Here is a 55,587-nt window from a genome sequence, read left to right as displayed (position 1 = left end):
CTTGGCAGCGGTGTCCAGTGCCTGTTCGACGATGGCGTTGCGGGTGAGTTGTCCTTTCTGCATGGTGTGGAGAATAGCACGACCGGTCGGTTTGTCAACGAAACCAGATGCATGGTATTTGCCCCGACTTGCGCACTTGTGTCCGGGAGGCCATAACGTCATATGGATATGCATGTGACGTCAACGCAAACCGCCAAGGCCCGTTAGAGACTGGGCGGTGCAGCGTTGTTGTGCACGATCCGGCTCTTTGATGTTCGCCAACCGGCCGATGTCAGGGCGGGATTGCGGACTTCTAAGAAATCTGCACAAAGTGTTTCTGCGGTTACATACGGAACGCTTTGCGTGCTCTATACTCGAATGCACGTCCGCGCACTTTTTTTCACTGGTGACTGGAGACCGACATGAACAGTACAGCCGTGCCAAGAGGCGCTAGCGAACCGTTCCGGCAACTGCGGGCGTTGCGTCGCGCGCGCAAGCTCAAGCAGGAGGACGTCGCCCGTAAAGCGGGGATTTCCCGGGAAGCCTACCTGCGGGCGGAGTCGGGTCAGGCCGATCCCCGCATGTCGACGTTCCTGGCCGCCTGCGAGGCGCTGGGCCTGGAAGTCGTGCTGGCCCCGCAGCATCTTGCTGCAGACGTCAACGCATTTATTGCCAGCCGCAATGGCGGCGTGACGGCAGCTTCCATGGCAGGCCAGCCGGCCGCCGGAAGCACGGCCGCGCCGGCTGCGGCACCGGCTTCCGGAGGCGGTTTCGGCTCCGGGACCGGAGAGGGCCACAAGCCGGTCTGACTGGCCGCTGCCTGGCCGGCCGCGTTCGCAACGCGCCGGCACTGGAAGCTGGCCTCCAGGCCACCCATGACAACCGGTGCGGGGCTTTCCGCACTGCGCCGGTTGCTACCGTCCTGAGCGCCGTTCGCGACGCCTGGCGTGGATGACGCCGCAGGCCTGGCTGCCTGCTTCGGCGCTTTCCCGCATTTCCTGGTTTTTCCCGCTGCGTGAGCAACTGCCGCCGCGCAGGCGTCGACGCGCGCATCCCGGCGCTTCCTGCTTTTTCCCGCTGTTCCCGTTTCCCACCTACAACTGCAATGCAAGCGGCGTTCGACGCATGCGTCAGCGGTGCCGTTTGACACGTCCGAAGTTGGCTATTACGATATGGTAAATTCATTACGCATTACGTAATTCATGCTCCGTGCACCGCGCACAGACTGAATACGGACCGGCAGGCACTCCCAGCAGAGGCCGCCAGGCGCCAGCGCAGCGCCAGATGGACTGAGACCCAGGAACGCTGACGACACCATGACACTCACGCACACCCAGCTCGCCGAGCACGGCTATATGTCCGGCTTCGCCAATGAATTCGCCACCGAGGCGCTGCCCGGTGCGCTGCCTGTAGGAAGGAACTCGCCGCAGTGCGCGCCCTACGGCCTGTACGCCGAGCAGCTGTCCGGCACGGCCTTCACCGCGCCGCGCGCGCACAACCGGCGCTCGTGGCTGTACCGCATTCGCCCGGCCGCGATGCATACGCCGTTCACGCAGATCGAGCAGTCGCGTTTCCTGAGCCGTTTCGACCAGGTGCCGCCGTCGCCCAACCAGATGCGCTGGAGCCCGCCGGCAATGCCGTCGGTGCCGACCGACTTTGTCGACGGCATCGTCACCATGGCCGGCAATGGCGGCCCCGAGGCCATGACCGGCTGCGGCATCCACCTGTACCTGGCCAACCAGTCGATGCAGGACCGGTTCTTCTACAACGCCGACGGCGAGATGCTGATCGTGCCGCAGCAGGGCCGCCTGCTGATGGTGACCGAGCTTGGCCGGCTGGAAGTGGAGCCGCAGGAGATCGTGGTGATCCCGCGCGGCGTGCGCTTCCGCGTGGAGCTGCCCGACGGCGAGGCGCGCGGCTATATCTGCGAGAACTACGGCGCCTTGTTCCAGCTGCCCGACCTGGGCGTGATCGGCTCCAACGGCCTGGCCAACCCGCGCGACTTCCTGTCGCCGGTTGCCAGCTATGAAGACCGCGAGGGTGATTTCGAGCTGGTGGCCAAGTTCCAGGGCAACCTGTGGCGCGCCGGGATCGGCCACTCGCCGCTGGACGTGGTGGCCTGGCATGGCAACTACACCCCGTACAAGTACGACCTGCGCCGCTTCAATACCATCGGTTCGATCAGCTTCGACCACCCGGATCCGTCGATCTTCCTGGTGCTGCAGTCGCCGTCGGCCACGCCGGGCGTGGACACCATCGACTTCGTCATCTTCGGGCCGCGCTGGCTGGCGATGCAGGACTCGTTCCGCCCGCCCTGGTTCCACCGCAATATCGCCAGCGAGTTCATGGGCCTGATCACCGGCGTCTACGACGCCAAGGCCGAAGGCTTTGCCCCGGGCGGCGCCAGCCTGCACAACTGCATGAGCGGCCACGGCCCGGATGCGGAAACCTTCGAGAAGGCCAGCGCCGCCGATACCTCGAAGCCGCACCGCATCGAGGACACCATGGCCTTCATGTTCGAGACCCCGGGCGTGATCCGCCCGACGCCGTATGCCGCGCAGTCGGCCTCGCTGCAGCAGGACTACTACACGTGCTGGCAGGGCCTGAAGAAACACTTCAACCCGAACACCCGCTGATCTCGCGCGCCTGGCCGCCCGCCCGGCTTTCTCCCCTCGCGCAAGCGGGAGAGGGGCCGGGCGGAGAGAGCCGGCGCTCGTCGAGCATGATGCGTCACCGCACGCGACAAGTGCCACCAAATTTTCGGAGTATCCCAATGACCGCCCCCAAGACCAGCTGGATCGCTTCCGCCAACGACGGCCAGTCCCACTTCCCGCTGCAGAACCTGCCGTATGGCGTGTTTTCGACCAAGGGCCAGGCCCCGCGCGTCGGCGTTGCCATCGGCGACCAGGTGCTGGACCTCGCCGCGCTGGATGAGGCCGGCCTGCTGCCGGCCGCTGCCAAAGGCACGTTTGCCGCAAGCAGCCTGAACCGCTTTATCGCTTTGGGCAAGCCGGTGTGGAGCGAAACCCGCAAGCGCCTGGGCGCGCTGCTGTCTGGTGATGACGCCGCGCTGCGCGACAACGCCGCCCTGCGCGACCAGGCACTGGTGCCGATGTCGGCCGCGACGCTGCACCTGCCGGTGGAGATCCCGGGCTACACGGACTTCTATTCGTCCAGGGAGCACGCCACCAACGTCGGCCGCATGTTCCGCGACCCGGACAATGCGCTGCTGCCGAACTGGCTGGAAATCCCGATCGGCTACAACGGCCGTGCCAGCTCGGTGGTGGTGAGCGGCACGCCGCTGCATCGTCCCAACGGCCAGATCAAGCTGCCGAACGAGGCACGCCCGATCTTCAGCGCCTGCCGCAAGCTGGACTTTGAACTGGAGATGGGCTTTATCGTCGGCAAGGAATCGGCGCTGGGCGAGCCCGTCAGCACCGCCGATGCGCCGGCGCATATGTTCGGCATGGTGCTGCTCAATGACTGGAGCGCGCGCGATATCCAGCAGTGGGAATACGTGCCGCTGGGGCCGTTCAACAGCAAGGGCTTCGGCACCTCGATCTCGCCGTGGGTGGTGACGATGGAAGCGCTCGAGCCGTTCCGCCGCGACAACCCCGAGCAATCGCCGCAGCCGCTGCCGTACCTGCAGCAGCAGGACAAGAATGCCTACGACATCGCCCTGGAAGTCGCGCTGCAGCCGCAGGGCGCAGCGGCACCCAGCACCATCTGCCGCACCAACTTCAAGGCGATGTACTGGACCATGGCACAGCAGCTGGCCCACCACACGGTGTCGGGCTGCAATGTGCGCGTGGGCGACCTGATGGGCTCGGGCACGATCAGCGGCACCACGCCGGACTCCTACGGCAGCCTGCTGGAAATGACCCGCAACGGCGCCGAGCCGGTGACGCTGGCCGACGGCAGCCGCCGAGCCTTCCTGGAGGATGGCGACGACGTGATCATGACCGGCTACTGCCAGGGCGAAGGCTATCGCGTCGGCTTCGGCGCGGTGTCGGGCAAGATCCTGCCGGCGCGCTGAAGCGCTTCAGCCGGCGCCGCGGTCGGCGCTTTGGCCGACTGCGGCGGCATCCAGGATGACCGCCGCGCGGCCTGACAGCAGTGCCTGGCCCTTGGCGCTGACGGTGAAGGCATACAGCACGCTGCTGCCTTCACCGCTGATGCGCTGTGCCTCGACCTGCAGCGGCGCGTCGATATCGTCGAGCCGCTCCACATGGAGCACCAGCTTGCGCACGCTGGCCAGGTAGCCCGAGCGCGGGCGCTGTGCGCCCATTCCTGATTCCGCTTCCGCCAGCAATGCGCCGTGCACGGCCATGGCCTGTGCCGCGTATTCAATGCCGCTGAGCGCGGCCAGCCGGCCGTGCGCGCGCAGCGGGTTGTCCGCGCGCGTATGCGTGGCTGACGTGCAGCGAACCGATGCCGGATCCCAGGCCAGCACGCCGTCGAGCAGGCACATCGTGCCCTGGTGCGGAATGCGTGCCGCGATCCAGTCGCGGTCTTTCAGCAGCTCAGCCATCCGCCTGGCCGCCGAGGCTTTCCACCTCGGCCGCAAGCTGCAGCGTATCCAGATAATCGAGCACCACGGTGGTGGCCTCGCCGCGGGCGATGGCCGCCAGCAGCGGCAGCATGCGTGCGGCCGGTGCCGACGTGCGCAGTGCTTCCAGCGCGGCGTCCGGCATCACCGTGGCTGGCGCCTGCTTCAGCGCCACGCCGACGCGCGCGAGCGAACGCGCGCTCTGCCGCGGCGTGACCAGCAGGGCCACGCCGAAGGGATCGGGGATCGGGCGGTGGCTATGCAGCGGCTCGGGGTAGCCGGTGTCATAGGCGATCAGCAGGCAGGGTTCGGCATCGGCGGCGGCCTGCAGCACGCATTCGAGCAAGCCCGCGCTGCCACTGCCATCCATGGCGCACAGCACATTGGAGGTGCGCATCGCGCCCGCGGCGATCGACCAGTAGCCGGCGGTGGCGTTGTGCACGGAGTTGTGGAAGCGCGTGGGCGACATCAGCGGCTCGGGCTCGGCCAGCGCTTCGCAGATCGCATGGAAGTTGAAGCCGTCGCTGCTGGACGAGGCAAAGATCGTCGGCAGCTGCGCGGCTTCGCAGTCGCTGGCGGCGACGGCCTGCTGGCCGACACCAAGCGCCAGCCGTACGGTCGGGCCGGTGCGGCGACGCTCGGCCGGCGGCAGGCCCGCGGGTGGCGGCAGTTCGGTGGGCGCGTGCGCGTATGGCACGCGGCCGGCAAGGACTTCGGCGGCCTGCTGCCAGCCGGTCAGGCCGGGGCCGAGCAGGCCGATGCTTTCGATATACACGTGCTGCGGCATGGCGATGCTCAGTGGGAAGCCGCGTCCGCGCGGGCGAACAGCAGGCTGCAGTTGGATCCGCCGAAGCCGAAGGCATTGGTCATCGCATAGCGCAGCGGTGCCTCGCGGTTGGCGAGCTGGTAGTTCACGTCCAGCGCCGGATCCACCTGCGTGGTGTTGATGCCGCCGGGCATCAGGCCGTGGCGCAGCGCCAGCGCGCAAATGACGGCTTCGAGCGCGCCGGCGGCACCCAGCGCATGCCCGGTGGCGCCCTTGGTTGAGCTGCACGGCGTGCCGGGCAGCACCGCGGCCATGGCCATGGCCTCGGCCGCGTCGTTGCTGCGCGTGGCGGTGCCATGCAGGTTGACGTAGCCGACCTGCGCCGGCGCGACCCCCGCGCTGGCCAGTGCCTGCTCTAGTGCCAGGCGCGCGCCCAGCCCGTCGGGGTGCGGGGTCGACATATGGTGCGCATCGCTGGATTCGCCGATCCCGGCCAGCAGGATGGCATCGCCTTGCGCGCTGCCGGCCACGCGCTCGAGCAGGCCGAATGCCGCGCCCTCGCCGATCGAGATGCCGTTGCGCGCCACGTCATAGGGCCGGCACGGCTGGTCGGACAACAGCTCCAGCGAATTGAAGCCGTACAGCGTGGTGTGGCACAGCGAATCGACGCCGCCGACCACAGCCACATCGATCAGCCCTGCCTCCAGCATGCGCCGTGCCGAACTGAACACCTTGGCGCCGGATGAACAGGCCGAGGACACCGCAGCCGCGGGACCGGTCAGTCCCAGGTATTGGCGCAGGAAGGCGGGCAGCGAGTAGGGGTTGTGGGTGGTGGCGTAATGGAAGCCCGGCGGCAGCGCGCCGCTGGCAGGATCGCGCTGGCGATAGGCCAGTTCCGTCTGCAGCACGCCCGCGGTGCTGGTGCCCAGGAAGACGCCGACCCGGTGGGCGCCGTAGCGCGCCGCCGCTTCGCGCACGCGCGCGGCAAAGCCGTCCTGCTCCAGCGCCAGTTGCGCCAGCCGGTTGTTGCGGCAGTCGAATTCGGCCAGTGCGGGCGGCAGTGCCACGGTGTCCAGGCCGGGGACTTCGCCGACGAAGGTATCGAGCTCGACACCGCCGAAGCGGCAGGGCGCCAGGCCGCCGCGCTGCGCACGCAGTGCCGACAGGGTGGCGTCTACACCGGCGCCAAGGCAGCTGGTGGCCGTGAAATGCGAGAACAGGAGCGGGGACACGGCTTAGGGGGAACGAATGGAAGGAATCTCGGAAGGCTGTGCCAATTGTAACAAGCCGCCGCTCACTCAGGCTGTCGGCACGGCCGCGCGCAGCGTGACGCAGCGCAGGCCGGCGCGTTCGATGGCAGCGAGCAGGCCCGGCAGCACGGTGGTGCAATGTGCATTGCCGGCGGCATCGGTGCCGGGATTGCCGTCGTGCAGCAGCAGGATGTCGCGCCCGGCGAGCTTGCCGGTGAGGCGCTGCGCCACGCGCCCCGCGTGGTCGCCGCAGCGGGTATCGAAGCCGCGCCGGGTCCAGGCCGCAAGCTGAAGCCCGAGCCGGCACAGCACCGGCTCAAGGAAGGGATTGCGCAGCCCCGCGGGCGCGCGGAAGAAGCGCGGCGCCTGGCCGGTGAGGTCGGTCAGCACCTGCTGCGCGGCACCGATGTCGCGCAGCATGCGCCCGGGACCGAACACCGAGAAGTGCAGCCGGTGGTACATGCTGTGGTTCTCCACGGCGTGGCCGCGGCCGACGATCTCGCGCACCAGTTCCGGATGCGCCGCGGCGCGCGCGCCGACGCAGAAGAAGGTCGCGCGCGCGCCGTGCTGGTCCAGCATGTCGAGCACGCGCGGCGTCAACGCCGGGTTGGGGCCGTCGTCGAATGTCAGTGCCACGCAATCATCGGCAGAGGGCGGCAGGCGCAGCACATTGGGGCCAAGCCAGTGGCTGCGCGGCCACAGGCCGGCGGCGCACATTGCCGCATGGGCGGCACCAACGCCGGCCAGCGCCATGCCCATGGCCTCAGGGTGCGCCAGCATTGCGCCGGAGGCACCCAGGTGCACGGCGGCGGCGCCGTAAAGCAGCGGGGTGGGGCGCCAGGGGCGGCTGTAAGAGGTGCCGCGCAAGGCTACGCGCGGTGCGGGATACGAATTCATGTTGCACTCTTGGCTGTGTCTGGCGCCGCGGGGCGCGCCAGGATCGCCGAAAACCACAGGGCCAGCACGGCCCCTGGACCTACTGTCAGGCCGAAGGCCTTGAGCAGCGGCAGGCTCGACAGCGCCAGCAGGCCGAAGGCGGCCACCGTGGTCAGGTTGGCCAGCAGCAGCGACACCAGCGTATGCGGTGAAGCGCCCGCCACCTGGCTGCCTGCAGCGGGGCCGTTGAAGAATAGCGCGTAATTGGAGCCCACGGCCATCAGCAGCAGCAGGCCCACCAGGTGCAGCAGCGTCAGCGGCTGGCCGAGCGCTGCCAGCCCGCCCAGCACCACCAGCGCCGCCGCGGCCAGCGGCAGCACCGTGGCCACGACGCGCCGTGCCGAGCGCAGCGCCACGGCCAGCAGCACGATGATCGCCAGCAGGCCGGCCAGCGACAGCAGCAAGGCCTCGCGCAGGTAGCCGGTGTAGAGGCGGTCGGATTCGCCCTTGAGGTCGACGAACAGCGTGTCGGGAACGCCGGCCCGCGCCACCGCGGCCCGCACCGCGCCGGTGTCGACGCCGTCGGCCGCGCCGGTGCTTTGTTGGGCCGGTGCGCGCAGCGGCAGCGTGGCGCTCCAGCGCCCGTCGCGCTGCGCCAGCAACGCATCGACAGCCAGCGCCATGGAGGTGCCGCGCAAGTCCTCGCGCCGCAGCAGCGCACCGGTGCGCGCGGCCTCGGCCTGCGCCAGGAAAGGCGCGAACAGTGACGCGCGCACCGGCTGCGTGGCGATGGCGGCGCCCAGGCGCTGCGCCAGCTCGTCGGGCGGCGGCAGGCTGGCCTGGCGCTCGCGCTGGGTCGCCGCGCTGGGCAGGTAGCGCGCCGGGCTCTCGTAGCCGCCGATGAAATTCTGTGCCACCAGCGGGTCCAGTTCACGGGCCACGCGCTCCGCGCCCTGCAGCACGGATTCCTGGTCCGGCCCGGACAGCACCACCAGGTAGCGCACGTCGGGCGCGCCAAGATCCTCGCGCAACCTGGTATCGAGGGCCTGGTCGCTGGCCGACACCGGGCTCAGCGCCTGCAGCTCGCGGCCCCACAGCGTGCCGCGGTGCATGGCCAGCACCGTGGCGGCTGCCACCACCAGCACGAGCACCAGCCAGCGCAGCCGGTGCGCGCGCGCCGCCAGCCACTGCAGCCGGCGGCCCAGCGGCGCCACGTCGCGCAGGTGCAGCGTGGCCGGCACCAACTGCGGCAGCACGAAGCGCGTCACCAGCGCCGCGGTCGCCAGCCCGGCAATCGAATACAGCCCCAGCTGCGCCAGCCCCGGAAAGCCCGACAGCAGCAGCGAGGCAAAGCCGCAGACCGAGGTCAGCACGCCCAGGCGCACCGTCGGCCAGAAGCCGCCCAGCCAGGCGCGCTCGTCGCGCCGGCCGTCGCGCGTGTACTGCGCGGACTGCACGAACAGGTAGATCGAATAGTCGACCGCCTCGCCGATCAGCGTGGTGCCGAAGCCCAGCGTCAGTCCGTGCACCGAGCCGCCGAAGCCCAGGCTGACCGCGGCAATGCCCGCCAGCGCGCCGCTCAGTACCGGCACCAGCCCCAGCACCAGCAGCGGCACCGAGCGGTAGACCAGCAGCAGCAGCGTGACGATGATGGCCACGCCGATGGTCGACAGGCGCTCCACATCATGGCGGATGGTGTCGCGTGCATTGACGGAGAACACGCCCGGCCCGGTCATCGCCAGCTGGTACTTGCCAGCGATCGCAGCCTTGGCAAACGCCTCGCGCACGGCCCCGATGGCTTGTGCCTGCGCATCCGTGTCAGACCCCGCGGCGGCGGTCTGCGCCAGCAGCACCGCGCGCTTGCCGTCGCGCGACGCCCAGGCGCCGGCGTGCATGGGCACGCGCTGCCCGGCATCCAGCTGTGCCAGCATCGCGGCCACTTCGCCGGTGGGATCGCGCGGCAGCAGCGACTTGGTGAAGAGCCCGGCGGACGAGGCCAGCAGCTCGAACGATTCATTCAGCGCCTGCGCCAGGCCGCGTTCACTGAAGCGCTCGGGCGTGACCGCGGGGCTGAGCAGGTAGCGGTGCGCAAACACGTATTGGCGGTCTGCATCCTGGTTGACCGGCTCGCCGTTCTGGATCGCCGTGAAGCGGGGGTCGCCGCGCAGCTGTGCCGCCATGGCACGCGACACCGCGGCGCGGCCATCGGCATCGCCGCCTTCGATCCCGACCAGGACCAGGCGCGATACCAGCCCGTCGCGCAGCTGGTTCACCAGCAATTGCTGCTCGGCGCTGGGCAGGCGCGGCAGGAAGGCCGAGAGGTCGGCCGTGAAGGTGGTGCGGCTGATCACAGCCGCGCAGGCGAGCATGGCGAAGATCCACAGTGCCAGCGCGAGCCGGCGCATCGCTGGGCGCATCGTTGCGGGCGGCGCTGCGCTCATGGGCGGCCGGCAGGTCGGATCTTCATCACCGAGCGGTCGCCGTCGGCCTGCCGGATCTCGACGCGGTCAAGCGCATCCTGGCTGCCGTCGATGCGCACCTGGCTGACCACCGCGGCCATGCGCGAGTCCGCCGGAGTCAGTGTCAGCGTCCAGCGGCTGGCACGGCCTTCCAGGCCGAGCTTGTAGTAGCGCTCAAGCGTCTGGCGGTTGCCTGCCAGCGTGCCGCGGATGCTTTCGATAAAGGCAGCCAGCTCGGGGTAGTTCTGCAGCGGCATGGTGTAGCGCTTGCCGTCGCGCTCGACCGTCAGCATGTCGCCGTCGAGCACCATGTTCTCGGCCTTGGGCGACAGTGTGCGCTTCTCCAGGTGGTCGGGCGCCGTGAACAGCAGCTCGCCGGACGACTGCACCGGCTTGTCGACTATCGCCAGGTACTTGGTCTCGGTGAACAGCACGCGCCCAGACTTGCGCTGCGCCAGGGTGGACATCAGCTGGTCGACGCCAAATGTGGCGGCGCCGGACGGCGTGGCCAGCGCAAGCATGGCGCCGGCCAGCAGCATCGACAGCAGGAAGCGGAAAGGGCGTCTGGAAAGGGGCATCAGGGGCTGCTCAGGGCTCGCGGGTCATGGCTCGTTGCCCGGCGGCGGCTGTTCAGACAGCGGCGGGCCGGCGTGCCAGAAATCGTAGAAGTTGAACCAGTTGTACGGGGCGCTGCGGCAGAATTGTTCCAGCAGGCGCACGTATTCGGCCAGCGCGGTTTGCACGGCTGCCTCGCGCTGGCCGCGTGCGGTTTCGGTGAAGTCGGCCAGCGGCACGAAGTGCACATCGTAGCGGTTGCCGCCGCGGTACAGGCCGGTGATGAAGAACACCGGCCGGCGCAGCATCGCCGCCATGCGTAGCGGGCCGGTCGGAAGGCCGGTCGGCGTGCCGAGGAAGCTGCACTGCTGCACCGGGTCGGTGGCGCGTTGCGACAGCGTGCGGTCGGCCAGCATGCCGATCATGTAGCCGCGGTCAAGGTAGTCGCGCACCCGCAGCATGGTGTCGAAGCGGCCCAGCGCGATCACGTCCTGGCGCATCGCCGGGTTGATCGACGTCAGCACGTCATTGAGCTTGTGCGCGTTTTCCTCGTACATGGTGATCGCGACTTCCATGTCCGGGTGCCGCCGCCCGAGCGCGCGCACCACCTCGAAGCTGCCCAGGTGCGCACCCAGCAGGATTGCGCCGCGGCCGCGCGCCATCGCGGCTTCCAGCTGTTCCTCTCCGTGCAGGCGGATATCGAACAGGTCGAAGCGGCCGTTGAGCAGGTAGATGCGGTCATGGATGGTCGAGGCGAAGGTGAACACATGCCGGTAGCCATCGATCCAGTTGGCATCGCGCCCGAGGGCGCGGCCCATGTAGGCGCGCGAGGCATGGCGTGCCGCCGGCGCGAACAGCATGAAGTACGCCGCAATCCCCCGCAGCACCACGCGCCCGACGGGGCGGCCGAGTGCCAGCGAGATCCACGTCATGACGCGCAGCAGCGTGATGCTGCCGCGCTCCTGGCGGCGCGACCATTCGGATTCCAGCGGCGGCTGCCGCCTCCACAGCCAGCTCAGCATGCCGATGCCCCCGCGTGCGTCGCGGCACCGCGCACCTGCAGCGTGCCGCTGGCGACGTCGCGTCCGGCGCTGCGCAGCGTGAAGCGGATACTCACGCCGCCATCGGCCGCTGCGTCGGCCTGGTGGAGGATCTCAACGCGCTCGCCCGGGGTCACCGGGCTCAGGAACTTGATGGTGCCGGCCTCGGTGACGGCAAGGCGGCGGCCCATTGCAATGCCGAGTGCCAGCACCGCGTGGTCCAGCAGTACCACCCCCGGCACGATCGGATGGCCGGGAAAGTGGCCGGCGATGGCCGGGTGATCGGCGTCGATGACAAAGCCGGGCCTTGCCGCGCTATCGCCGTGGTGCGCCCCGGCAAGCCTTGCGACCAGCGCCGCCAGGGCCTCGCGCGGCAGCTTGCCGGCCGCATTGCGCGGCAGGCTGTCGGCAAAGAGCAGCGGGCGTGGCAGGAAGGCCGGGTCGATGCGCGCGCGCAGCGCCTGCTGCAGCTGCGCCGGGGCGACGCCTGGCGCCACTGCCACGGCCACCAGCCGCACCACGTGGCCATGCGTGTCGCCTTCGTGCGCATCATCGGGCATGAAGAACGCGCCGTCGCGCACGCCGTCGATGGCCGTGAGCTGGTGGTTCAGGTAAGCCAGCGAGGTGCGCTTGCCGGCGATATTCAGCATGTCGGCCTTGCGGCCATGGAGCAGGAAGTGGCCGGCATCCAGCGGCGCGATGGCGTCGCCCAGCGGCACCGGCTGCTCGATATGGCCGCCTTCGGCCCAGGTCTCGGCGCCGCCGGCGCCCTGGCGTGCCTGCAGCCGCACGCCCGGCACCAGTGTCCAGGCATCAGCCTGCGCGGTGCGGCGCGTGGCGATCTGGCCGGTCTCGGTGCTACCGTAGATCTCGCACAGCGGAGCGCCGAACAGGGTCTCGGTCTCGCCCGCCAGCTGGCGGCCAAGCGGGGCGGTCGCGCACAGCACCAGGTCTGCCGGCGGCATTGCCATGCCCGACTGCACCAGCGTGCGCAGGTGCACGGGCGAGCTGACCAGCGCACGCGAGGCCGGCACCGAGGCGAGGGCATCGTGCACGTCGGCAGGATAGAAGGCCGGGGCCGACACCAGGGCCGCGCGGCCCTGCAGCACCAGCATGACCGTGGCCTCCAGCCCGAACATATGCTGCGGCGGCACCGTGCCCACCACGGTCCAGGCACGCCCGTCCAGCAGGCCGAGCCGCTGTGCCGCGGCCTGCGCGCACCGGGCCATCGCGCCCCAGGTCTTGCGGTGCGGCACCGGCGTGCCGGTCGAGCCTGACGTGAACACGTACGCCATGACCTGGGTCGCGGCAATCCGCGGGATCTCGACCGGCCCGTCCGTGGCCGCGCCGCGCAGGCCGTCGTGATAGTGGAACGCCGGCATGGCGAATGCCGCGTCAGGCTGGTCGTGCAGGCAGAAGGCGTCCGGGGCAAAGTCGGCCAGCTGGCGCACCATCTCCGGCGTATGCGATGGCGGCAGCAGGGTGGCCTTGCCCGCCAGCAGCGCGGCGCACAGGCCGACGGTGAAGCGGTAGCGGTCGGTGCAGGCGTTGAATACGTGCCCGCCTGCGGGCAGCGCATCGGCCAGGCTGGACGCATCTGCCAGGAACTGGCGCACGCTGACAGGCCGTCCGTGCGCCCAGGCGATGATGTCTTCGGGCGAGGCATGCGCGACGATCGGGAGCATGGTCATGGGGCTGAGCCTGTGCCTGTTGCCAGTGTAGGGGCCGGTTTGCGGCGCGTCAGCGCGGCAAACCGGGCCGGTCCGCACGGGCAGCCATGACTGCGCGATAGCCATGCACCGCGTCCAGCAGGCCGCCGTGGGCCATGCCCGGGAAGGCAACGCGGCGGCACACGGCTTCGCCCACGAACATCAGCGCGATCAGCAGCGGCGTGGCCAGGTTGGCGAAGCTGGACCAGGTCGCCACCGGCGCGAGCACGAACAGCAGCGTCGATACACCTACCATCGCGGCAAAGAACAGCGTCCAGGCCTGGGTCACGCGCAGCGTGTAGCGCAGGTGCGCGGGGGGCAGCTGGCCATGGATTGCCGTCGCGATCTGCGTGCACAGTGGCGTGCGGCCGGGACGCAGGCTCAGCGCGAACATCACGCCCAGCGCGGCATTGATGCCGGCGTGCTGCAGGAAATAGGTCCAGCCGAAATGCGCGGCCAACGGCATGCGCCAGATCCACAGGGCGGCGCAGGCGGCCAGCAAGGCGGCCATTGCGGGCAGGCGCCCCCAAGTGCGGAGGCAGGCAAGGAAGCCGATCAGCAGGAACGGCGCCGCCCCGAGCCACAGCGCGGCGACTTCGGCACCTGGCTGGTGTGCCGCATGGTGCAGGGCGGATTCGTAGGCGACAAAGGCGGCCACCGCTGCAATCCAGCCATGGCGCCGGCCTGCCGGCACGGCATCCTGCCGTACAGGCGTGGCTGGCGCGGCGGGCGTGGAGGGGCGGTCGAATTGCTGGCTCGATGGCATCTGCGAGGGTATATTGTGTGTAGCGTAAGTCGCTTGGTGCACGGCGTTGCCGGAAATGGCGCCGCGTGGTGCGCGAAGCGAACGCTTTATACCCCAAAAGACCGGCCCGACGTGGTGATGATTCCCAAAAGGCCTGCCTTTGTTGTTACTAAACTTCTCTCAACTGGCTGGGATTTGCCCCTTTTGATAGCATCGGTTGCCCTGCCATGCGGCCTGGACAACCTTGCCCGGACCCATGCCGCAGCGGCATTCCAGCCACCTAGCGACATGACCGAACTCGAAACCGAACTTGCCCGCCTGATCATCGACGAACTCGAAATTGCCGAGCTACGGCTGGAGGACATCAGCGCCGCCACGCCGCTCTATGGCGAAGGCTTCGGGCTGGATTCCATCGATATCCTCGAGATCGCACTGCTGGTGTCGCGCAAGTACGGGGTCGAACTGCGTTCGGACAACCCCGACAACAAGACCATCTTCGCCTCGCTGGGCAGCCTGGCCAACTATCTGGCGGAACACCGTACGCGCTAGTTCGGCAGCCGCACCCAACCTTCCCCCCTTTCCAAAGCCAGGACCGGAGCACGACATGCCGCAGCAAGCCATGCCCGGGCCCGCACTGGTAGCCGGCGGCAGCGCCTGCCCGATGGGTGACGCCGAGCCGTCCGCCACGCACCTGGTGCTGATCCCCAGCTATAACCCCGGCGTGCGCCTGCATGAGGTGCTGCGCGCGGCGCGCGCCGCCTGGACACCGGTCTGGGTGGTCGTGGACGGCAGCACCGATGGCAGCGACCAGTGGCTGCTGGCGCAGGCAGCCATCGATCCCGGGCTGCGCGTCCTGGTGCTGCCGCACAACCAGGGCAAGGGCACCGCGGTGCTGCATGGCATCGATTCCGCCGCCGCGGCCGGTTTCACGCATGTGCTGGTGATGGATTCGGACGGGCAGCACCCCGCGCACCTGATTGCGCAATTCATGGCGATATCACAGCGCAACCCGGGCGCCATGGTGCTGGGCCGGCCCGTCTTCGACGCCAGCGCGCCGCGCGAGCGGGTCTACTGGCGGCGCATGTCCAACTTCTGGGCGGATGTCGAGACGCTATGGGCGGGCATCGGGGATTCCCTGTACGGCTTTCGCGTCTACCCGATCGCGCCGCTGCGCGCCGTCATGCGCGAGAGCCGCTGGATGCGTCGCTTCGACTTCGACCCGGAAGTGGCGGTGCGGCTGTGCTGGCGCGGCGTGCGCCCCATCAATGCCGACGCCCCGGTGCGCTACTTCGGCCAGCGCGAGGGTGGGGTGTCGCACTTCCGCTATCTGCACGACAACCTGCTGCTGACCGGCATGCACCTGCGGCTGCTGGCCGGCTTCATGCTGCGGCTGCCTGTCCTGGTGTGGCAGCGGCTGCGGCGGGCGGCCGGCGACGCGTCGTGCCGGCCGAAAGCCTGAACCCGCAAAAGAAGCAGAAAGGCCGCGCGAAGCGGCCTTTCTGCTTGTTGGGCCCAGGGGCCAGGGTTTGCTTACTTGCCCAGTTCGTGACCAATCACGCCGCCCACCACGGCACCGCCGATGGTCCCGGCGGCGCTGCCGTCAGTCAGCTCGTGTCCGGCCACGCCGCCGGCCACCGCGCCCGCCGCCGTACAGCCGGCCAGCGCCATGCTTGCGCTTACCAGTAGTGCACCTGCGAGTTTCCACATGATGGTCTCCTGCATCGTTGGCGGGCCAGTTGCAGGCAACCGGCCCCATGTGTCCAGCTTAGGCCCATGCCGGGCAGGGGCCTCTCCGAGACACGCCGATTGCGCTGTAGGAATCGGACGACGCAGGTGGCGCAGCGGTGGCGTCAGGCGACGCCGGCGTGCTGGCGCAGGCGCTTGATCAGCGAAGAAGTGTCGGCGCGGCCGCAGCCCATCTGCTGCAGGTCGGCATAGAACTGGTCGACCAGCGCCGTCACCGGCAGGCCGGCGCCGTTGCGGCGCGCCTCGTCCAGGCACAGGCCCAGGTCCTTGCGCATCCAGTCCACCGCGAAGCCGAAGTCGAACTTGTTGTCGATCATGGTGGGGCCGCGGTTCTCGAGCTGCCATGAGCCGGCCGCGCCCTTGCTGATGACGTCCAGCACTAGGCGCATGTCCAGCCCGGCGCGCTCGCCAAAGGCGATGGCCTCGGACAGGCCCTGGATCAGCCCGGCGATGCTGATCTGGTTGACCATCTTGGCCAGTTGCCCGGCGCCGGATTCGCCGATGCGCGTGACGGCGCGTGCGTAGGCGGCAATGACCGGTTCGGCGCGCGCATAGGCGTCGGCATCGCCGCCGCACATGATGGTCAGGATGCCTTTCTCCGCGCCGACTTCGCCGCCGGAGACCGGGCCGTCGACAAAGTGCAGGCCGTGCTCGCGCGCGGCGGCGTGGAGTTCGCGCGCCACGTTGGCGCTGGCGGTGGTGTGGTCCACGAAAATGCAGCCGCTGGGCGCGCTGAAGAAGGCGCCGTCATGCCCGGTCAGCACCGCGCGCAGGTCGTCGTCATTGCCCACGCAGGAGCAGACCACCTGCGCATCGCGCACGGCCTGTGCCGGCGTGGGAGCCGCTTTGCCGCCGAACTTCCCGACCCAGGCCTGCGCCTTGGCGGCGGTGCGGTTGTACACGGTGACCTCGTGCCCCTTGGTGGCGAGGTGGCCGGCCATGTGGAAACCCATGACGCCCAGTCCGAGAAATGCGACACGCATGCTGCTGCTCCGTTGCTTGTATGTTTGGGATCGGTGAGGCGCGGCCCCGTTTGCGTGATGCCACGCCAGGGTCCTCCGCCGGCGGGACGGCTGGGCCGCCTCCGGCCCCAGAGTATACGGGGGCGCGGGGGCGGGGGACAGATACAGAGCCCGGCACGATGCTGCGCTACAGAATGCGGCTTCGGGCACATATAGTCATGACATCGTTAAATAGGAAATACCTATGAAATAGGTATTTGAAAAATACCCATGTTGTCGCTAAAATAGAAATACCTATCATATTGGTATTCCATCGGCACGATGAAGCAAATCGTCTCCACTCCCTGGCAGCTTGGCCAGATCCTGCAGGCAGCGCGCAAGGCGGCCGGCCTGAACCAGACCGAGGCCGCCGCGCGGCTGAATATCAGCCAGAGCCGGATGTCGCACATGGAGCTGAACCCCGACACCATCAGCGTCGACCAGTTGCTGGCGCTGGTCGGCGCGCTCGGGCTGGAATTGGTGGTTCAGGACCGGGCCACGGGGGCCGCCGAGGTGTCCGACGTGGCGTGGTAATCATGGTGGCACGCAGGTCACGTACGCCGGCGTTGTCGGTCTGGGCCAACGGGCAGCGCGTGGGCACCTGGCGCCAGCCGTCCGGTACCGGGATGGAACTGGAATACGACGAGGACTGGATCCGCTCTGAAGCCGGGCGGCCCCTGTCTCTGTCGCTCGGGTATGGCCTGGGCAACCGGCGCGTGGTGCGTGGGGATGCCGTGCGCAACTACTTCGACAACCTGTTGCCGGACAGCGAGGCCATCCGGCGCCGGTTGGCGCTGCGCTTCCAGACCGGCTCGGTGGAAGCCTTCGAGCTGCTCGCCGCCATCGGCCGCGATTGCGTGGGCGCGGTGCAGATCCTGGGCGAAGACCAAGCGCCTGCGGGCATCGACCGGATCGAAGGCGAACCGCTATCGGACGAGCAGATCGAGCGCTGGCTGGAGGATATCGTCGCCACCCCCGCGCTTGGGCGGCATGAGCACGACGACGACTTCCGCATCTCCATCGCCGGCGCGCAGGAGAAGACGGCGCTGCTGCGCCATGACGGCCAATGGCTGCGGCCGCATGGCGCCACCCCGACCACACATATTTTCAAGCTGCCACTGGGCCTGGTGGGAAACCGCAGGGCCGACCTGAGCACGTCGGTGGAAAACGAATGGCTGTGCCTGAAGATCCTTGCCGCCTATGGCTTGCCGGTGGCCGATTGCGAGATGCTGACGTTCGGCCGCCGCAAGGTGCTGAGCGTCACGCGTTTCGACCGCCAGCCTCATCCGTCAGGCAATTGGCTGCTGCGGCTGCTGCAGGAAGATTTCTGCCAGGTGTTCGGCCACAGCCCGCTGCAGAAATACGAGGCCGATGGCGGGCCCGGCATGATCGAGATCGCCACGGTGCTGCGCAACTCAGTGGCCCAGGCCGATGATCTGCAGACGCTGCTGGCCGCGCAGTTGCTGTTCTGGCTGCTGGCGGCACCGGACGGGCACGCCAAGAACTTCAGCATCCGCCTGCTGGCCGGCGGGCGCTACCGCATGACGCCGCTGTACGACGTGATGTCGATCTGGCCGGTGGTGGGCCAGGGCGCCAACCAGTTCTCCTGGCACAAGGCCAAGCTGGCCATGGCGGTCGCCGGCCGCAGCCGGCACTACGGCCTGCGCGATATCCAGCGCCGCCATTTCAATGCGATGGCACCGCGCTGTTTCCTGGGTGCCGATGCCGAGGCGCTGATCGGGCGCATCATCGCGCGGACCCCGGCGGTGATCGCCGAGGTCGGCGCAGCACTGCCCGCGGGTTTTCCGCAGAAGGTGGCGGACACGATACTGGAGGGTCTGCGGGCATCGGTGCAGCGGCTGGCAGAGATGCCGGCGCAGGTGGAGGGGTGAGCCCCGGAGAGGCTTTGCCGCCGGAGCTGACCGCCGCGCACAACACCACAAGGTCAGAACCCGCCTACGCCAGCTTCCGCCCTTGTCCTATCCCTTGCGCCTCGCGCCCTGCCTACATTGAAGCCAGGTTGCACCACCGCAAGGAGCCGACTCATGTCATTCGCGCTATACATTATCGGCCTGTTGGTCCTGGTTGCCGGCGTTCCCTGGGGCATGGAAACCGCTGGCCTCGCGCCCGTGTATATCGGTATTGCCTGCCTGATCGTGCTTGGCATCGGCATCATGGCGGCGGTCTCGCGTACCCGTACAAAGGATCCCTCCTGAGGGTTGCGGGCCTGGCGCCGTGCCGGGCCCGCCCTTGTTTTCCGTGACGCCGCGCAGCGGCGGGCGCACCAGGTTGGCTTGGAACCAGGCCGGCGTCGCCCGCGCGCCATGGCCAGCCAGCATCTGCTAGTTCACCGGGCCGTCGTGTCCACCGTATCCTGGACGGGCGGACTCGCCAGCTGCGCGCGCACCGCCGCCGCCAGTTCGGCAGCCGCCGGCGACAGGCTGCGGTTGCGCGAGGTCACCAGCCCGATCGAGCGCTCGGTCACCGGCGCGGTCAGCAGGCGCTCGACAATGCCGGGCTGGCGCACCGTTCCGGCCGCGATCTCTGGCAGCGCGGCCACGCCGAAGCCGCATTCGACCATGGCCGCGATGGTGGCCAGGCGCTCGGCCTCGAATACCGGCTGGAAGCGGATGCGGTTCTGCAGGAAGGCCCATTCCGCGTACTGGCGCACGCTGCTCGGGTGCGTCATCGACACATGCGGCGCGCTGGCGGTATCGGCCCAGCGCAGCGGCCCGGGGCTGCGCGCGAGCGGGTGCGCCGACGGGATCAGCAGCACGAAGCGGTCCGACAGCAGCGGCTCATACTGCAGGTCAGCCTGTTGCGGGTCGGCCGCGGTCAGCGCGAAATCCACGTCGCCGGCGCGCACCAGGTCGAAGGCCGGGCCGGAGAGGGTATCGAATACCTTCAGCGCCACCTCCGGGCGCGCCTGGTGGTAGGCCATCAGCACGCGCGGCAGCATGCGCGCCGCCAGCGAGGGCAGCGCCGCCACCGCCACCTGGCCGCGCTCGGCGCTGGCAATGCCGGTCACGGCGTCGATGGCGCCGCGGAACGCCGCCTGCAGCAGCGCGGCCTGCTGCATGAAGACCTGGCCGGCCGCGGTCAGGCGCACGTTGCGGGTGGTGCGGTCGAACAGGCGCACGCCGAGGGATTCCTCGATGCGCAGGATCTGCGTGGACAGGGCGGACTGCGACACGTGCAGCTGGCTGGCGGCCTGGCGGAAGTTGAGCGTGCGGCCAAGCACCAGCGTGGTTTCGATGTCGCGCATCGACAGGTTGATTTTCATCTGCGGCAGCGGGCCGGCGGCGTCCGCCGGCCGAATCACACGATTGATCTGATTTGTGGATCATTCTATCCATAGAATCGACTTCTTCAATCAAAGCAAGTTCTCTACACTGCCGGGATTCGATGCCCCGCCATCAGGATTTGTCGCGATGGCGAGTGCGCGCCACGTCGCATCCCCTGGGAGAACCTATGCCGAACCCGACCGCACCGGTCATCCTGAGCCGCCCCGGCGCCGCGCATGCGGTGGTGGTGGGCGGCGGCACCATGGGCGCCGATGTTGCCGTGGTGCTGACCCGCGCGCTGTGCCGCACCACCGTGGTCGAGCCCGATGCCGGCCGCGCCGGCGCCATGCCCGGGCGCGTGCGCGGCAACCTGGCCGCGATCGGCCGTGAACAAGGCGCGGAGCGCCTGGCGGTGGCCGCGACGCTGGATGCGGTGGACTGGTCCACCGTGGACCTGGTGATCGAGTGCATCCCGGAACAGCTGGACCTGAAGCAGGCGCTCTTTGCCGAGCTGGTGCGGCGCGCGCGGCCCGATACGGTGCTGGCCAGCAACAGCTCCAGCTTCCCGATCAGCGCCATCGGCGCGGGACTCGACTCGCGTGTGCGCATGCTCGGCCTGCACTTCTTCATGCCGGCGCACCTGGTGCCGCTGGTGGAAGTGGTGATGGGCGATGACAGCGACGAGGCCTGTGCCGACGCGCTGATCGCCTTCATGCGCCGCTGCGCGATGGTGCCGGTCAAGGTGCGCAAGGACCTGCCGGGCTTTCTTGCCAACCGGCTGCAGCATGCGCTGTCGCGCGAGGCATTCAGCCTGATCGACCGCGGCATTGCCTCGCCCGAGGATGTCGATGCGGCGGTGCGCTTCGGCTTTGGCTTTCGCTTCCTGGCGGCCGGGCCGGTGCTGCAGCGTGACCACGCGGGCATCGACGTGCACGCGGCCGCCGGCGCCACCATGTACCCGACCTTCTGCAACGACGACCATCCGGCGCGCTGCCTGTCCGAGCGCGCCGCCGACGGCCGCCACGGCATGAAGCGCGGCGAAGGCTTCTACCAGTGGACCCCCGAAACCATTGCCGCCGAGCGCGCACGCTATGACAGCCTGCTGCGCGCCGGCCTGGCGCTGATCGCGCCTGAACTGCCCGAGATCGAGCCATGACCCGGACCCCTTCCCAAGCCCCCGTAGCCGCGGCCCGCGTGCCGCTGGCCGATGCGCCGCTGATCGTCACCGTGGCGCCCAACGGCGCCTACAAGCGCGCCAGCGACCATCCGGCGGTGCCGCTGACCGCCGCCGCACTGGCCGCTGAAGCGCGCGCCTGCCTGGATGCCGGCGCGGCCATGATGCACATGCATGTGCGCGATGCCGAAGGCCGCCACTCGCTCGACGTGCAGGCCTACCGCGACGCGCTGGCCGCGGTGAAGCAGGCCGTGGGCGAAGCGTTGCTGGTGCAGGTGACGAGCGAGGCCGCGGGCGTCTACCAGGCCGCGGAGCAGATGGCGATGGTGCGTGAGCTGCGGCCCGAAGCCGTTTCGGTGGGCCTGCGCGAAGTCGCCGTGCCAGACATCCCGGACAGCGAACTGGCGGCGTTCTTCGCCTGGCTGGCGCGTGAGCGCGTGATGACGCAGGTGATCCTGTATGACGTGGCCGATGTGCGGCGCTGGCAGTCGATGCGCGAGCGCGGCATGGTGCCGCCGGGCGCATGGTCGGTGCTGTACGTGCTGGGGCGCTATGCCGCCGGGCAGGTGTCGTCGCCGCACGACCTGCTGCCGTTCCTGCAGGCCGCGGGCGAGTCCGGCGACGCGTTGCCGTGGGCGATCTGCGCCTTCGGCCGCGAAGAGAATGCCTGCGTGACCGCGGCCGCCGCATTTGGCGGCCATGTGCGGGTGGGATTCGAGAACAACCTGCTGCTGCGCGACGGCAGCCGCGCAGCCGGCAACCATGCGCTGGTGGCGCAGGCGGTGCAAGGCGGCCTGACGCTGGGCCGGCCGATTGCCGACGCCGCCGATGCGCGCCGCATCTACGGCGAGGTGCGCTGAGGCGCTGCCCGGCCGGCTACCGTCACGCGCCGTCGCTGAAGCTGTCGCGCGGGCCGTTGGGGTTATGCGCGCCGTCGGTAAAGGTGCTGCGCGGGCCCGTTGCGGCGTTCGCACCGTCCGTGAACGCGCTGCGGGTGCCGGTGGCGCTGTGCGCCCCGTCGCTGAACGGATCGGCACTGCGCGGTGCAGCCTGCGCAGTGCCGACCACGGCAGCAATAAGGGCGGTGGCCACAAAGACTTGCCTGAGTGCTTGCATGAGTCGCTTCTCCGTAAGGGTGCCGGCCCGAAATGGGCGGCGGTGAAGCAAGTCTAGGCAGCGCGTGCCCACACGAGCATGACCGGCACATGACATTGCTGTCACTCGGCAGCGGACGAGCGCGGCAAGCGCACGGCAATTGGCCGCGCGCCCACGACGGAAACGCAGCAGCGCCGGGCAAAGGCTGTAGAATCACGGCTATCCGACCGGCCTGCGGTTCCATCGCCGGTTTTTCATTGCCCGCGGAAATGCAGCGGGCCTCTCACGAGAGTCATGTCCGAGTCTGATTCAGCCAAACTCGCTGCGGTGGCGTGGATCCGCGAGCAAATGGACCGTCATGCCCTGACGTTCGACGATCTTGTCGCCGCCGGGTGCTTTGATCATGTTGCCATCGACGCCGGGCCTGAGCCGGCGCCTGACGCCCCGCCAGCCGTGGCCCAGCTTATCCCGCAGGCCGCCCCCAAGGCTGCCGCTGCGCGCCCGCTATACCGCAATGCGCTCGGCCAGAGCTGGGACGGGCAGGGCGAGTATCCGGACTGGCTGCAGCGGGCCGTGAACGCCGGGCAGTCGATCGAATTCTTCCGCGTCGAATAAAACGCGCAGGCTAAGACGCGCAGGCGGGACAATCCGCCGCGCCTTGCCGGCGCCAGGGGTATTCCGCAAAACGGAAGGGAAGCGATGCGGGCGCTGTGCCCGCTACGACGCGCTCAGCAGCGTGCGGGCAGCAGGCGTTCCAGCGGCTGGGTGCCGGTGAACACCGCCGGCGTGGCCATTGGCGCCGCGTGCGCCCAATGCACCAGCACCTCCGCAGGCAGTTCGCGCAGCACGCCGGACGCGGCCGATGGCTGCGTCTCCAGCGGCGTGGCGCCGTGGTCGGTCGCCTGCGGCGCATCGGCATCGTGCAGCTGCAGCGGATGGCCGCTGCCGGAAGGCTCGGCCATCACCTGGACCGCGCTGCCGCGGCAGGTGCCCGGGCCGGTGCCGTCCAGTGCCGCTTCCGCCTCCATTTTTGCGGCCGCATGCCGTTCCGGCAGCGACAGCCCGGCTGCCTGTACCGCGCTGCATACCGTGGCCGTTGCCGCTGCAGCGCCGGAGACGGGCAGCGCAAGCATGGCGAGGGACAGCAGCAGGCAATTCGGCAGGCGTTTCATCGGCGGGGGGCGGGCAGAATGGGGGAAAGGGTGGCGCAAACCGGCACGACGCCGGTGATGATCGCGCATTTTACCGGGGTTTTCGCCTGCATTGCCCTGGCATGGCGATGACATTTGTGAAATCTTTGCCCATTGGCGCTCATCCTCGGCTAGCGTTACGCCATGGCGGCGCTGGTGCCGCCCGGAAAGTGATCGAATCATGCGTATCCTGATTGTCGAGGACGAACCCAAGGCGGGCGACTACCTGCACAAGGGCCTGACCGAATCCGGCTTCGTGGTGGACCTGGCGCGCGACGGCGCGGATGGCCTGGCCCATGCGCGCGAGCATCCCTATGACCTGATCGTGCTGGACGTGATGCTGCCCGGCCTGGATGGCTGGCAGGTGCTGCGCGAGCTGCGCCGCGAGCGCGATACCCCGGTGCTGTTCCTGACCGCGCGCGACGAGCTGTCCGACCGCCTCAAGGGGCTGGAGCTCGGCGCCGACGACTATATGGTCAAGCCCTTTGCCTTTGCCGAGCTGGTGCTGCGCATCCGCACCATCCTGCGGCGCGGCCCGCTGCGCGAGAGCGAGTTCATCGAAGTGGCCGACCTGCAGATCGACGCCATCCGCCGCCGCGTGGTGCGCGCCGGCCAGAAGATCGACCTGACCTCCAAGGAGTTCGCACTGCTGTACCTGCTCGCGCGCCGGCGCGGCGAGGTGCTGTCGCGCTCGCTGATCGCCTCGCAGGTGTGGGACGTCAACTTCGACAGCAATACCAATGTGGTCGATGTCTCGATCCGGCGCCTGCGCGCCAAGGTCGACGATCCCTTCCCGCATAAGCTGATCCACACGCGGCGCGGCATGGGCTACGTGCTGGACGACAGCGAGGACCGGGACCAGGACGCATGATGCGGCTGCCGTCTTCGCTTACCACGCGGCTGGCGCTGGCGTACGGGCTGGCCACGGCGGTGATTCTCGCCAGCGTGGCGGCCTACCTGTCCGGGGCGCTGTCGGCGCAGCTGGAGGGGCGCGATGAAAGCGAGCTGGTCGGCGAGGTGCTGCTGGTGCGCCACCTGCTGCGCGAGGTGCGCAGCGAGGCCGAGATACGCGCCGATACCCACCGTTTTGCCGATATTGCGATGGGCCACGAGGGGCTGATCCTGGTGGTGCGCTCACGCCAGGGCGAGCCGCTGGTCACGCTCAATCCGCGCAATGAATCGGTGCCGCCGCTGCGCGTGCTGCCCGCCACCACGCAGCCAGAGAAGAGCATGTTGCAGACCTGGTACCCCAAGAATGGCGTGCCCTCGCGCGGCATTGCGGCGTTGGGCCAGCTGGGGGATTCGGACAAGGCCGTGGAGATCGTGGTGCTGCGCGATGCCGGCTACCGCGTGGCGCTGATCCGCGACTACCGCCACCAGGTGCTGTGGGCCACGCTGTGCGGCGCTGCCGTGGCGGCGGGCCTGGGCTTCGTGCTGGCGCGGCGCGGGCTGCGGCCGTTGCGGCGCATGGCCGCCGATGCCGCCGCGGTCACCACCAGTCGCCTTGCCACGCGGCTTGACGTGGGCAGCGCGCCGGCCGAGCTGCGCGAGCTGGCGGCGGCCCTCAACGACATGCTGGCGCGGCTGCAGGACAGTTTCTCGCGGCTGTCCGAGTTCTCGGCGGACCTGGCGCATGATTTCCGCACGCCGATCAGCAACCTGATCGGCCAGACCCAGGTCACGCTGGCGCAGAGCCGCGGCGTGGCCGAGTATGAGGCGCTGCTCGAATCCAACCTGGAAGAGTACGAGCGCCTGGCGCGCATGATCGAGAACATGCTGTTCCTGGCGCGCGCCGACCATGCGCAGGTGGCGCTGGGCATCCGCACGCTGGACGCGCGCGAAGAACTGGACAAGATGGCCGAGTACTTCGATGCCGTGGCCGCCGACCGCGAGGTCGCGCTGACGGTGACCGGTACGGCAATGGTGCAGGCCGACCAGACGCTGCTGCGCCGCGCGGTCACCAACCTGCTCGACAATGCGCTGCGCCATGCGCCGGCGGGCAGCACGGTGCGGCTCGACGTGGAGCGCGCCCCGGCCCCGGTCAGCGGCACGGCCTGCCTCCGCGTGACCAATGCCGGGCCGGCGATCCCGCCCGAGACCTTGCCGCATATCTTCGGGCGCTTCTACCGGGCCGATCCGTCGCGCCGCAACTCGGCGGCGTCGACCGGGCTGGGGCTGGCCATCGTCGACACCATCATGCGGCTGCATGGCGGCAGCGTGACGGTGCGCAGCGTTGAAGGCGAAACGATGTTCTCGCTGCAATTTCCCGCCGAGGCATTGGCCACTGCCGCGCCGCCCGCGCCGGCCCCCGCCGCGGTCTCCTGAATCCGGCTGGGCGCTTGCACCGGACCGGCACGCGCGCATAATGGCGCGCGGGCGAACAGCCAATGCCATGCAGCCCGATCGACCATTCACAAGGAGAGCGATATGCAGGTGCAACCCTATCTGGATTTTGGCGGCCGTTTCGATGAGGCCGTGGCCTTCTACGGCAAGGTGCTGGGCGCGCAGGTCACGTTCGCGATGCGCTACAAGGATGCCCCGCCTAGCCCCGGCATGGAGGTTCCCGATGACTGGAAGGACAAGGTGATGCACGCCAATATCCAGTTCGGCGAGAACCAGGTGATGGCGTCCGACGGCCGGCGCGGGGAGCGCCCGGCGTTCAGCGGCTTCAGCCTGTCGGTGGGGGCGGTCAGCAAGGACGAGGGCCAGCGCATCTTCGACGGCCTGAGCGAAGACGGCCAGGTGGTGGTGCCGTACCAGAAGACCTTCTGGGCCGAAGGCTTCGGCATGCTGGTGGACCGCTTCGGCATGTCCTGGATGGTCAACTGCGAGCACTGACGTGCCGCTGCGGCATGGTGCGCAGTCGCTGCCATGCCGCTTGACTCTGTAGTCGCTACAGGGTCTTCAATGTCATCAGGCTAAACCAGCGGGAACAACAAGATATGGCTCGCACGTCACCTGAGGACGCACTCCCTCAAGATCACGCTGCCCACGCGCATGATGGCGCCGCCCACCGGCATGGCGGGCATGATCACGACCATCACCACGACCACGATCATGACCATCATGGGCATGGCCATGCCGAGGCCCGGCAGGCACCGGCGGCTTCCGCCTGCTGCGGCGGCGGCTGCTCGTCCACGGTTGCGCTGACGCCCGCCGCACCGGTCGACATCCCCGCCGGCGCGCAGACCGCTGCGTGGCGCATCGACGCGATGGACTGCCCGACCGAGGAAACGCTGATCCGCAACAAGCTGGGCGGCATGGCCGGCGTGGCGGCGCTGGAGTTCAACCTGATCCAGCGGGTGCTGACGGTGCATCACACCTTGCCGTCGGCGGAGCCGGTGGCCAGGGCGATCGAGAGCCTGGGCATGCAGCCGGTGCCGCTGAGCACCGAGGCCGCGCAGCAAGTCTTGCCGCAAACCACGGCAAGCAAGCCCTGGTGGCCGCTGGCGCTGGCCGGCGTGGCCGCCTTGGGTGCCGAAGCTGCGGAGTGGCTGGGCCTGGGCTTGCCGTGGCTGCCCGCCGTGCTGGCGCTGGCGGCGGTGGCGCTGGGCGGGCTGACCACCTACCGCAAGGGCTGGATCGCGCTGCGCAATGGCAACCTGAACATCAATGCGCTGATGAGCATTGCCGTCACCGGCGCACTGCTGTTGCGCCAGTGGCCGGAAGCGGCCATGGTGATGGTGCTGTTCGCGCTGGCCGAGCGCATCGAGGCAGCCTCGCTGGACCGGGCGCGCAATGCGATCCGCGGCTTGATGGCGATGGCGCCGGAACAGGCCACGGTGCAGCGTGCCGATGGCAGCTGGGAGACCGTGCCTGCCGCCGGCGTCGCCGTGGGCGCGCTGGTGCGGCTGCGGCCAGGCGAGCGCGTCGCGCTCGACGGCAAGGTCGTGCGCGGCCAGTCGGCGCTGGACCAGGCGCCCATCACCGGCGAAAGCGTGCCGGTCGACAAGACCGAGGGCGATGCGCTGTTCGCCGGCTCGATCAACCAGTCCGGCGAGCTGGAGTACACCGTGACGGCGCCCGCCAGCGATTCCACGCTGGCCCGCATCATCCACGCGGTCGAGGCCGCGCAGGGCAGCCGTGCGCCCACGCAGCGCTTTGTCGACCAGTTCGCGCGCATCTACACGCCCACGGTGTTCGCGCTTGCGCTGGCGGTTGCGGTGGTGCCGCCGCTGGTCATGGGCGGCGCCTGGGTCGACTGGATCTACAAGGCGCTGGTGCTGCTGGTGATCGCCTGCCCCTGCGCGCTGGTAATCTCCACGCCGGTGACCATCGTCAGCGGGCTGGCCGCGGCCGCGCGCCGCGGCATCCTGGTCAAGGGCGGGGTGTACCTGGAGCAGGGCCGGCACCTGGCCTGGGTGGCGCTGGACAAGACCGGCACGATCACGCACGGCAAGCCCGCGCAGACCAACCATGCGCTGCTGGCCGAGGACGCGCCGCAGGCGCGCGCCATTGCCGCCAGCCTGGCGGCGCGCTCGGACCACCCGGTTTCGCGCGCGGTGGCCACGGCGGCCGCGGCCGACGGGATCGGCACGCTGCCGGTGGACGACTTCGAGGCGCTGGCGGGGCGCGGCACGCGCGGCAAGGTGCAGGGCGTGGCGTACTGCCTGGGCAACCATCGCCTGGTGCATGAGATGGGCGCCTGCTCGCCGGCGCTGGAGGCGCGGCTCGAAGCGCTTGAGCGCGAGGGCAAGACCGTGGTGCTGCTGGCGCGCGTCGACGGCCACGGCGCCGCCACGGCGCTGGCGCTGTTCGCGGTGGCGGATACCGTGCGCGACACCAGCCGGCAGGCGATTGCCGAACTGCATGAACTGGGCGTCAGGACGCTGATGCTGTCGGGCGACAATCCACACACGGCGCAAGCCATTGCGGCGCAGGTCGGCATCGATGAGGCGCGCGGCAACCAGTTGCCGCAGGACAAGGCCGACGGCATCGCGGCGCTTGCCGGCGCCGCCCACGCGCGCGGCGGCCGCATCGGCATGGTGGGCGACGGCATCAACGACGCGCCGGCGCTGGCGCGTGCCGATATCGGCTTCGCCATGGGCGCAGCCGGCACCGACACCGCAATCGAGACCGCCGACGTGGCGCTGATGGACGATGACCTGCGCAAGATCCCGGCCTTTGTGCGCCTGTCGCGCCGCACCTCAGGCATCCTCACGCAGAACATCGCGCTGGCGCTCGGCATCAAGGCCGTGTTCCTGGTGCTGACGGTGCTGGGGATGGGGACGATGTGGATGGCGGTGTTCGCCGATATGGGCGCGAGCCTGCTGGTGGTGTTCAACGGGCTGCGCGTGGGGGCGGAGCGGCGCGGCTAGCGCTTGCCGGCAAACGAGAAGTCACGCGGTCAGCCCTGCGGCTGCACGATCAACTCCCCGCTGCGCCCCGGGATCTCCCCCCACGTTACCGGCAACTCCGGCAATCCCTGCCGATTCAGCCCGCGATACCACGTCGCCATCGACACCAGCTCGTGCCCCTGCGCACGCCATCCGGCCAGCAGCCGCTCGAACACCGGCGCCAGCTTGCCGCCTTCCAGCTCGGTATGCAGCGTGAAGACATGGTCGCGCGTGCCTTCGGTCAGCTTCAGCAGCGCGGTGTGGACGTTGTCTTCGGTCAGGTCGTCGGTGCCGATCAGTTCATCCAGCGTGGGCAGCGTGGTCGGCATCTGCACGTGCCGGCAGGGCACGCCGTCGATCGTCGGAACATAAGGCGCGGTGCCGCGTCCATCCGACGCGTACGCCATGCCCCAGTCATCGATCTGGCGGAACGCATCCTCGTTCATCTGCCAGCCGGCTGCGCCGTGCGTGGCCGGCGCTTCGCCGAAGATCTCGGTGTAGCGCGCGAACGCCTGCTGCATCTGCCGGCGCGTCCAGGCAGCATCGCGCTCGCGCACGTTGTCCTGCCAGTAGACGTGGTCCCAGGTGTGGATGCCACACTCATGGCCGGCAGCGCGCGCCGCGCGCATCTCGGCGGCGCCCTTGCGGCCGATGTCCGGCCCCGGCAGCAGCACGCCATACATCAGCGTGCGCAGGCCATAGTTGGACACCACCGAGGTGCGCGACACCTTCTTCAGGAAGCCGGGCCGGAATACGCGCCGCAGCGCCCAGCCGGTATGGTCGGGGCCGAGGCTGAACAGGAAGGTTGCCTGCGCTTGCGCAGCCGCCAGCATCGACAGCAGCTTCGGCACGCCTTCGCGCGTGCCGCGCAGCGTGTCGACGTCGACCTTCAGGGCAATGCGTGCCATTTGCGTTGCGCGCTCAGTTGGCCGAATCGACCAGCGTGCGGGCCTCGACCACCTTGCCGCGGTACGCCTCGAAGATGCGGCGCAGCGCCGCTTCCATGCTGATCCCGGGCTTCCAGCCCAGCTCTTCGATGGTGTTGTCGATCCTGGGCACGCGATGCTGCACGTCCTGGTAGCCCTTGCCGTAGAAGTCGCCCGAGGAGGTCTCGATGATCTGCGTCTTGCGCGCTTCCTCCGCGTATTCCGGATAGTCCGCCGCCATCTTCAGCATCATCTCGGCCAGTTCGCGCACCGAGTGGATATTGCCCGGGTTGCCGATGTTGTAGATCTTGCCGCTGGCCACGCCGTTTGGATTCTCGATGATGCGCATCAGCGCGTCGATGCCGTCGGCGATATCGGCAAAGGCGCGCTGCTGGGCGCCGCCGTCGACCAGCTTGATCGGCTCGCCGCGCACGATATGGCCGAGGAACTGCGTCACCACGCGCGACGAGCCTTCCTTCGATTCGAAGATCGAATCCAGCCCCGCGCCAATCCAGTTGAACGGACGGAACAGGGTGTAGTTCAGGCCTTGCTCCATGCCGTAGGCGTGGATCACGCGGTCCATCAGCTGCTTGGAGCAGGCATAGATCCAGCGCGGCTTGTTGATCGGGCCGTAGACCAGCGGCGAGGCCTCGGGGTCGAACTCTTCATCGCTGCACATGCCGTAGACCTCGGAGGTCGACGGGAATACCAGGTGCTTGCCGTACTTGACCGCGGCGCGCACGATCGGCAGGTTGGCCTCGAAGTCCAGCTCGAACACGCGCAGCGGCTGGCGCACGTAGGTGGCCGGGGTGGCGATGGCCACCAGCGGCAGCACCACATCGCACTTGCGGATGTTGTACTCGATCCACTCCTTGTTGATGGTGATGTCACCCTCGAAGAAGTGCATGCGCGGGTGGTCGACGAGGTCGCCGAGACGGTCCGACGACATGTCCATGCCGTAGACCTCCCACGGCGTGGTTTCCAGGATGCGGCGCGTCAGGTGATGGCCGATGAAGCCGTTGACGCCAAGAATCAGGACCTTTTTCATCGGCTTTCCTCGTTGGATGATTCGGTATGGATAAGTTTGGCGAAGGCTTGCGGCGTGAGAGCCGAGCCATCCTGTGCCAGCAATCGGGTGACCATGACCAGGCCGCCGTCGCCGCACAGGCCGATGATCTGGCCGTCATGCACATGCAGGCCGGGCGCCGTGCCGGCGGGCAGCGCCAGCGCAAGCTCCGGCAGCGGCCGGCGCGCCTGCGCCACAATGAAGCGGTGCCCGGCAAGGTCGGTAAAGGCGCCGGGATAGGGCGGCGCGACGGCGCGCACGAGGTTGTAGACCTCGGCGGCCGGGCGGCTCCAGTCGATGCGGCCGTCTTCCGGCTTGCGCCCGGAGAAGTAGCTGCCCTCGGCCAGCCGGTTGGGGTGTTGCGGCGTGTGCCCGGCGATCATCGCGGGCAGGACGCGCCACAACGTCTGTTCGGCGGCGACGGTGACTTTCTCGAAGACTTCGCCCGCAGTGTCGTCCGGCAGGATCGGCACCGCGGTCTGGTCGACGATATAGCCCGCGTCAGGCTTGGCTTCCATGGCGTGCAGCGTGGCGCCGGTCTCGGTCTCGCCGTGCAGTACCGCCCAGTTCACCGGCACGCGGCCGCGGTACTTGGGCAGCAGCGAGCCGTGCATGTTGAAGGCGCCGCCGGGGGCCAGCGCCAGCACGCCCGCCGGGATCATGGCGCGGTAGTAGAACGAGAAGATGACGTCCGGGTGCGCGTCGCGCACGGCCTGGGCGATCGCGGGATCGGCAGGGTCCTCGCCATAGACGAAGGGGATGCCCAGCTCGGCGGCGGTGTCGGCCACGCGGCGGAACCAGATGTTCTCGTCGGGGCGGTCGCGGTGCGTGATCACCAGCGCAACCTCCACGCCGCGCGCATGCAGCACGCGCAGGCAGCGGTCGCCGACATTGTGGTAGCCGAAGACGACGGCGCGCATCATTGCTCCGCGCCAGCGGCAGCCGGCGTGACACGCCGGTCCGCTTCCAGCACGGCCTTGATGCGGTAGCGCGGGCGGTCGCGCACTTCCTGGTGGATGCGGCCGACGTACTCGCCCAGCAGGCCCACGCCGAACAGCAGGATGCCGATCAGGAAGAAGTTCATTGCGAACAGCGTGAACACACCCTGGACTTCCGAGCCGAGCACGAAGCGCCGCACCAGCAGCACCACGAACAGCACGCCCGAGAGCAGCGACAGGATCGTGCCGATCGCCGAGAACCACTGCAGCGGCACGATCGAAAAGCCGGTCACCAAGTCGAAGTTCAGGCGGATCAGCTGGTACAGCGAATACTTGGATTCGCCTGCGTGGCGCTGTTCGTGACCGACTTCGATTTCGACCGGATTGGAAGCAAAGGTGTAGGCCAGCGCGGGGATGAAGGTATTGACCTCGCGGCAGGCATTGATCGTGTCGACCACATTGCGGTCATAGGCGCGCAGCATGCAGCCCTGGTCCGTCATGCGGATCTTGGTGATGCGCTCGCGCAGCCGGTTCATCGCGCGCGAGGCATAGCGGCGGAACGCGGTGTCGTTGCGCTGGCGGCGGATGGTGCCGACGTAGTCGTGGCCGGCGCGCATGGCTTCGACCAGGCGCGGGATTTCTTCCGGCGGGTTCTGCAGGTCGGCGTCCAGCGTGATCACGATCTTGCCGCGGGTCTGCTCGAAGCCCGCCAGGATCGCCATATGCTGGCCGAAATTGCCGGCGAACAGCACCACCCGGGTCACATCCGGGCGCTTGTGGAACTGCGCCGCCAGCAGCTGCGCCGAGCGGTCGACGCTGCCGTCGTTGATGAAGATGATCTCGTACGACTCGCCAAGGCCATCCAGCGCCGGATAGAGGCGGTCGAACAGGGCTTGCAGCCCGTCTTCTTCGTTGTAGACCGGAATGACGACCGAGACTTCGACCGGGCTCATTTGGAGAGACGTTTGCATGTTTCGCTGAGGATTGCACAGACCCGCTCCACATCGGTGGCTTGCATCGCGGGGAACAGCGGCAGCGTGACGATGCCGCGCCCGATGCGTTCGGCATGCGGCAGCATGCCTTCGCGCCAGCCGAGCGAGCGGTAGTAGGTAAAAAGATGAATGGGCGGGTAGTGCACGCCGGTGCCGATGCCGCGCTCGCGCATGGCCTCCATGACCTGCTGGCGCGCCCGGGCCGGGCCGCCTTGCAGGCGCTCGGTCGGCAGCACCACCTGGAACATGTGCCAGTTGGTGGTGGCATCGTGTGCATCCAGCGCTTGCGGCAGCTCGATGCCCAGCGCCTCCAGGCCACTGTCGGCGGCACAGCGGAAATACGTCTCGGCCAGCTCGGCGCGGCGCGCGGTGATGGCGTCGAGCTTGCCCAGCTGCGCCAGCCCGACCGCGGCGTTGACGTCGGTCAGGTTGAACTTGCCGCCGGGCTCTTCGACATCCATGCCGTCCATACCGGTGCGGATCACGCCCTGCAGCCGCAGGCGCTCGGCGCGCACGGCTTCTTCGGGCGTGTTCATCACCAGGCAGCCGCCTTCGATGGTGGTGATGTTCTTGTTGGCCTGGAAGCTGAAGCTGACCAGGTCGCCAAGGGCGCCGATGCGCTGGCCGCGCCAGCGCGAGTCGATTGCCTGCGCGGCATCCTCGATCACGCGCAGCCCGTGCTTGCTGGCAATGGCGTACAGGCGGTCCATGTCCACCGGCAGCCCCGACAGGTACACCGGCATGATGGCGCGCGTGCGCGGCGTGATCGCGGCCTCGACGGCATCCAGGTCGAGATTGCGCGTGCGCGGGTCGATATCGACGAACACCGGCCGGGCGCCTACTGCCAGCACCACGTTGGCGGTGGCGACCCAGGTGACCGGCGTGGTGATGACCTCATCGCCCGGCCCGATATCGGCAATGCGCAGCGCGATCTCCATCGTGGCCGAGCCATTGGCGAAGGTGCGCACCGGGCGTCCGCCGAACAGGCCTGACAGCGCGGCCTCGAAGGCCTGCATCTTCGGGCCGGAGGTGATCCAGCCCGAGGCCAGCACCTTGCTGACTTCGGCAATGGCGGCGGCGTCGATGTCAGGCCGGACAAAAGGCAGGAACTCAGGGGCGGATGCGGTCATGGCAGGGCGAGGAAGTACGGTCGGTGTCGGAACTGGCGGCGTGCGCGCAGGCGCGTCATGAGCGGGCGATCAGGAAGACGCCCGCCAGTATCAGCAGGATGCCGGCCACGCGCAAGGGGCCGATCATCTCGCCGAACAGCCACCAGGCGGCCAGTGCATTGACCACATAGCCGAGCGACAGCATCGGGTAGGCGATCGACACATCCACGCGCGACAGCCCCACGATCCATACCCCCACGCTGACCACGTACAGCGTCAGCCCGGCCAGCACCGGCCATTGGGTCAGCACGCGCAGCGCCGTCACCAGCAGCGTGCCACGGTCCAGCGTGATCGCGCCGATGGCATTGACGCCGGCCTTGAGCAACAGTTGCGCAGCCGCATTGAGCAGCACGCCGGTCAGGATGAAAGCGAAGGTGGAGAGCGTCATGGCGCTGCGTAGTGCAGGAATTGCAGGAGTTGCAGGTTACTGTCCTGGGGGTTGCGTCTGCGGGCCATTGCCCGGCAGCGCGAAATTGGCGACCGCCACACGGCGGCGGTCACCGGCGATCCTGTGCATCGGCACGCCGCGCGCAGCCAGTGCGTCGTAGGTCGAGGGCAACATGATCGCTACCGCGCGCTTGCCGTCCTGCCAGCGCGCGATAAAGCCATCGATGGTCGGGATCCACTTCTGCGGTTCCTGGCCGATGCCGAATTCCAGCTCATCGGGATGCGCCACCATGATGGTGGTGCGGCGCAGGTAGAACGGCAGCGTGTGGTCGAGCATGCCCACACTGTACAGCGGCATGTCCGGCGTCAGCACGGCATTGATGGCGGGCACCAGGTCCGCGCCGGAACTGGGCCGGCCCATGGCTTCGTGACCGCGCAGCGCCACCGTGGAGCAGATGAACATCGCCAGCGCATAGGCCACCACACTGGGAAACACCCCACGCGTGCGCAGCAGCCGGCGCGCCAGCAGTGCGCCGCCCAGCATCACCGCGAAGGCGACGCCGGTCCACGCTGCGAATTCCCGATAGACCACATTGGGCGTGCTGGGCTTGTCCATCATGCCGACAAACGGGCACGCCAGCAGCCCGACCACGCCCAGGGCAATCATGGCATTGACCTGCCAGCGCCACGCGCGTTCCGTCAACGTGTCCAGCGCCACGCCGGCCAGCAGCGCCAGCGCCGGGAAGATCGGCACGATATAGCCGGGCAGCTTGGAGCCGGACAGGCTGAAGAAGACAAAGATCGCCACGGCCCACAGCGCCGCCAGCAGGGCGGGCTGGAATGGCCGCGGCGAGGTGCCGCGAGCGACGCCGGCGCGCTCGCGCACGGCCTTCCACATTTGCGGAACCAGGCCCAGCCAGGGCAGGAAGCCGGCCAGCAGCAGCGGCACGAAGAACCAGATCGCGCCTTCGCGCTGGTGCACGTTCGAGGTATAGCGTTGCCAGTGCTCGTGGATAAAGAAGAAATGCAGGAATTCCGGATTGCGTTCCGACACCAGCCAGAACCACGGCACCGTCACCACCAGCATGGCGACGATGCCGCCCGGCAGATGCAGGCGGCACCACAAGCGGAAGTCGCGTGTCACCAGCGTGTAGACCACCAGCACCAGCCCCGGCAGCGCCAGCCCGACCAGCCCCTTGACCAGCACCGCCACGCCCATCGCCGCCCAGCAGGCGAGCATCCAGTTGCGGCGTTCGGCGCGGGTGGCATCCGGGTGCTGCGCCAGCAGCATGAAGGCCAGCACGCACGCCATGGCGCCGGCCAGCGTCATGTCCAGCGAGTTGAAGTGGCCGGCGATATTCCACATCGGCGCGGAAACCAGCACCAGCCCCGTCAGCATCGCCACGCGCCGGCCGTACCAGCGTGCCGCGGCCAGCATCGACACGCCCAGCCCCAGGATGCCGGACAGGGCCACGCACAACCGCGCCTGCCAGTCGCCCACGCCAAACAGCGTGTAGGCCAGCGTGGTCACCCACAGGTGGAAGGGCGGCTTCTCGAAATACTTGAGTTCGTGGTAGCGGATCGTGACCCAGTCGCCGGTAGCGAACATTTCGCGGGCAATCTCGGCGTAGCGGCCTTCATCGGAGCGCAGCAGGTGACGCATGTCGAGGGTGCCGAACCAGACCAGCAGGATAAACAGGCTGGCCAGTGCGACCGCACTGGCGGTGGTGGCTCCAACGGACAGCGCGGCAGCCCGCGAGGTCGATGAACTACGCATAGATCTCCTGGAAAAGCGCGACGGATCGATGGTCCTGCGTGGGGCGCGCGGTGACGGGAAGCCATCACAACGCATGGCCTTGCCTGTTGGTGGACACCAGGGAGGCAAGTCGCCCGCGGCTGGCACGCTGGCATGCGCCTCGCACGCCGCTGCCGCCTCGGCACACGCGAGGCGGGCAATGGTAGCACGGTGGGCAGGCCGCCCCCGGCGGGTGCTGGAGACGGCCTGCGGGGCGCCGGATTGCCGCGGGGGAGAGAAAGTGCTGCTCAGGCCGGCTGCTGCCCGCTGCCCGCCGGCCACCGGCTGCCACAGGATCTGCGCGAAAAATCCGAGTTACACATGCAACAAAACGCGATAATTTCAGTGTCCAGGCGGTCGCCTGGCAGGCCGGGCGCAGGGTCAGGGGGCGCCTGGAAACTCTAGACGGGGATTCATGTGAAGAAAAAGGCACAGCGGGACCGGCTGGCAGGCCTGGTGGCGGGCGTGGCCATGGCGCTGGCGCAGCATGCCGGCGCCCAGGGTGCGGCGGCGCTGCCGGGCGCCGGTGCGGCGGTGGCGCAGGCTGCGGCAAGCCAGGCGCAGGCAGCGGCGGCGGCCGTGCTGTGCAGTGCCCCATGGTTCCGCTCCGGCTCGCATGTGCAGATGGAAGGCGACGGCGTGATGCCAATGTCGGTCAGCATGACCCTGCGCGATGTGGTGCGCAGTCCGACCGGCTGCCGCGCGCAACTGGAGATCAATTCCAAGACTGCCCTGTCGGCGCTGATGGGGCCGCCGGTGATTACCACCCAGGTGCATGAAGTGGTGATCGACCGCCGTTCGCCCGGCGGCCAGACCAGCATCGAAAGCCAGCATGCCGTCATCAACGCCCGCGCGCGCTACGCGCGCATGTACGGCGAGGCGGCTTTCCGCGGCATGGGCGTGTTCAACTACGCCGGGCTGGACCTGCGCGAGGGCACCACGCTGGAGGGCGAGACCTTTGAGTCGAGCGTCTCGCTGAAGGTCTACCCGCTGGGATCGGATGAAGTGGTCAGCAACATGCGGGCGCAGCATGCGTCGATCTATATCGGCTCGCGCCACGTCGGCAAGCGGCAGACGATCAATACCGTCCTGGGGCGCAAGGAATGCCTGCCGGTCACCTACGAGAAACGCACCTCGCTGGGGCCGGTCCTGGTTGGCGAAGAAGTGGTACAGGTTGAGCCGACCGTGATGCATGTCACCGACTGGTATTGCCCCGCCGACGCCTTCGTGCTGCGCACCGAAGTGCGCCAGGATGACAAGGTGCAGCGCGTGGATGTCACCGCGCTGGAGCGCGACACGCAAGCGCCATAGGCTTGTGCGCTGGGGCAGGAAGCAAAAAAACCCGCCAAGGCGGGTTTTTTGCGTCAGGCGCTTGCGGCTCAGCTGGCAGCCGGCGCCGAAGCGGCCTTCTTCTTGCTCTTCTTCTTGGTGGACTTCTTGGCCGGCTTTTGCTCGGCGGCCGGCGCGGAAGCGTCGGTCAGGTCGCTGCGGGTGCTCTTGTTCGCGCCCTGGCTGTACGGGTCGAACTTGTCGCCGGCCTTGGCCCCCTGGCTGTACGGGTCAAACTTCTCACCCGACTTGGCGCCCTGGGAATACGGATCGAACTGCTTCTTGCCGCCGGTCTGTGCCTGCACGGCCAGCGAAGCGGCGCCAAGGCAGAGTGCGATCGCGGTCGCGACGAACTTGTTCATGGTTTCTCCTGAGAAATGCCGCCGTCGGGCGGTCGTGTATGTGGCCTGTCCCTTGCACGGGACGGCTTGGCCCAGTGTCGCCAACATCTCACGTCGCTGTCAACTTGGGGCTTGCCCCGGCGCCACGACCTCATGGAAACCCTGAATTGCGGCCCCAGCCCGATTGAGGTTCGCGACCGCTTGCCCGTTTACTCCGTGACCGCGTCCGACGGGTGCTTCCAGGCCGCGCGCACCTCGCCGGACGGCGCCAGCGCCAGGTTGATGCCGCGGCTGCCGATGGGCTGCTGGAACCAGCGCTTCTGCAGCGCCGTGACCTCCGGGCCGGCAAAGGTGTTGGCCAGCGCCTGGTCGACCAGGCGCTTCCATTCCGGATCGGCCTTGGACAGCATCAGCGCATTCTGCTCCACCGACAGCGCCGGGCCCACGATCACGTATTGCGACGGGTCCTTGGCGCGGGCGCGCAGGCCAGCCAGCAGCACATCGTCCATGACGAAGGCCTGGGCACGGCCGGATTCGAGCAGCAGGAACGATTCGCCATGGTCCTTGGCGTAGACGTCGTGGTAGCCGTACTGGGCCTTCATGCGGCGCACGTGGCGGTCGCCGGTCGATCCGGCGCTGGTGACCACGGTCTTGCCGCGCAGGTCGCCGAACGAGCGGATGCCGGAGTCGGCGCGCACCAGCATGCGCACGGTCGACACATAGTGCGAGACGCTGAACGCAACCTGCTTCTGGCGCTCAAGCGAATTGGTGTTGGGCGCGCAGTCCAGATCGACCAGCCCGTTGACCACGGCGGGAATGCGGTTCTGCGGCGTGAGCGGCATCCAGCGCACCTTCAGGTCTTTCAGGCCCAGTTGCTGGCGTGCTGCTTCGGCGGCGCGCAGGCAAAGGTCGACCGCATAGCCGGCCGGCTGGCCCTTGTCATCGGCAAACGAGAATGGCAGCGCCGACTCGCGGTAACCGAGCACGATGGTGCCGGATTCGCGGATCTTGTCGAGCACAGGGCTCTGGGTGCTGGCCAGTGCCGGCGTCAGCGCGGCCGCGGACATGGCGGCGAGGGCGACGGCGGCCAGCGAGCGGCGGGCGCGGAGGAGTCGGGCGGACAGGGCGGGCAGGGTGAAGGCAGGCATGCGGGGGAAACCGGAAAGCGGCCGGCAAAGGCAAAGACGAGAGGGTATACCCTTGGTTAGGGCGGGCGAAGGACATTGTTGTCATAAGCAAATTCCCTGCCCCGAAAGCCTTGCCTGGGCCATCTGGCAATCGTCTATGACTCGGACTCGGCAGTACCGTGCGGCTGGTCGAGAAGGACGGAACACCGGGATCGATCGAAAAATACGAATCGATCGTACGGTACCCAGCGCCTGATCCGTCGACGAGGTTCTGCCGTCGGCGGATTTCGTTGTGCTTTGCTGTTCGCTGAACAGTTCCACGCGAAATCTGATGGATGCACGACGACTCGCGTTGCTTCGGATGGACTCCGGCTCCTTCCGGCCCTTATCGTGGTGTTCTTGTCCAATGCGGCCTGAGGCCGACTTACTTGCTGCCGTCTCGCGTGTCGCCGCCGATCGCATCGACGATGATCATGGTCCGGTCGAGCACGCCGCGTTCGTCAAAGTAGGCACTGAAATGCGCTGGCATGTAGGCGCCCGCATAGAGCCGGTAAGACCAGGCCTCGCGCTTCATCAGCGGGTAGTACTCGATGGGCTCGCGCGGACGGCCAAAGCGCTCGGCAATATCCTGCTTGGTCCAGACCCCCGGGCGTGCCTCGTAGATTTCTTTCTCGGTCAGCATCTGCCGAAAGCTCGTAAGCTTGCCGTTGGCGTCAAAGTCTGCCGCGTAGACTTCGAAGCCGAGCGGCTGTTTCGAATAAATCCACCGAGTGGTGCCATCAGCGAGCTGGTAGGTTTCCGTGGGAGCGCCGAACGTATCGCGCACGGCATGCTGCGGGCCGCCGAGCATGCCCTCTGCGGTTTCCAGGGGCCGGAGAGTGGCACAGGCGCCCAGCACAAGGGCCGCCACTGTGACAGTCACGCAGGCGGGCAGGCGATAACGCATGATCGTTCTCCAGCGGGTCCGCGGTGTGTGCGCCGCGCCAGTTCAGCATAGCGCACGCAGAGTCCAATAGGATATGGTCATTCATCCTGCCGTCCTGGAAAGAAATCCTTCTTATCTCATCGTCCGAAAAGATTCAGTTCTATTGCGACCAAGGTCGACGCTATAGTTCGAAGCAAGATGCACATCGGGGGCTGGGCTACCACGCTTGGCCAACCGTGTCACAAGATTCGCAGCGGAGAACGGCATGGATGCAGCAAAGCAACTGGTGCACGCGCGTGAAGTTGGCCTCAAGACCGGCATGGTGCTGCAAAAGCGCCTGAAGAATGCGCAGGAGGCCTTTAGTGGCCGCGTGCAGCAAGCCGTTGGGGAGCCGGGCGCCGGCCCGATCAACCCGATGGCCGGCATGGATCCGATGAGCAGCTATGCCTATGCCATCGACAGCATGCAGCGTGCCATCCTGTTCTGGGACACGCTCAGGCAACGGGGCAACAACTTTGTCGAAAACACCATGCAGGGGCTCAAGCCGGTCCTGCATTTTGGCTACGAGACCGTTCTGGATGCCCGCCAGTTCGAACGGCCCGTCAACTACGCGCTGTTGAAAATTATCCCGCCCGATGGCGTGACGATCGATGATAGCCGCCGCCCTTACGTCATCATCGATCCGCGTGCCGGCCATGGCCCGGGCATCGGCGGTTTCAAGGACGACTCGCAGGTCGGCGTGGCAATGCGTGCCGGCCATCCTGTGTATTTTGTCATCTTCTTCCGCGATCCCGAGCCGGGACAGACCCTGCTGGACGTGTGCGAGGCCGAGCAACAGTTCATCAAGAGAGTGCGTGAACTGCATCCACACAGCGCCAAGCCAGCCATCATCGGCAATTGCCAAGGCGGCTGGGCTGCGATGATGCTCGGCGCCTCGGACCCGGGCGACACCGGGCCGATCGTGATCAACGGCGCGCCGATGTCGTACTGGAGCGGTGCCTGGAGCGAGGGCGAAGGCGACAACCCGATGCGCTATTCCGGCGGGCTCCTGGGCGGCACGTGGTTGGCGTCGTATACGGCGGATCTCGGCAACGGCAAGTTTGACGGCGCCTGGTTGGTACAAAATTTCGAAAACCTGAATCCGTCCAACAGTCTCTGGGACAAGTACTACAACCTGTACAAGAAGGCCGATACCGAGCCGCCGCGCTTTCTTGAGTTCGAACGCTGGTGGGGTGGCTACTACCTGATGAACCGCGAGGAGATCGAATGGATCACGCGCAACCTGTTCGTCGGCAACAAGCTGTGGGGTGGTGAAGTCAAGAACGCCGGCGGCAAGGCGTTCGATCTGCGCGAGATCCGCTCGCCCATCGTTTTGTTTGCCTCGATGGGCGACAACATCACGCCGCCGCAGCAGGCATTCAACTGGGTGGTGGACATCTACGGCAGTACCGAGGAGATCAAGGCTCGCGGCCAGGTCATTGTCGGCATGATGCACCGGAGCGTCGGCCATCTCGGCATCTTCGTCTCCGGCAAGGTCGCGCAGAAGGAGCACGCACAGATCGTCTCGGTGCTCAAGAGCATCGAACTGCTGCCGCCTGGGCTCTACGGCATGGTCATCCATGAGCGCAAGGGTAGCGATGGCGTGGACTATGAGGTCCAGTTCGAGGAGCACTCGCTCGAGGAAATCGCCAGCAGGCTTAACCGCTTTGAGCGCGCCGACGAGAAGCCGTTCGAGACGGTCGCCAACCTGTCGGACTTCACGCAGCGCGCCTACGAGCTGTTTGCGCAGCCTTACGTCCAGGCGGTGTCCAATGAGATGACAGCACGGGTGCTGCGCGAATTCCATCCGCTACGCATGCAGAACTGGCTGTTCTCGGACCTGAATCCGTGGATGGCATGGTTGAAGCCCGCCGCCGACGCGGTCCGGGCCAGCCGGCAAACGTTGGAACCGGATCATCCGCTGCGGCAGCAAGAGCAGGTGGGCGCGGAAATGCTCAGCGCCGGTTTGGACGCATACCGGGCCGTGCGCGATGCGATGACCGAATACACCTTTTTCAACGTGTACGCCAACCTGTTCCCGTTCCAGCCAAGGAGCGAGCCTACCGCCCGCGCGGGTACCCCGGCGGCGACCGACCCGCATGACCTGCCGGAAGTCAAAGCGGCGCTGGCCGCGGTCGGGCAAGGCGGATACGCCGAGGCCATTGCCCGGCTGGCCTGCCTGCTGAGCCGCAGGGGTGAGCCCCTGCCGCTGTCCAGGCTGGAGCTGCGCAAGGAGCTGGTCACGGACTACGCCGATCTGCTGCCGGAACTTGAGCCGGACGCCTGGCGCGAGATCCGCGGCAGGCAGGAGCTGATCACGCGGTACGCGCCCGAACAGGCGCTCGCGACGCTGCCGGCCTTGCTCAGGTATCAGGCCGACCGCCAGCGGCTGCAGGCGCTGGCGGAGAAGCTGCGTGTCGATGAGCGCCTGCTTGGCGCCAGGCCCACTGTCGAGCAGACGGCAATGCTGGAGCGGATCCGCACGGCGCTCGGCGCCAAGCCGGAACGCGTCCGCGGCGCGGCCGCGCCGCTCACCCGCGCGTCCTAGCGCGCCGCGGCTGGCACAGGCCTCGCAGCCGACCGACACCGACGACCCTGACGCAGGAGTAGCCCGTGAACGCCAAGCATGAGAAGTACCAGCGCCTGATTGATTACTGCAAGGCCATGCCGCCTACACCGACCGCGGTGGCGCATCCGTGCGACCAGTCTTCGCTGGAAGGCGCCGTAGAGGCCGCCCGGCTGGGCCTGATCGCGCCGATCCTGGTTGGGCCGCGTTCCCGCATCGAGGACGCCGCGCGCGCGGCCGGCATTGACATCCGCGAGTACCCGATTGTCGATGCCGAGCACAGCCATGCGGCGGCGGCTGCCGCAGTGCAACTGGTGCGCGAAAGCAAGGCAGAGGCTCTGATGAAGGGCAGTCTGCACACCGATGAGCTGATGGGAGCCGTGGTCGCGGGTAACAGCGGCTTGCGCACCGGCCGGCGCATCAGCCACTGCTTCGTGATGGATGTGCCCGGCCACGAGGACGCTCTGATCATCACCGACGCTGCCGTCAATATTGCCCCGACGCTTGCCGAGAAGGCCGGCATCCTGCAAAACGCGATCGACCTGGCCCATGCCTTGCAGGTCAAGGAGGTCCGCGTGGCGATCCTGTCGGCGATGGAGACCGTCAACCCGATGGTTCCGTCCACACTGGATGCCGCCGCGCTGTGCAAGATGGTCGACCGCCACCAGATCACCGGCGCGATCGTCGACGGACCGCTTGCGCTGGACAACGCGATCAACCTGGACGCGGCGCGGATCAAGAAGATCGACTCACCGGTGGCCGGGCGCGCCAATGTCCTGCTGGTGCCTGACCTGGACGCCGGCAACATGCTCGCCAAGAGCCTGACCTTCCTGGCCGGCGCCGACGCCGCAGGCATCGTGCTGGGCGCGCGCGTGCCCATCATCCTGACCAGCCGTGCCGACTCGGTCATGACCCGGCTGGCGTCGTGCGCGGTGGCCGCGCTGGTGGCCAAGGCACGCCGCGAGTCCGGCCAGGTGGCGGGGTGATGCCATGGCCGAACTGATCCTGGTCCTGAATGCGGGTTCGTCGAGCATCAAGTACTGTGCTTACAATACCCATGACGATGCACTGAGGCTGGTGCTGCGCGGGAGCATCGAAGGTCTCTACGCGGCACCGGCATTCCACGCCACCGACGCCTTGGGCGCTGAGGTCGAGACCAGGCGGTGGGATGCCGGTACCACGCTCGGGCACGAGGGTGCCATTGCCTTCCTGGCGGACTTCCTGCGCGGCCATGGGGAAGGGCATACGCTGAGCGCGGTCGGGCACCGGGTGGTGCACGGCGGGGTACGCTTCACCCAGCCGGAAAGGGTGACCGACGCGCTACTGGCAGAGTTGGACTCGCTATGCCCGCTCGCACCCCTGCACCAGCCACACAACCTCAAACCGATCCGCATCCTTGCCGAGAGGCGCCCGGAACTGCCCCAAGTAGTCTGCTTCGACACCGCCTTCCACCGGGCGCAGCCGGAAGTGGCACAGGCATTCGCATTGCCCGCGGAGATCAGCGCGCGCGGCGTCAGGCGCTACGGCTTCCACGGACTGTCCTATGAGTACATCGCCAGTGTCCTCCCGAGCGTTGATGCGGGTGCAGCGGCGGGCCGCACGATCGTGGCCCACCTCGGCAACGGCAGCAGCATGTGTGCGCTGGTGGCGGGGCGCAGCGTGGCCAGCACGATGGGCTTCACTGCGGTGGATGGCCTGCCGATGGGAACTCGCTGCGGCAGCCTCGATCCGGGCGTCATCCTCTACCTGATCAGCGAACTCGGCATGGATGCCCGCGCCATCGAGGACCTGATCTATCGAAAATCCGGTCTGCTTGGCGTCTCCGGCCTGTCGAGCGACATGCGCGCGCTGCTCGCCAGCGACGATGTGCAGGCCCGTTTTGCCGTCGAACTGTACACGTACCGCGTCGCCCGGGAGCTTGGTTCGCTGGCCGCCGCCGCACAGGGGCTGGACGCGCTGGTCTTCACCGCTGGCATCGGCGAGCATGCCGCGCCGATCCGCGAGCGCGTATGCCGGCTGGCGGCATGGCTGGGGGTGAGTGTCGATCCCGCGGCGAACGCCAGCGACGGACCGCGCATCAGCTTAGCCTCGGGCAATGTCCCGGTCTGGGTCATCCCGACCAACGAGGAACTGATGATTGCCAGGCATACCCGGGAGGTCCTGGCGGCACCCGCTCGATGACCACCGCTACAGCCGACCAAGCCAGCGGCATGGTAGCGACCGCTCGCTGGCAACAATGAATCCAGGAGAGAGTGACATGACTGCAGCGCAACAACTGCCTATCCTCGCCAACGCCCGCGCACTCGTCTGCGGGATTGCGAACGAGCACTCCATTGCTTACGGGTGCGCCAAGGCCTTCCGCGAACTGGGTGCCGAGGTGGCGATTACCTATGCCAGCGAAAAGGCGCGCCAGTTTGTCGAGCCGGTGGCGCAGGAGCTTGACGCTTCCATCTTCCTCCCCCTGGATGTCACGAGCCAGAAGGAAATGGACGAGTTGTTTGCGCGGATCGGGGAGCAGTGGGGAAAGCTCGATATCCTGGTGCATTCGGTGGCCTGGGCGCCGAAAGACGATCTGCAGGGCGGCCTGCTCAATTGTTCGGCCGAAGGCTTCGCCAAGGCCATGGATGTGTCCTGCCACTCCTTCGTGCGCATGGCCCGGCTGGCAGCGCCCCTGATGGGCGATGGTGGCACGATGTTCACCATGAGCTATCACGGCGCCAACAAGGTGGTGCCGAACTACAACGTCATGGGCCCGGTGAAAGCCGCCCTGGAAGCCGTATCACGCTACCTGGCGTACGAGTTGGGCCCGCGCGGCATTCGCGTGCATGCGATCTCGCCCGGGCCGCTGCAGACCCGCGCTGCGTCCGGGCTTAAGAGCTTCGATTTGATGCTTGCTGACGCTGTGGAACGCGCTCCACTTGGCGAGCTGGTCGATATTATGGATGTGGGATACACCTGCGCCTTCCTGGCCACGCCTTACGCCCGGCGGCTGTCGGGCGAAACGCTGTATGTGGATGGCGGCGTCAATATCATGGCGTGAAACGCAGCGCTCGTTGACATCGCGGGAGGAAAAGGGCGGCGCTCGGAGTCTAGCCGGCACTCAGTCGTCGGGCATCGGGCGACCACTATGCGTGAACGTATCAGCCAGCCAAGGTTCCACGAGGAAACTAAAGTGGGTTGACGGCACAAGGCTCATCCAGCCGGTTCAAGAGGGGATGCATGATGCCTTGCCATGGCATCGAGGTTTGGGAGCCCCGACTGGCAGCCTCGCTCTCAAGGCCCTCAAGGGGCAAGAGGTACGACTCTATTTCTCCCGCCCCATCATTCCATGAGCAGTACAAGGAATTGCTGCAACTCCTTCAGTTCCAGATCGGATCTTCCTTCTGCATCTGATCCTTGGTCTTCTTCATCCAATAGGAACCGATCTGGCGCTCGGTGACGTGACCCTGTTTTTTTACGTCGATCTTGTCGAAACTTTCGTAGACCTTTGGCATTCCCGCCTGAGCTTCGTCACGAGTCAGCTTGCCGTCATGATTGGAATCGGCAGCCTTGAATCGCTCGGCAATCAGAGCCTTGGCCTGGGCCGTAGTCGGGGGAGCTTTCGGCACCTCGGCTGGCGCCGCTCCCTGTTGGGATCCTTGTGCCGGCTGGGCGGCCGCGCCTATAGAAATCAGTCCCATCAGGACTGCGAAACCAACTGCTGGCAATTTGCGCACGGTCATGTCGCTCTCCTCAGTTCATTATGTGTGTTTGGACCTTTGGCACGGAAACGACTTCCATTCGAGCTTCTGTGAGTCTTGGCTCACCCAGCATTCTAGGCGCTCGTAGCGGAGACCGGGGGGCAAATTGATTCCGGTCGGACTGGCGCGACAATACGGCTCGATGGCGGCGATGTCGTGCGTAATCGTCTATGTTCGATATCGGGAAAACTGCGCCGGATCAGCTATTATCAAATGCTGCGGGGGAGTGATTCAACGAGCTCGCTTTCATTCCTTACGACTCCGTTGCCATGCAAGCCAAGTCTGACGTGACAAACTTCGTCCCGTACAACGTGCCCCTGTGCGACGGACGGGAAGTGCTGGTGCGGGAGATTACCGAAGACGACAAGGTCGGCCTGTTAGCGGCATTTAACAGACTTTCTGCCGATGCGCGTTACGCCAGATTCATGGCTGCCATGCAACAGCTGCCGGAAGCGATGCTCGAGCAAGCGACGCATCCGTCGGCTGAGCGCGAGTTTGCGCTGGTAGCGCTTGCCACGGAAAACAAGGTGTCGTCTATTGTGGGTGGCGCACGCTACGCCGCCGCGCCGGGTAGCGATACCTGCGAGTTTGCGGTGACTGTCGCCGATGACTGGCATCGACTCGGCCTGGCCAGCCGACTGCTGGGCACACTGATCGACATCGCTCGGAGCCGCGGCTATCGATGCATGGAAGGCTATGTTTTGTCGTCGAATACCGCCATGCGGCGACTGGCTAAACGTTTTGGATTTGCCGATTTAGCGTGTCCAGACGATGCCACGCTGCGCGTGGTGACGCTTGCGCTTTAGGGCAGCGAGAGTAGTGCCAGGTGCAAGCCTCTTGCTGTGATGTCTTCCGCTTGACGTGATCTATATGAACGCGTGCCCTTTGCGCTAGCTCCTCGCGTGCTCGGTTAGACAGGAATCGCGCCTGGAAGAGCTTTGGACTGGGACGCAGTACGATTACTCCGCGTGGGACGATCAGCCAAATATATGTCCCATTTTGTCAAATGAAGGTGAGTGCCCCTTGGTAGAATCCGGTGCCCTATGCAGCCAGTTCCGCCGGTTGGGCACGTCGCCCCGATCCATACAAGCGTGCTGCCGGTCTGAGTTAACGCGCATGCCGCCACCTGTCATCTCCGTCGTCATCGCAGACGATCACCCGGTAATTCAACTCGCAGTCAAGGCCACCTTGAGCGAGATCCCGAATGTCCGGATTTCCGCAATATGCTCGTCAGGAAAAGAGCTCTTTGCGGCGCTACAAACGCAACAACCTGACCTTATCGTCACCGATTTCACGATGGAGCGTTCCCACGTCAATGATGACGGTCTTCGGCTGGTCCACCGGCTCAGGCAGTCGCGTCCACATACACCGATCGTGGTTTTCACGATGTTGACCAATGGCGGACTGCTCACGCGCATCAAGGAGATGGGCGTTGCGGCCATCGTCGGGAAGAACGAGGAGCCGGGCATCCTGAGGCAAATCTGTGTCGATGCAATAACAGGTACTGGCCAGCGCCTGTCACCGGGCATAGCGGCCAGGATGTCAAGTGCGGGGGCGTTGGTCAACGGCACGGCAAGCCCGCTGTCCCCGCGGGAGATCGAAGTTGTGCGGATGTTCGCGACTGGCAGCACTCTCACGGAAATCGCGGGATATCTCCATCGATCGCTCGCTACCATTGCGACGCAGAAGCGCTCGGCAATGCGCAAGCTGAATATCACCACTAATGCGGACCTTGTCACGTACGCACGCGACAACGGTCTTACCTGATGCAGGAAGAGCGCGAGCGCTCGCAGCAATCGCCACTACACGCCGATCACTCGGTTGAGCGGAATCTGCAGCGGGAGCGCCGTGTGTTCTCGATGGTGGTCCTGCTGCTGGGGCTGGTCGCCATCGCGATCGCTTCGGCAGCCATGCTTGCCCGCCTGAATGAATCCCTGCGCGCCCAGGAGCAGGTCGCGCGCCTGTACGAGCAGGGCGTCGTCGATGCGGTGCTCGAACGCCGCAGCACCCTGACGGCGACGAACCTGATCCTTGAGTTGCGCAGCAATGGCAAAGTCCCCGTGGCGCAGCGCGGGCATGCCGGCAGTCTATGCACACAGGTGTCTCCGTCTGCGCCTCCCGATCCGGTGTTGGAGCAGAGTTGCGACCAGGCTGTCCGGACGCTGACTGCCGCAAGCCAGAAGCCTTCGATCGAAATGATCTCGATTGCGAACGGGGCGACGTATCGGTATGAAGCGCCCGACGCATCGGGATTCGGCGTGGCTGCGACCCTTCCGCCGCTGTCGTCGTCAAGCATCACCACGATGATTCTTGAGCGGTTCCAGAGCCGCGACATGGATCTCTTGCAGGCAGCGCGGGAGAAGCGTGTCGTATGGCTGGGCATCCCGGCGAATGCAGCCGGAGGGAGTCCGGAGATGGTTGGCGCATCGCTGGTCGCGAAAGGCGACGCACTCTACGCCATCGTGTTGACGCGGATCCCGCTGCAAGACTTGCTTCGGCCAGCCTGGCCGACCTTGTCGATCCCGGAGCCAATTGTCGTCGATCGCCTGGGCACGCCACTGGTTGCTTCAGGTGCACGGGCCAACGCACGGCGCCTGGACGCCAGGCTGGAGGGACTTCCGGAGGGGCTGTTTCATTGGGTCCAGGACTATGGATGGGCCCTGCGGCGCCCGCCGCTCATTGCGGATTTCGGCCACCTGGTCTTCGCACTGCCGCTAGGGCAGCAGTTCCGGGAAATGCGGGAGGAACTGCTCGTTACCGGCCTGATTACGGCCGCGCTTCTCGCCTTGCTATTCGCGATGTATCGATACTGGAACTATCGCTTCCTGACCGGCACATATGCCGAAGCGGCACGCGCACAGCAGCTGTTGCACGAAGCGAGACTTGCCAGCGAGGCTGCGGCCAAGGCCAAGGTGGCGTTCTTTGCTTCGATGAGCCACGAGATACGGACGCCGCTTTCCTCGCTGCTGGGAAACATGGAGCTCGTGGCCCTCGGTAGGCTGGAGCCGGAGCAGCGGGCGCGGGTAAGCTCCATGCAGGTGTCGGCCGAAGGGTTGCTGCAGATCGTCAATGACGTGCTCGATTTTTCGAAGCTCGACGTGGGAGCGATGCGTCTTGCGGAGGAGCCTGTCGTCGTCACGGAACTCCTGGGTCGCATTGCAATCTCGCACGCGCCGCTTGCGGCGCGGCGTGGGCTGAGCTTCTTCGCGGTGTATGGCAAGGAGATTCCGGCGCGGCTCAATCTTGACCCGGTGCGCCTGACACAGATCATCAACAACCTGCTTGGTAACGCGTTCAAATTCACCGAGGCGGGGAAGATTGTCCTGCGCGCGCAATGGGTGGATGAAAACCTTGAGATCGTCATCACCGATACCGGCGTTGGCATACCGGAGGAGTATAAGGAACGGCTGTTTCAGCCATTCTCCCAGATCGGCAACAATCGTCTCGCGCAGGCCGGCGGGACCGGGCTTGGACTGTCAATCTGCATGCGGCTGGTGGAGCGGATGAACGGACGTATCACGCTGGACAGCGTACTAGGCGTTGGCACGCGCGTCACGGTTCGCCTGCCGCTCAGCCCGCCGGGCGGGCATCAGACCCCGGCGCAATGGCGCCTGGCGCCGCGCCGCGCGCTGGTCCTGTCCCGTGAGCCAGAGTGCCTCGAAGGAATGCTGAACCATTTCGACTGGGGATCATCACAGCCATTTTTTCGTTCCAGCATCGACGAGCCCATTGACGGGGACAGGTTCGACTGCCTGCTCGTGACCGAGTCCTTGGATCCGGCCCAAGTCATGGCGTGGTGGCGGAACCCCGCCACTATCGTATGGCTCAAGCAACTGGGCCCGCTCGTCCCGACCATACGGCCGGATGGCAGCCGGGAGGTGTCTGCCTACAGCCTGGCCGGTATCCATGCCGCTGCACAGGCGGTCCTCAATAATGCTCCGGAGACCAGGCTTGTCGACGAAGATCGTGTCGTGGCTGCCATACACGATCAGTCCGCAGCGCCGTTCGCGGGCCTTTCCGTGTTGGTCGCGGAAGACAATCTGCTGAACAGGAAACTGCTGCGCGACCAGCTTCACCTGTTAGGTGCGAGCGTTATCGAAGCAGGCAACGGCAACGAGGCCCTGGCAGTGTTGTCGGAACAGGGCGTGCATGCAGTGCTGACGGATGTGGACATGCCCGTAATGAATGGATTCGACCTGCTTCGTGAAATCAGGCGGTGCTGGCCGGAGATACCTGTCTATGCCGTAAGCGCAAGCGCGAGACCGAAGGATGTTACCGAGGGGCTGGCAAGCGGATTTACCGGCTATCTCACGAAACCGGTGTCGCTGGCGACGCTGGCTTCGGTGCTCGATGCTGTTGCCGCCAAGGCCGACCCGCCACGTACGGATGATGGGGCGGCGCCAGTGCTGCTAACCGATGACGATCTGCCTGAGCTGCCGTCGGTCGCCGAAGAATACGCCGAAGCGTTCCTGGCGCAGACCATGGTGGACCTGAACGAATTCGAGGCGGTCCGGGCAGCGCGAGACATCCGCCACCTGGAACGGCTGCTGCATCGAATCGCGGGGACGCTCGGGGTCGTGGGGCGCTCAGGACTGTCCGAACTCTGCGCTGACCTGCACGGCCACGTGGCTGAAGCCAAACGCTGGGACGATGAGATCGAACTGCAGTCCGCCTTCATCGCTCAAGGCCTGATGAGCGTATGCGAGCGCGGGCGTGGTGAGAACGAGGTCGCCTGCGGTTCTCGTCCGCTGGCCTTCTAACTTCTATGATTGTGAACACACCTACGCACGGTCAGCATTGGGGGGAAGGCTGGATGCCTGCTTAAGGCACCACTCGTCTTGGGTACTGCCCCGTTGCGAGGGCCTTGGTTCGCCCGCCTGTACGGCGGGTATTTTTCTCTGTGCCCCGGCCGGGCGCATTGGCTGGCGCTGATTGCCGCCGCACCGAGGCGCGAATCCCCGCCACCGGGGAATGATAGCGCCATGCCCCGGACTGGCACCTTCTCAGGAGAGTTCATGAGCAGTCGTAGAAGTCTTGCTCTTGCCGTGTGCACGGCGGCACCGCGGAATGTGGACCGGGCTGGCGGCAGCCGGTCTACCTCGCCGAGCAACTTGTCAGAGGCGTCCTAAAGAACGGCGCAAGCTTCTGCGCTGGCGGTAACGGCAACGTCCACCCGCGCATCATTGCGTAGGACCACGCAGAGGAAGTTGCCGATGGCTTCGCCCGCATGAGGCTTTTCCCGCCAAAGGCGTGGCAGGGGTGCCGTCGAGGCAAGCAGTTCGCCCTGTTCGGATGCGGCATGGGATTCCGTGCCGGCTATGGCATCGCTCCAGGTTATCGCGATGGGCCCCTCCGGCTTGGTGCCAAGGAAGCAGAAGGAGGGTGCCGACAGCGAGCGCCACGACGCGGGTCCGGTCTCGCAAGGGCCGGCGCGTAGTGCCAGCACGTCATGATCGGTCCGGTTGACAGTGACGATTTTCGTCCACGGCCAGGGCTCCTGGAACGGATGCCAGGTCTCAGAGGTAGGGATCGCGCATCCTGAGATGGCGCTTGCCGTGGCAATGGCGATGACACGTGTGGAAATCGCGGAAACAGCATTCATTGGATAGTCAGTTCAGGTGAACCTGATCTTCACCTGGGAGGGCATACGACGGCGGACAGAGTAAGCCTGCCTCGCCATGGTGGCTATCAAAGGAATTCGAAATACCGGGCGGCCCTTGGCGCGCATCGATTCGACGCAACCTCACTTTCGAATTTCTTTGATAGCCCCGCCCGCGCCACCGGCATAAGGTGTGCACATCCACGGAGAAGCGACCGGCCGCGCCGGTTTGCGTCGACGGTATCTGATCCACTTCGAAGGAAACTACAGGAATGATCAAGCACTGCCTTTCGGCTGTCTCGATAGCGGGCGCCGGCGCGCGCGGTCGTGGGGTGCCAAACCTTGTCATGGCCCTGCTGATTGCCGGCGCCGCGCAATCGTACGCGCAGAACCTGCCCGCTCACGAGCAGCGAGACACCGCGGCGCAGCCGGAAGCCTGCTCCGGTACCGGCGCCGGCCTGCAATCCGCGGCCTGCCGTGCGGCCAGCAATGCCGGCCAGAGCAAGTACAACCTCCTGTACGCGGACGATGTGCCGGCCGGCAACAGCGAAAGGTCAACCGGGCCGGTTTCAGCCAGCCCGTGCCGGAACTGCCCGACGGATGCACAATCCGGCCGGCAAGCGGGGCGCATGCCGGATAGCGCCGCCAGGAACAGCCGCAGCGAATCAGCGGGTACTGCGCCGGCCAGCACACTGTAGTTCTCAACGCGACCGAGTACCTGGCAAGTCAAACACCGGGCCCTGGTGCCCTATCTCTCTATTTCCCCGATGAAACTGCGTCAATATCTGCTGGCGGGCCTTGGCCTGCTGGCAATGCATGAACCAGCGTTCGCCTCCTTCCTCAGCGGAAAGGCCCTCGAGAGCGCCGCCAATGCCATCTCCTGGGTGGTGATGATATTCGTGCCGCTCGCAGCCATCTACCTGTTCTGGATGCTGCATATCTGGCCGGATAAGGTCGCCCACCGGAAGCAGCATCCGCAAAGGGAAGCCATCCATGCGCTATGCCTGCTTTCGCTCTTCTTCGGCGGACTGCTGTGGCCGATGGCCTGGCTCTGGGCACACACCAAGCCGGTGTTCTACCGGGCGGCCTATGGCACCGACAAACTACCGGAAGACGAAGCGGCGCGAGGCGCGGCACATGCCCCCATCGGCCGGCCCGGGAACGTCGCGTCCCTGCGGGCGCCGGCACGCGGCGCTACGTCCGGCGCAGGGGAGCAGAGCTGAATGGATGCGCTGCTGCTTGCTATCTACGCGCTGGCCGTCTGGCTGATCTTCTTCAAGTTCAAATGGCTGCCATGGAACACGACGTCCATGGTCATCGTGGTCACGATTCCGGTGGTTGCCCTGACGCTGCTGGTCCTGACGCTGAACGTGGTGGCACCTTCGTCCCATGATGTCAGGGTGGTCGGCAAGGTGCTCCAGGTGGTGCCGCAGGTAAGGGGGCGCATTGTCGAACTTCCGGCCGAGGGTAACCGGCACTACAAGAAAGGCGATGTCCTGCTGCGCATCGACCCGACGCCCTATCAGGCCTCGGTCAGGCAACTTGAGGGCAGGTTGATGGCGGACGACGCCGCGCTTGCCGAAGCGCAGGCCGTTGCTCGCCAACTCAGCGAGTCCGTGCGCGGAGCGGCCGGCAAGGTTGCCACGGTACAGGCCAAGCTGTCGCTCGCCCGACAGCGGCTCAGGGAACATGAGGCACTGCTTGCGGCAGGGGCCGGATCGAAGTTTGACCGGGAAGATGCCCTGGCGCGGCGGCACGAACTGGAAGGCGAACTGGCCAGCGCTCAAGCCGTCGAGGACGAGGCCAGGCAGAAGCTGTCTGCCAAAAGCCAGGGGGAATTCGCCGCCATCGCCACGGCGCGCGCCAAGCGCGCGGAAACCGAAGTCATGCTCGAGAACGCCCGATGGGAACTTGGCCAAACCGAGTACCGGGCGCCCGCCGACGGCAAGGTCGTGAACCTGCAGGTGCGCGTGGGCACGATGCTGGTCCCGTTTCCGTTCTCGCCGGCATTCAGCTTCGTTGAGGACGAGCAGGAGGTGGTCGCCTTCTACAAGCAGAACGAGCTATACAACGTCAAGGCGGGGGATGTCGCCGAGATCTACCTGCCGACGCATCCGGGTGAAATCATCAAGGCAAGGGTGGATTCGATCGTCTGGGCGCAATCACAAGGCCAGTTCGCGCAGGGGGGAATGATTCCGAACACTGCTGCCACGGAAGCCGTACCGAACCGGTTCGCCGTCAAGCTGGACCTGCGCGACGAATCGAAGGGCCAGATGCTTCCGGTCGGGGCGGTCGGCGCGGGTGCCATCTACACCGCGCACATGAAGATGTTCCATATCGTTCGGATGGTCTTCCTGCGCGTCAGTTCCAAGCTGAACTATCTGGTATTCAAGCTCCATTAAAGGCAAGCCTGTGTCGTCATCTCTCAACAAGACTCTTCCGGTACTGCTGGTGCCGCTCGCCATGCTCTTTGGCTGCGCTCTGCAGGCGCCGCCGGATAGCGCCAGCCTTCGAGGCCAGGCGGTCCCCGCGCTTGAAGGGCAGCGCACCTGGGCAAACGAGGCCGCAGCAGGCGAGCCCGCGGACGACTGGCTTGCAAGCTTCGACGATGCTGAGCTGCAGCGGCTGGCCCGGGAAGCGATCGCGCACAACGGCGATCTCAGGCTTGCAGCGGTGCGCGTCGAGCAGGCGCAGGCACTCGTTACCATGCAAAGCAGCGGCCTGTTGCCGAGCGCGGGCGTGAAGGGCAGGGCTGGCCATTCGGAAACCCAGTTCCTTTCGATTGGTGCGAGCTGGGAGATCGATCTCTGGGGCCGCATCCGCGCACAATCGTGTGCCGCGAAATCCCAGTATGCCGCTACCGCGGACGAATATCTCTGGGCGCAGCGCGTCGTCGCAGCCGCTACTGCCAAAGCATGGTTCACGCTGATCCGGTCCGCAAAGCTGGAAGACCGGCAGCGGCAAGCCGTTGCCGTGCAGGAGCAACTGGTGCAGATCGCCGAGCGGCGGGTTGCCATCGGTGCGGCGCCGGATACTGAACCGGCGGAGGCGAAAAATGCGCTGCGCACGCAGGTGGATTCGCTGCGGAAGGCCGAACTCGCCAGGAGCCAGGCCGCGCAAGCCCTGGAACTGCTGCTTGGCCGCTATCCTGCCGGGGAAATCGGGAATAGTGTGGGGAAGCTGGAGTTGCCCGCCATTCCCATAGCCCCGCAGGCAGGCTTGCCTGCAGACCTGCTTGATCGCCGCCCGGACTTGACGGCCGCGGCGCACCGCGTCGCCGCGGCCTTCGACCTGAGGCAGTCCGCCGAGGCAGCGCGGCTGCCAAGCATTTCAATCAGCGCGGCCATTACCGGCATCCGTAGCGACGTGCTGTTGCTCAACCAGTCCGGCACTCCGATCAAGGGACTGAATGGCGCGATCTTCGCGCCGTTGTTCACGGGAGGAAAGCTCAAGGCCAGGGCGGACTACTACAGCGCCGAGCAGAGGGCCGCCATGATCGCCTATGGCAACAGTGCCCTGCAGGCACTGGGCGAGGTCGATGCGGGGTTGCGCGCTGAATCGAATCTTGCAGATCGCACCAGGCAACTGCAGGATCGGGTGAACGAGAGCCAGCTATTGGTACAGCGCGAGGAGGCGCGCGTTAGCATTGGTGCTTCCGATCCGCGCGGCGTCCTGAAGGCTCGGCAGACAATGCTGGCTGCCGAGATGGATCTGATCCACCTGAGGGGCGATCATCTCAACCAGCGCATTGCGCTATTGTTGGCGCTAGGGGGTGACTGGAGCAGGAAAGCCATGGAAAGCGCTTGAATGGGTCAAAATGCCAGTCAGAGCATGAAGCTGACTGGCATGGTGTGCCTTGGATGGAAGAGATTCACTTCTTGCTTTGAGAATGCG

At 66.9% G+C, this 55,587-nt stretch carries 55 protein-coding genes (2 of these 55 running past the window's edge); 27 read left to right on the top strand and 28 right to left on the bottom strand.

Annotated features, from left to right (window positions below; genetic code table 11):
* On the bottom strand, positions 1-63 hold the 5' portion of the coding sequence (locus I6H87_RS27220) for a TetR/AcrR family transcriptional regulator (RefSeq protein ID WP_041688140.1). 543 nt of this gene lie to the left of the window's left edge; only the first 63 of its 606 coding nucleotides appear in the window; its start codon is at positions 61-63; its stop codon lies off the left edge, out of view.
* Between the two features lie 338 nt (positions 64-401).
* Between I6H87_RS27220 and I6H87_RS27215 the strand changes: the two genes are divergently transcribed.
* From I6H87_RS27215 to fahA, 3 genes are all read left to right on the top strand, one after another.
* A complete protein-coding gene (locus I6H87_RS27215; RefSeq protein WP_011617393.1) occupies positions 402-788 on the top strand; it encodes a helix-turn-helix domain-containing protein in 387 nt (128 codons plus the stop codon).
* A 507-nt stretch (positions 789-1,295) separates the two neighbouring features.
* The gene (gene hmgA / locus I6H87_RS27210) at positions 1,296-2,615 is read left to right on the top strand and encodes a homogentisate 1,2-dioxygenase (protein WP_011617392.1); all 1,320 of its coding nucleotides are present in this window, start codon (positions 1,296-1,298) and stop codon (positions 2,613-2,615) included.
* 137 nt (positions 2,616-2,752) lie between these two features.
* Positions 2,753-4,015, top strand: coding sequence for a fumarylacetoacetase (gene fahA / locus I6H87_RS27205; RefSeq protein WP_010810173.1), 1,263 nt, complete (start codon positions 2,753-2,755; stop codon positions 4,013-4,015).
* Positions 4,016-4,021: 6 nt separating this feature from the next.
* On the opposite strand, the gene I6H87_RS27200 is transcribed toward fahA, so the two are convergent.
* The 9 genes from I6H87_RS27200 to I6H87_RS27160 all read right to left on the bottom strand — a co-directional run bounded on the left by I6H87_RS27200 (position 4,022) and on the right by I6H87_RS27160 (position 13,949).
* Complete coding sequence (locus I6H87_RS27200) at positions 4,022-4,510, bottom strand: hotdog family protein (protein ID WP_010810172.1); 489 nt, start codon at positions 4,508-4,510, stop codon at positions 4,022-4,024.
* Complete coding sequence (locus I6H87_RS27195; RefSeq protein WP_011617391.1) at positions 4,503-5,315, bottom strand: beta-ketoacyl synthase chain length factor; 813 nt, start codon at positions 5,313-5,315, stop codon at positions 4,503-4,505. Before I6H87_RS27195 ends, I6H87_RS27200 begins: the two co-directional genes overlap by 8 nt.
* Positions 5,316-5,323: 8 nt before the next feature.
* Entirely contained in the window at positions 5,324-6,526 is a 1,203-nt protein-coding gene (locus I6H87_RS27190; protein ID WP_011617390.1) for a beta-ketoacyl-[acyl-carrier-protein] synthase family protein, read from the bottom strand.
* A 66-nt stretch (positions 6,527-6,592) separates the two neighbouring features.
* Complete coding sequence (locus tag I6H87_RS27185; RefSeq protein ID WP_041688138.1) at positions 6,593-7,441, bottom strand: polysaccharide deacetylase family protein; 849 nt, start codon at positions 7,439-7,441, stop codon at positions 6,593-6,595.
* The gene (locus I6H87_RS27180) at positions 7,438-9,837 is read right to left on the bottom strand and encodes an MMPL family transporter (RefSeq protein ID WP_136227915.1); all 2,400 of its coding nucleotides are present in this window, start codon (positions 9,835-9,837) and stop codon (positions 7,438-7,440) included. The genes I6H87_RS27185 and I6H87_RS27180 overlap by 4 nt, the downstream gene beginning before the upstream one ends.
* Positions 9,838-9,857: 20 nt before the next feature.
* Positions 9,858-10,457, bottom strand: coding sequence for a LolA-related protein (locus I6H87_RS27175; RefSeq protein WP_011617387.1), 600 nt, complete (start codon positions 10,455-10,457; stop codon positions 9,858-9,860).
* Positions 10,458-10,481: 24 nt separating this feature from the next.
* Positions 10,482-11,456: a lysophospholipid acyltransferase family protein gene (locus I6H87_RS27170; RefSeq protein ID WP_011617386.1), complete on the bottom strand. Its 975-nt coding sequence runs from the start codon at positions 11,454-11,456 to the stop codon at positions 10,482-10,484.
* The gene (locus tag I6H87_RS27165) at positions 11,450-13,165 is read right to left on the bottom strand and encodes an ApeI family dehydratase (RefSeq protein WP_011617385.1); all 1,716 of its coding nucleotides are present in this window, start codon (positions 13,163-13,165) and stop codon (positions 11,450-11,452) included. Before I6H87_RS27165 ends, I6H87_RS27170 begins: the two co-directional genes overlap by 7 nt.
* A 49-nt stretch (positions 13,166-13,214) precedes the next feature.
* Positions 13,215-13,949 carry a COG4648 family protein gene (locus I6H87_RS27160; RefSeq protein ID WP_041688134.1) on the bottom strand — a complete coding sequence of 245 codons (735 nt, stop codon included), beginning with the start codon at positions 13,947-13,949 and terminating at the stop codon, positions 13,215-13,217.
* A 267-nt stretch (positions 13,950-14,216) separates the two neighbouring features.
* Between I6H87_RS27160 and I6H87_RS27155 the strand changes: the two genes are divergently transcribed.
* Together I6H87_RS27155 and I6H87_RS27150 are read left to right on the top strand one after the other, a co-directional pair.
* Positions 14,217-14,477, top strand: coding sequence for a phosphopantetheine-binding protein (locus I6H87_RS27155; protein ID WP_041688132.1), 261 nt, complete (start codon positions 14,217-14,219; stop codon positions 14,475-14,477).
* Positions 14,478-14,532: 55 nt separating this feature from the next.
* The gene (locus I6H87_RS27150) at positions 14,533-15,387 is read left to right on the top strand and encodes a glycosyltransferase family 2 protein (RefSeq protein ID WP_011617382.1); all 855 of its coding nucleotides are present in this window, start codon (positions 14,533-14,535) and stop codon (positions 15,385-15,387) included.
* Positions 15,388-15,458: 71 nt separating this feature from the next.
* Here I6H87_RS27150 and I6H87_RS27145 read toward each other — a convergent pair whose 3' ends face one another.
* On the bottom strand, positions 15,459-15,635 hold the full coding sequence (locus tag I6H87_RS27145; protein WP_010810161.1) for a glycine zipper 2TM domain-containing protein: 177 nt from the start codon (positions 15,633-15,635) through the stop codon (positions 15,459-15,461).
* Positions 15,636-15,778: 143 nt separating this feature from the next.
* Entirely contained in the window at positions 15,779-16,657 is an 879-nt protein-coding gene (locus I6H87_RS27140) for an NAD(P)-dependent oxidoreductase (protein ID WP_011617380.1), read from the bottom strand.
* A 300-nt stretch (positions 16,658-16,957) separates the two neighbouring features.
* On the opposite strand from I6H87_RS27140, the gene I6H87_RS27135 reads away from it, so the two are divergent.
* The 3 genes from I6H87_RS27135 to I6H87_RS27125 all read left to right on the top strand — a co-directional run bounded on the left by I6H87_RS27135 (position 16,958) and on the right by I6H87_RS27125 (position 18,891).
* Entirely contained in the window at positions 16,958-17,209 is a 252-nt protein-coding gene (locus I6H87_RS27135) for a helix-turn-helix domain-containing protein (protein WP_011617379.1), read from the top strand.
* 2 nt (positions 17,210-17,211) lie between these two features.
* On the top strand, positions 17,212-18,567 hold the full coding sequence (locus tag I6H87_RS27130) for a type II toxin-antitoxin system HipA family toxin (RefSeq protein WP_011617378.1): 1,356 nt from the start codon (positions 17,212-17,214) through the stop codon (positions 18,565-18,567).
* A 153-nt stretch (positions 18,568-18,720) separates the two neighbouring features.
* On the top strand, positions 18,721-18,891 hold the full coding sequence (locus tag I6H87_RS27125) for a hypothetical protein (protein ID WP_011617377.1): 171 nt from the start codon (positions 18,721-18,723) through the stop codon (positions 18,889-18,891).
* A gap of 131 nt (positions 18,892-19,022) precedes the next feature.
* Here I6H87_RS27125 and I6H87_RS27120 read toward each other — a convergent pair whose 3' ends face one another.
* Complete coding sequence (locus I6H87_RS27120) at positions 19,023-19,958, bottom strand: LysR family transcriptional regulator (protein WP_011617376.1); 936 nt, start codon at positions 19,956-19,958, stop codon at positions 19,023-19,025.
* Between the two features lie 188 nt (positions 19,959-20,146).
* On the opposite strand from I6H87_RS27120, the gene I6H87_RS27115 reads away from it, so the two are divergent.
* Complete coding sequence (locus tag I6H87_RS27115; protein WP_011617375.1) at positions 20,147-21,115, top strand: 3-hydroxyacyl-CoA dehydrogenase family protein; 969 nt, start codon at positions 20,147-20,149, stop codon at positions 21,113-21,115.
* Entirely contained in the window at positions 21,112-21,993 is an 882-nt protein-coding gene (locus tag I6H87_RS27110; protein ID WP_011617374.1) for a beta-keto acid cleavage family enzyme, read from the top strand. The genes I6H87_RS27115 and I6H87_RS27110 overlap by 4 nt, the downstream gene beginning before the upstream one ends.
* A gap of 22 nt (positions 21,994-22,015) precedes the next feature.
* Here I6H87_RS27110 and I6H87_RS27105 read toward each other — a convergent pair whose 3' ends face one another.
* Positions 22,016-22,249, bottom strand: coding sequence for a hypothetical protein (locus I6H87_RS27105; RefSeq protein ID WP_010810153.1), 234 nt, complete (start codon positions 22,247-22,249; stop codon positions 22,016-22,018).
* Between the two features lie 273 nt (positions 22,250-22,522).
* Between I6H87_RS27105 and I6H87_RS27100 the strand changes: the two genes are divergently transcribed.
* A complete protein-coding gene (locus I6H87_RS27100; protein ID WP_011617373.1) occupies positions 22,523-22,843 on the top strand; it encodes an H-NS family nucleoid-associated regulatory protein in 321 nt (106 codons plus the stop codon).
* 113 nt (positions 22,844-22,956) lie between these two features.
* Here I6H87_RS27100 and I6H87_RS27095 read toward each other — a convergent pair whose 3' ends face one another.
* Positions 22,957-23,400 carry a hypothetical protein gene (locus tag I6H87_RS27095; RefSeq protein ID WP_010810151.1) on the bottom strand — a complete coding sequence of 148 codons (444 nt, stop codon included), beginning with the start codon at positions 23,398-23,400 and terminating at the stop codon, positions 22,957-22,959.
* A 199-nt stretch (positions 23,401-23,599) separates the two neighbouring features.
* On the opposite strand from I6H87_RS27095, the gene I6H87_RS27090 reads away from it, so the two are divergent.
* The 4 genes from I6H87_RS27090 (at position 23,600) to I6H87_RS27075 (ending at position 28,736) form a co-directional block, all read left to right on the top strand.
* A complete protein-coding gene (locus I6H87_RS27090; RefSeq protein WP_010810150.1) occupies positions 23,600-24,289 on the top strand; it encodes a heavy metal response regulator transcription factor in 690 nt (229 codons plus the stop codon).
* Positions 24,286-25,743, top strand: coding sequence for a heavy metal sensor histidine kinase (locus I6H87_RS27085; protein WP_011617371.1), 1,458 nt, complete (start codon positions 24,286-24,288; stop codon positions 25,741-25,743). The genes I6H87_RS27090 and I6H87_RS27085 overlap by 4 nt, the downstream gene beginning before the upstream one ends.
* Positions 25,744-25,845: 102 nt before the next feature.
* A complete protein-coding gene (locus I6H87_RS27080) occupies positions 25,846-26,256 on the top strand; it encodes a VOC family protein (RefSeq protein ID WP_010810148.1) in 411 nt (136 codons plus the stop codon).
* 104 nt (positions 26,257-26,360) lie between these two features.
* Entirely contained in the window at positions 26,361-28,736 is a 2,376-nt protein-coding gene (locus I6H87_RS27075; protein ID WP_011617370.1) for a heavy metal translocating P-type ATPase, read from the top strand.
* Between the two features lie 29 nt (positions 28,737-28,765).
* On the opposite strand, the gene I6H87_RS27070 is transcribed toward I6H87_RS27075, so the two are convergent.
* From I6H87_RS27070 to I6H87_RS27040, 7 genes are read right to left on the bottom strand one after another with little or no spacing between them, the layout of a single operon-like run.
* The gene (locus I6H87_RS27070; protein ID WP_011617369.1) at positions 28,766-29,662 is read right to left on the bottom strand and encodes a polysaccharide deacetylase family protein; all 897 of its coding nucleotides are present in this window, start codon (positions 29,660-29,662) and stop codon (positions 28,766-28,768) included.
* Positions 29,663-29,675: 13 nt separating this feature from the next.
* The gene (locus I6H87_RS27065; protein ID WP_011617368.1) at positions 29,676-30,728 is read right to left on the bottom strand and encodes a bifunctional UDP-4-keto-pentose/UDP-xylose synthase; all 1,053 of its coding nucleotides are present in this window, start codon (positions 30,726-30,728) and stop codon (positions 29,676-29,678) included.
* Positions 30,725-31,666, bottom strand: a complete 942-nt coding sequence (locus tag I6H87_RS27060) for a formyltransferase (RefSeq protein ID WP_011617367.1) — start codon at positions 31,664-31,666, stop codon at positions 30,725-30,727. Before I6H87_RS27060 ends, I6H87_RS27065 begins: the two co-directional genes overlap by 4 nt.
* Positions 31,666-32,655 carry a glycosyltransferase gene (locus I6H87_RS27055; protein ID WP_041688130.1) on the bottom strand — a complete coding sequence of 330 codons (990 nt, stop codon included), beginning with the start codon at positions 32,653-32,655 and terminating at the stop codon, positions 31,666-31,668. The genes I6H87_RS27060 and I6H87_RS27055 overlap by 1 nt, the downstream gene beginning before the upstream one ends.
* Entirely contained in the window at positions 32,634-33,806 is a 1,173-nt protein-coding gene (locus I6H87_RS27050; RefSeq protein WP_011617365.1) for a DegT/DnrJ/EryC1/StrS family aminotransferase, read from the bottom strand. Before I6H87_RS27050 ends, I6H87_RS27055 begins: the two co-directional genes overlap by 22 nt.
* A gap of 55 nt (positions 33,807-33,861) precedes the next feature.
* Positions 33,862-34,233 carry an EamA family transporter gene (locus tag I6H87_RS27045; RefSeq protein ID WP_011617364.1) on the bottom strand — a complete coding sequence of 124 codons (372 nt, stop codon included), beginning with the start codon at positions 34,231-34,233 and terminating at the stop codon, positions 33,862-33,864.
* Between the two features lie 36 nt (positions 34,234-34,269).
* On the bottom strand, positions 34,270-36,009 hold the full coding sequence (locus tag I6H87_RS27040) for a glycosyltransferase family 39 protein (protein ID WP_011617363.1): 1,740 nt from the start codon (positions 36,007-36,009) through the stop codon (positions 34,270-34,272).
* A gap of 435 nt (positions 36,010-36,444) precedes the next feature.
* Between I6H87_RS27040 and I6H87_RS27035 the strand changes: the two genes are divergently transcribed.
* Entirely contained in the window at positions 36,445-37,338 is an 894-nt protein-coding gene (locus tag I6H87_RS27035; RefSeq protein ID WP_011617362.1) for a hypothetical protein, read from the top strand.
* A gap of 68 nt (positions 37,339-37,406) precedes the next feature.
* On the opposite strand, the gene I6H87_RS27030 is transcribed toward I6H87_RS27035, so the two are convergent.
* The 3 genes from I6H87_RS27030 to I6H87_RS27020 form a co-directional block, all read right to left on the bottom strand.
* The gene (locus I6H87_RS27030; protein WP_011617361.1) at positions 37,407-37,718 is read right to left on the bottom strand and encodes a hypothetical protein; all 312 of its coding nucleotides are present in this window, start codon (positions 37,716-37,718) and stop codon (positions 37,407-37,409) included.
* 188 nt (positions 37,719-37,906) lie between these two features.
* Positions 37,907-38,845 (bottom strand): amino acid ABC transporter substrate-binding protein, encoded by a 939-nt coding sequence (locus I6H87_RS27025; protein WP_011617360.1) that lies wholly within the window; start codon positions 38,843-38,845, stop codon positions 37,907-37,909.
* 403 nt (positions 38,846-39,248) lie between these two features.
* A complete protein-coding gene (locus I6H87_RS27020) occupies positions 39,249-39,770 on the bottom strand; it encodes a hypothetical protein (protein WP_011617359.1) in 522 nt (173 codons plus the stop codon).
* A 244-nt stretch (positions 39,771-40,014) separates the two neighbouring features.
* Here I6H87_RS27020 and I6H87_RS27015 point away from each other — a divergent pair, with 244 nt between their 5' ends.
* From I6H87_RS27015 to fabI, 4 genes are all read left to right on the top strand, one after another.
* Positions 40,015-42,336, top strand: a complete 2,322-nt coding sequence (locus I6H87_RS27015; protein ID WP_011617358.1) for a DUF3141 domain-containing protein — start codon at positions 40,015-40,017, stop codon at positions 42,334-42,336.
* A 65-nt stretch (positions 42,337-42,401) separates the two neighbouring features.
* Complete coding sequence (locus I6H87_RS27010) at positions 42,402-43,340, top strand: phosphate acetyltransferase (protein WP_011617357.1); 939 nt, start codon at positions 42,402-42,404, stop codon at positions 43,338-43,340.
* Positions 43,341-43,344: 4 nt separating this feature from the next.
* Complete coding sequence (locus I6H87_RS27005) at positions 43,345-44,535, top strand: acetate/propionate family kinase (RefSeq protein ID WP_011617356.1); 1,191 nt, start codon at positions 43,345-43,347, stop codon at positions 44,533-44,535.
* A 76-nt stretch (positions 44,536-44,611) separates the two neighbouring features.
* On the top strand, positions 44,612-45,394 hold the full coding sequence (gene fabI / locus I6H87_RS27000) for an enoyl-ACP reductase FabI (RefSeq protein WP_011617355.1): 783 nt from the start codon (positions 44,612-44,614) through the stop codon (positions 45,392-45,394).
* 319 nt (positions 45,395-45,713) lie between these two features.
* Here the strand turns inward: fabI and I6H87_RS26995 are convergent, their stop codons facing one another.
* Positions 45,714-46,076: a CREC-EF hand family protein gene (locus tag I6H87_RS26995; protein ID WP_011617354.1), complete on the bottom strand. Its 363-nt coding sequence runs from the start codon at positions 46,074-46,076 to the stop codon at positions 45,714-45,716.
* Positions 46,077-46,363: 287 nt separating this feature from the next.
* On the opposite strand from I6H87_RS26995, the gene I6H87_RS26990 reads away from it, so the two are divergent.
* The 3 genes from I6H87_RS26990 to I6H87_RS26980 all read left to right on the top strand — a co-directional run bounded on the left by I6H87_RS26990 (position 46,364) and on the right by I6H87_RS26980 (position 50,854).
* Positions 46,364-46,900, top strand: a complete 537-nt coding sequence (locus I6H87_RS26990) for a GNAT family N-acetyltransferase (RefSeq protein ID WP_011617353.1) — start codon at positions 46,364-46,366, stop codon at positions 46,898-46,900.
* 310 nt (positions 46,901-47,210) lie between these two features.
* Positions 47,211-47,861, top strand: coding sequence for a response regulator (locus tag I6H87_RS26985; protein WP_011617352.1), 651 nt, complete (start codon positions 47,211-47,213; stop codon positions 47,859-47,861).
* On the top strand, positions 47,861-50,854 hold the full coding sequence (locus I6H87_RS26980; RefSeq protein ID WP_011617351.1) for an ATP-binding protein: 2,994 nt from the start codon (positions 47,861-47,863) through the stop codon (positions 50,852-50,854). The genes I6H87_RS26985 and I6H87_RS26980 overlap by 1 nt, the downstream gene beginning before the upstream one ends.
* Positions 50,855-51,219: 365 nt before the next feature.
* On the opposite strand, the gene I6H87_RS26975 is transcribed toward I6H87_RS26980, so the two are convergent.
* Positions 51,220-51,696, bottom strand: coding sequence for a hypothetical protein (locus I6H87_RS26975; RefSeq protein ID WP_011617350.1), 477 nt, complete (start codon positions 51,694-51,696; stop codon positions 51,220-51,222).
* 344 nt (positions 51,697-52,040) lie between these two features.
* Between I6H87_RS26975 and I6H87_RS26970 the strand changes: the two genes are divergently transcribed.
* The 4 genes from I6H87_RS26970 to I6H87_RS26955 all read left to right on the top strand — a co-directional run bounded on the left by I6H87_RS26970 (position 52,041) and on the right by I6H87_RS26955 (position 55,500).
* Positions 52,041-52,391: a hypothetical protein gene (locus tag I6H87_RS26970; RefSeq protein WP_231881447.1), complete on the top strand. Its 351-nt coding sequence runs from the start codon at positions 52,041-52,043 to the stop codon at positions 52,389-52,391.
* 69 nt (positions 52,392-52,460) lie between these two features.
* Positions 52,461-52,916, top strand: coding sequence for a DUF3302 domain-containing protein (locus I6H87_RS26965; RefSeq protein ID WP_041688127.1), 456 nt, complete (start codon positions 52,461-52,463; stop codon positions 52,914-52,916).
* Positions 52,917-54,095 carry an HlyD family secretion protein gene (locus tag I6H87_RS26960; RefSeq protein ID WP_011617347.1) on the top strand — a complete coding sequence of 393 codons (1,179 nt, stop codon included), beginning with the start codon at positions 52,917-52,919 and terminating at the stop codon, positions 54,093-54,095.
* A gap of 10 nt (positions 54,096-54,105) precedes the next feature.
* Complete coding sequence (locus I6H87_RS26955; protein ID WP_011617346.1) at positions 54,106-55,500, top strand: efflux transporter outer membrane subunit; 1,395 nt, start codon at positions 54,106-54,108, stop codon at positions 55,498-55,500.
* A 64-nt stretch (positions 55,501-55,564) separates the two neighbouring features.
* Here the strand turns inward: I6H87_RS26955 and I6H87_RS26950 are convergent, their stop codons facing one another.
* A protein-coding gene (locus I6H87_RS26950; RefSeq protein WP_011617345.1) for a carboxymuconolactone decarboxylase family protein crosses the window boundary here: on the bottom strand, positions 55,565-55,587 show its end. The gene runs 388 nt beyond the window's last position; the window shows 23 of its 411 coding nt (coding positions 389-411); its start codon lies off the right edge, out of view — the gene reads right to left on this strand; its stop codon occupies positions 55,565-55,567.

It is taken from the genome of Cupriavidus necator (assembly GCF_016127575.1).
Taxonomy (GTDB): domain Bacteria; phylum Pseudomonadota; class Gammaproteobacteria; order Burkholderiales; family Burkholderiaceae; genus Cupriavidus; species Cupriavidus necator_D.
This window is presented reverse-complemented; position numbering and strand designations above follow the sequence as displayed.

Bases quoted from the DNA above. Each gene is read 5' to 3' on its own strand.
- I6H87_RS27215 (WP_011617393.1), top strand. From the start codon at position 402: ATGAACAGTACAGCCGTGCCAAGAGGCGCTAGCGAACCGTTCCGGCAA.
- hmgA (WP_011617392.1), top strand. From the start codon at position 1,296: ATGACACTCACGCACACCCAGCTCGCCGAGCACGGCTATATGTCCGGC.
- fahA (WP_010810173.1), top strand. From the start codon at position 2,753: ATGACCGCCCCCAAGACCAGCTGGATCGCTTCCGCCAACGACGGCCAG.
- I6H87_RS27200 (WP_010810172.1), bottom strand. From the start codon at position 4,510: ATGGCTGAGCTGCTGAAAGACCGCGACTGGATCGCGGCACGCATTCCG.
- I6H87_RS27195 (WP_011617391.1), bottom strand. From the start codon at position 5,315: ATGCCGCAGCACGTGTATATCGAAAGCATCGGCCTGCTCGGCCCCGGC.
- I6H87_RS27185 (WP_041688138.1), bottom strand. From the start codon at position 7,441: ATGAATTCGTATCCCGCACCGCGCGTAGCCTTGCGCGGCACCTCTTAC.
- I6H87_RS27180 (WP_136227915.1), bottom strand. From the start codon at position 9,837: ATGCGCCCAGCGATGCGCCGGCTCGCGCTGGCACTGTGGATCTTCGCC.
- I6H87_RS27175 (WP_011617387.1), bottom strand. From the start codon at position 10,457: ATGCCCCTTTCCAGACGCCCTTTCCGCTTCCTGCTGTCGATGCTGCTG.
- I6H87_RS27170 (WP_011617386.1), bottom strand. From the start codon at position 11,456: ATGCTGAGCTGGCTGTGGAGGCGGCAGCCGCCGCTGGAATCCGAATGG.
- I6H87_RS27165 (WP_011617385.1), bottom strand. From the start codon at position 13,165: ATGACCATGCTCCCGATCGTCGCGCATGCCTCGCCCGAAGACATCATC.
- I6H87_RS27160 (WP_041688134.1), bottom strand. From the start codon at position 13,949: ATGCCATCGAGCCAGCAATTCGACCGCCCCTCCACGCCCGCCGCGCCA.
- I6H87_RS27155 (WP_041688132.1), top strand. From the start codon at position 14,217: ATGACCGAACTCGAAACCGAACTTGCCCGCCTGATCATCGACGAACTC.
- I6H87_RS27150 (WP_011617382.1), top strand. From the start codon at position 14,533: ATGCCGCAGCAAGCCATGCCCGGGCCCGCACTGGTAGCCGGCGGCAGC.
- I6H87_RS27145 (WP_010810161.1), bottom strand. From the start codon at position 15,635: ATGTGGAAACTCGCAGGTGCACTACTGGTAAGCGCAAGCATGGCGCTG.
- I6H87_RS27140 (WP_011617380.1), bottom strand. From the start codon at position 16,657: ATGCGTGTCGCATTTCTCGGACTGGGCGTCATGGGTTTCCACATGGCC.
- I6H87_RS27135 (WP_011617379.1), top strand. From the start codon at position 16,958: ATGAAGCAAATCGTCTCCACTCCCTGGCAGCTTGGCCAGATCCTGCAG.
- I6H87_RS27130 (WP_011617378.1), top strand. From the start codon at position 17,212: ATGGTGGCACGCAGGTCACGTACGCCGGCGTTGTCGGTCTGGGCCAAC.
- I6H87_RS27125 (WP_011617377.1), top strand. From the start codon at position 18,721: ATGTCATTCGCGCTATACATTATCGGCCTGTTGGTCCTGGTTGCCGGC.
- I6H87_RS27120 (WP_011617376.1), bottom strand. From the start codon at position 19,958: ATGAAAATCAACCTGTCGATGCGCGACATCGAAACCACGCTGGTGCTT.
- I6H87_RS27115 (WP_011617375.1), top strand. From the start codon at position 20,147: ATGCCGAACCCGACCGCACCGGTCATCCTGAGCCGCCCCGGCGCCGCG.
- I6H87_RS27110 (WP_011617374.1), top strand. From the start codon at position 21,112: ATGACCCGGACCCCTTCCCAAGCCCCCGTAGCCGCGGCCCGCGTGCCG.
- I6H87_RS27105 (WP_010810153.1), bottom strand. From the start codon at position 22,249: ATGCAAGCACTCAGGCAAGTCTTTGTGGCCACCGCCCTTATTGCTGCC.
- I6H87_RS27100 (WP_011617373.1), top strand. From the start codon at position 22,523: ATGTCCGAGTCTGATTCAGCCAAACTCGCTGCGGTGGCGTGGATCCGC.
- I6H87_RS27095 (WP_010810151.1), bottom strand. From the start codon at position 23,400: ATGAAACGCCTGCCGAATTGCCTGCTGCTGTCCCTCGCCATGCTTGCG.
- I6H87_RS27090 (WP_010810150.1), top strand. From the start codon at position 23,600: ATGCGTATCCTGATTGTCGAGGACGAACCCAAGGCGGGCGACTACCTG.
- I6H87_RS27085 (WP_011617371.1), top strand. From the start codon at position 24,286: ATGATGCGGCTGCCGTCTTCGCTTACCACGCGGCTGGCGCTGGCGTAC.
- I6H87_RS27080 (WP_010810148.1), top strand. From the start codon at position 25,846: ATGCAGGTGCAACCCTATCTGGATTTTGGCGGCCGTTTCGATGAGGCC.
- I6H87_RS27075 (WP_011617370.1), top strand. From the start codon at position 26,361: ATGGCTCGCACGTCACCTGAGGACGCACTCCCTCAAGATCACGCTGCC.
- I6H87_RS27070 (WP_011617369.1), bottom strand. From the start codon at position 29,662: ATGGCACGCATTGCCCTGAAGGTCGACGTCGACACGCTGCGCGGCACG.
- I6H87_RS27065 (WP_011617368.1), bottom strand. From the start codon at position 30,728: ATGAAAAAGGTCCTGATTCTTGGCGTCAACGGCTTCATCGGCCATCAC.
- I6H87_RS27060 (WP_011617367.1), bottom strand. From the start codon at position 31,666: ATGCGCGCCGTCGTCTTCGGCTACCACAATGTCGGCGACCGCTGCCTG.
- I6H87_RS27055 (WP_041688130.1), bottom strand. From the start codon at position 32,655: ATGCAAACGTCTCTCCAAATGAGCCCGGTCGAAGTCTCGGTCGTCATT.
- I6H87_RS27050 (WP_011617365.1), bottom strand. From the start codon at position 33,806: ATGACCGCATCCGCCCCTGAGTTCCTGCCTTTTGTCCGGCCTGACATC.
- I6H87_RS27045 (WP_011617364.1), bottom strand. From the start codon at position 34,233: ATGACGCTCTCCACCTTCGCTTTCATCCTGACCGGCGTGCTGCTCAAT.
- I6H87_RS27040 (WP_011617363.1), bottom strand. From the start codon at position 36,009: ATGCGTAGTTCATCGACCTCGCGGGCTGCCGCGCTGTCCGTTGGAGCC.
- I6H87_RS27030 (WP_011617361.1), bottom strand. From the start codon at position 37,718: ATGAACAAGTTCGTCGCGACCGCGATCGCACTCTGCCTTGGCGCCGCT.
- I6H87_RS27025 (WP_011617360.1), bottom strand. From the start codon at position 38,845: ATGCCTGCCTTCACCCTGCCCGCCCTGTCCGCCCGACTCCTCCGCGCC.
- I6H87_RS27020 (WP_011617359.1), bottom strand. From the start codon at position 39,770: ATGCGTTATCGCCTGCCCGCCTGCGTGACTGTCACAGTGGCGGCCCTT.
- I6H87_RS27015 (WP_011617358.1), top strand. From the start codon at position 40,015: ATGGATGCAGCAAAGCAACTGGTGCACGCGCGTGAAGTTGGCCTCAAG.
- I6H87_RS27005 (WP_011617356.1), top strand. From the start codon at position 43,345: ATGGCCGAACTGATCCTGGTCCTGAATGCGGGTTCGTCGAGCATCAAG.
- fabI (WP_011617355.1), top strand. From the start codon at position 44,612: ATGACTGCAGCGCAACAACTGCCTATCCTCGCCAACGCCCGCGCACTC.
- I6H87_RS26995 (WP_011617354.1), bottom strand. From the start codon at position 46,076: ATGACCGTGCGCAAATTGCCAGCAGTTGGTTTCGCAGTCCTGATGGGA.
- I6H87_RS26990 (WP_011617353.1), top strand. From the start codon at position 46,364: ATGCAAGCCAAGTCTGACGTGACAAACTTCGTCCCGTACAACGTGCCC.
- I6H87_RS26985 (WP_011617352.1), top strand. From the start codon at position 47,211: ATGCCGCCACCTGTCATCTCCGTCGTCATCGCAGACGATCACCCGGTA.
- I6H87_RS26980 (WP_011617351.1), top strand. From the start codon at position 47,861: ATGCAGGAAGAGCGCGAGCGCTCGCAGCAATCGCCACTACACGCCGAT.
- I6H87_RS26975 (WP_011617350.1), bottom strand. From the start codon at position 51,696: ATGAATGCTGTTTCCGCGATTTCCACACGTGTCATCGCCATTGCCACG.
- I6H87_RS26970 (WP_231881447.1), top strand. From the start codon at position 52,041: ATGGCCCTGCTGATTGCCGGCGCCGCGCAATCGTACGCGCAGAACCTG.
- I6H87_RS26965 (WP_041688127.1), top strand. From the start codon at position 52,461: ATGAAACTGCGTCAATATCTGCTGGCGGGCCTTGGCCTGCTGGCAATG.
- I6H87_RS26960 (WP_011617347.1), top strand. From the start codon at position 52,917: ATGGATGCGCTGCTGCTTGCTATCTACGCGCTGGCCGTCTGGCTGATC.